Below are 53,522 nucleotides of genomic sequence, written 5' to 3' on the forward strand. Positions count from 1 at the left end.
AGTGGTGTGCTCTTCGGTTGTGTGGGGTGTGGGGCGTGACGGGTGATTTTCAGACCGCCAACGGTCCCAGCCCCCCTCGATGAGGGTCGGCGGTCCGAAAATCACCCAGCCCCCGGAGCGCCCACCCCCTCCACCGCCCCCGGACCCACCCACCCTCCCGAAAGCCCCCCACAACAGAAACCCCCGCTTTTGCCTCCCCCACGGGGAAAGCGCAGGCTGGTTCCCGAGGAGGCCCCCCGATGACCACCCTTGAGGAACAGATCGACATCGCCGCCCCCGCCCTGGCCGCCTGGGAGCAGCTCCATCGCGTCCAGGAGTACCCCCGTTTCGTCGACGGAGTCCGCACCGCCCACCCCCACGGCCGCAACCTCGCCCACCTCGCCGTCCACGTCGACGGCGCCGAGCGCTCGGTGGACACCGAGATCACCGACCGCGGACGGGGCCGGGTGATGGCCTGGCGCACCCTGGATTCCGTCCACCTCAGCGGAGCCTTCGCCCTGCTCCCCCTCGACCCCCGGCACACCCGCCTCCAGATCCGGGTGCACTACGACCCGGAGGCCGTACACCGCGAGTTCGGCGGACCACGCGGCTTCGCCCAAGCAGGAGCGATCGAACGCACCGTGCGCGAGGACCTCGAACACTTCCGCGACCTCCTGGAGTCCCGGATGAACACCGCCGACCCCCACCCCCACGACTCCCCCCACACCCCATAAGAACCACATAAGCCCAGCTCAGCACGGGTGGTGAAGCTGTTCACAGCCCCCCGTCCCACCGACCGTTCCAGTTTCAACCTGTGGCAGACTCGGATGCCATGGACATCGGCCCGGTCACCAGGACGCTCCGCGCGGCGGTCTTCGCCGCGCTGGTCGTGCTGCTCGCCGGGCTCGGCCAGGTGCTGGTCACCGGCCGCACCCTGCCGGTCGCAACGATGGGCCTGGCCTGCGCGGCCGTCTTCGTCGTCGCCCTCGCCCTGGCCGGCCGCGAACGCGGCTACCCCGCGATCGCCGCCGCCTTCCTGCCGCTCCAGCTGGGCGTCAGCGCCCTGTTCGAGCTGGCCCAGCGCACCTGTCCGTCGCTGCCGCCCGACGCCGGTCAGGGCTTCCGTCCGCTGCTGTGCGGCGGCGGTTCGCTGGGCGGCTTCCTGCTGGGCCACGGCGTGTCCGACCAGAGCGGCGTCCTGCTGCTCCTGCTGCTGCACACGGTGATCGCCCTGGCCGGGGCCTTCTGGCTGCGCCGCACCGACGCCGCGCTGGCCGGCCTCGCCGAAGCCCTCCGGGTGCTGGGCGAGTTCCTGCACCGGCACCTCCCGGCGGCAGCCCGCTGGCTGCGACTGCTGTCCGCGCCCGTCCCGGCCCGTCCAGTGGTCCGGGTGCCGTTCCCCCCGGCCAGCCGCGCGCTGGTCCCGGCCGAGGACGTGGTGGTCCGCCCGGCCGTCCGGCGCGGCCCCCCGGTGTTCGCCCCGGCCGTCTGAGCACGTCCCCCCGACAGCTCGACGGTCCTCTCTCCGCCCCGCACCGCGCCCCGGCGCGCCTCCGCGCCCGCGCACCCGAGAGCACAGGACGACACCCCATGAGCAACACCCGCAAGGCCGACCAGAGGACCAACGCCACCGAGCGGATGCGCGCCGCCCGCGCCGAGGCCGAGCGCTCGGACCGGATCCGCCGCCGAGTGGTGGTCGGCGCCGCCTCCGCCGCCGTGCTCGCCCTCGCGGCCGGCGTCGCCTTCGCCGTCGGCGGCTCCTCCGACTCCTCCTCGAACGCCGCCGCGAACGGCCCCCTGGTCGTCCCGGCCAACGCCACCGGCCCGAACGGCACCGTCATCAGCTACGGCAAGGCCGACGCCCCGCACACCCTGGAGGTCTACGAGGACTTCCGCTGCCCGTTCTGCGAGCAGCTGGAGACGACCACCGGCAAGACCGTCCAGCAGCTCGCCGACAACGGCACCTACAAGGTCGAGTACCACCTGGCGACGTTCCTGGACAAGAACCTCGGCGGCAAGGGCTCGCGCACCGCGCTGGCCGCCGCCGGGGCCGCGCTGAACGAGGGCGTGGACAAGTTCAAGGCCTTCCACGACGTGCTCTACGCCAACCAGCCCGACGAGCGCAGCGACGCCTTCGGCGACGTCAACCACATCCTGGACCTGGCCGGCCAGGTGCCCGGCCTCAAGACCGACGGCTTCGTCAAGGCCGTCCAGGAGGGCACCTACGCACCGTGGGCGGCCAAGGTGAACGAGGAGTTCGACAGGAGCGACGTCACCGGCACCCCGACCGTCAAGCTCGACGGCAAGAAGCTGGACGTGCTGACCAACGGCAAGGCCGTCTCGCCCGAGCAGTTCACCGCCCTGGTCAAGCAGGTGACCGGGTGACCCGGGCCGCACCCACCCCCGCCCCCGCCACCCGGACCTTCCCCGCCGCCCGCCCCTTCGCCTGGCTCCTGGTGATCACCGGCGCAGTCGGCCTGTTCGCCTCGACGGCCCTCACCCTGGACAAGCTCCGCCTGCTCAAGGACCCGTCGTACGTCCCCAGTTGCAACATCAACCCGATCATCAGCTGCGGCTCGATCATGCGCAGCGACCAGGCGGAAGCCTTCGGCTTCCCCAACTCGCTGATCGGCCTGGTCGCTTTCGGGGTGGTGGTCGCGATCGGTGCCGGGCTGCTCGCCGGGGCGGCCTACCGGCGCTGGTTCTGGCTCGGCCTGCAGGCCGGGACGGTGTTCGGGATCGGCTTCGTGACCTGGCTGATGTACCAGGCGCTGTACCGGATCGGCGCGCTCTGCCCGTACTGCATGGTGGTCTGGGCCGCGATGATCCCGCTGTTCTGGTACACCACCCTGCACAACCTGCGCACCGGGGTGATCCCGGTCGGGCCGCGGCTGCGGACGGTCGTGCGGGAGGCCGCGCGCTACCACTGGGCCGTCCCGGCGCTCTGGTACGCGGTGATCGCGCTGCTGGTGCTGAACCGGTTCTGGTACTACTGGAGCACCCTGATCTGACGCCCCGTCCGCCCGCCCGCTCCCGCCCCGGGAGCGGGCGGGAGCGGGCCCTCCCCCGGCGAGGCCGCCATGCGACGCAAGATCGTCTTCACCTCCAACGTGTCCCTGGACGGGTACTTCGAGGGCCCTGACCACGACCTGGGCTGGCACCGGGTCGACGACGAGCTGCACACCCACTTCAACCGGGTGCTCGCCCGGATGAGCGGTTTCATCTCCGGCCGGCGCACCCACGAGCTGATGGCCTCCTTCTGGCCCACCGCCGACCAGGACCCGGCCGCCGACGGCCCGATGAAGGAGTTCGCGGGCATCTGGCGCGAGATGCCGAAGACCGTCTTCTCCCGCACCCTCGACCACGCCGACTGGAACACCACCGTCGTCCGCGAGGTCACCCCCGAGACGGTCGCCGCCCTCACCGCCGGCCCCGGCGGCGACCTCTCCCTCGGCGGCGCCGAGCTGGCCGAGGCCTTCCTGGCCCAGGACCTGATCGACGAGTTCCGGATCTACGTCCAGCCCGTCGTCCTCGGCCGCGGCACCCTGCTGTTCCGCCCCACCGGGCAGCCCCTCCCGCTCACCCTGGTCGAGACCCAGCGCTTCACCAACGGCGTCACCCTGCTGCACTACGCCCGGGACCGCGGCGCTGCTTCGACATCCCGGTGAGCTGGGCGAACGCGGCGGTGCCCGAGTGCCGACGGGGAAGCCCACCAGCCCGTCCGGATCAGGGGTTCGCCCGGATCCCCCTCAGTCCTCGAGCGGCTCGAAGGTGAACCGCTCGACCTCGGCGAGGAGTTCGGCGCGGCGGCGGTCGTCGAGGAAGGAGGCCCGGAAGGAGTTGGCGGCCAGTCGGCGCAGGGTCTCCTGGTCGAGGGCGAGGGCCTGCCGGACGGCGCGGAAGTTGTCCTCGACGTAGCCGCCGAAGTACGCCGGGTCGTCGGAGTTGACGGTGACCAGCAGGCCGGCGTCCAGCATCTCGCGCAGCGGGTGGTCGGCGAGGGTGTCGATGCAGCGCAGCCGGACGTTGGAGAGCGGGCAGAGGGTGAGCGGGATCTGCTCGCGGACCAGTCGGGCGACCAGCTCGCCGTCCTCCAGGCAGCGCAGGCCGTGGTCGATCCGCTCGACGCCGAGGACGTCCAGCGCCTCGGTGATGTACGAGGCCGGGCCCTCCTCGCCCGCGTGGGCGACCCGGCGCAGCCCGGCCTCGGCGGCCCGGCGGTAGACCTCGCGGAACTTCGCGGGCGGGTTGCCGACCTCGGCCGAGTCCAGGCCGATGCCGGAGATCCGGTCGAAGTACGGGCGGGCGGCCTCGAAGGTCTCCAGCGCGGAGTCGGCCGACTCGTCGCGCAGGAAGCACATGATCAGCTGGGTGCTGATGCCGTACCGCTCCTCGCTGCGCGACAGCGCCCGGGCCAGCCCGTCGACGACCACGCCGAGCGGCACCCCGCGCGCGGTGTGCGCCTGGGGGTCGAAGAAGATCTCGGCGTGCCGCACGCCCTGCTCGGCGGCCCGGGACAGGTAGGCGTCCGCGAGGTCGGCGAAGTCCTCCTCGGTGCGCAGGACGGCCATCAGCGCGTAGTAGAGGTCGAGGAAGGACTGCAGGTCGCTGAAGGAGTACGCCTTCCGCAGTTCCTCGGTGTCGGCGTACGGCAGCGCGACGGAGTTGCGGGCGGCGAGGGCGAAGGCGAGCTCGGGCTCGAGGGTGCCTTCGATGTGCAGGTGGAGTTCGGCCTTGGGAAGCGACATGTGCGTTCTGTCCGAGCTGTCGGGGCTGTCGGGGAATGGACCCGAAGGTGCGGAATTCATCCTACGATCTTCCGGATCTTCGGGGGCACCACAGGCAGCTCCCGGAGGGTGCGCAGCGGCGAGAACAGCGGCAGGGCGGCGGCCGCCACCAGCAGGCCGGTCATCACCCACATGGTGGAGCGCAGGCCGATCGCCTCGCCCAGCCCGCCCCCGGCCACTGCGCCGAGCGGGATGGTTGCGTGCACGGCGAACATCGAGCCGGCGGCGACCCGGGTGAGCAGCTCGGGCGGGGTGTAGGACTGCCGGAAGGTGCCGAGCACGACGTTGCAGAGCACTACCGCCGCGACCACGCCGACCGCCCCGACGACGTACAGCGCCGTCCCGACACCCGGTCCGGCCAGGGCAGCCAGATCGCGGCGGTGAGCAGGCCCGAGGCGAACGGCCCGGCGTCCAGGGTGAGCACCGCGACCAGTGGCAGCGCGACGGTGGTGACGCTGCCGCCCAGCCGACTGACGGTCTGCCCGGCCCACAGCAGCCGGAAGTCGCGTCGGGCGAACAGGCCCCAGCGGGAGCGGAGTTGCGGATCGGCGGGCGGCCGGGTGGCGGTGGCGGTCACGGCTTCGCCGGGACGCTGTGGGCGAAGGCCAGGACGGTCTCACGCTCCCGGCCGTCCTCGGGCACCGGCCGCTGCGCCCACTTCTGGATCACTGCGTGCAGGTCGGCGGCCAGCTCCCGGGCCTCCTCGGGGGTGAGCCGCAGCCAGGTCTGGGTGGCCACCGAGCAGCCGTCGCGCCAGTCCGGACCGTAGCCCGCGCGCCGCACCGACCACTCGCGGACCAGCTCGACCTGGCGTTCCAGCAGGATCGACCCGGCGGCCTCCGCGACCGCTTCGGTGACCGGGTCCCCGTCGAAGTCGGCCCTGGTCCAGCCGAGTTCGCGGTCGGCCAGCCGCCACCAACGCTCCCGCCGGTCCCGGGCGAGCTCGGCCGCCTCCTCGATCAGCCCGCTCTCGGCCAGCACCTTGAGGTGGTGGCTGACGTTGCCGACCGCCTGCCCGGTGCGCTCGGCCAGCCGCCCGACGGTGGCCGGACCGTCGACCCTGAGCAGGTCCATCAGCCGGCGGCGCAGCGGGTGGGTGAGGGCGGCGAGCACCCGGGAGTCCTGGATCTCCCGGGCGCCGCGCGGTCGTTCCGCGCCGTCGTCCTTCGTTCCGTTCTTCACTTCGTCCGTCGCTTCGTCCATGCCGGGAGGGTATCCACAAGAGCTCTTGTACGATACTTCTTTTACAAGTCTTCTTGTGCATTTCCCCGGTGCCCGGACGGGTGCACCGGCGCCGGGCACCGGACACTGGAGGAGGGGGCTTCCGCCGAGGAGGTACCGAGAATGCGGCACGCCGACGACCCGCACATCCGACCCGCGGGCATCTCCCCGCACGCGCTGGGCAACGACACCCTGCTGCACGAGCTGGAGCAGCTGCACCGCACCCGCCACGAGACCTTCCTGTACGGCTCGGAGGACGCGCTGAAACGGCATACGCTGCGCACCGGGGAGCTGGAGGCCGAGTACCTGCACCGCTTCCCCGGCCGACAGGTCACCGCCGCGCGGACCAGGGCCGGCGCCCGGGCCCGGGAGGCCGCGGCGCGGGTGGAGTCGCTGCCGGAGTGACGGACGGCCGCCGCCCGGCGGGACACGCCGGGCGGCGGTGGCGCCCCCGGGGGCAGGGCGTCGGGGAGGGTGTGAGGGCAGACGCACCGGACCCGACCCCCTCTGGGAGCCCCGCATGCCCATCGCCAGCGTCAACCCCGCGACCGGCGAGATCATCCAGACCTTCGAACCGCTCGACGCGGCCGGGATCGAGCGGCGACTGGCCCGCGCCGAGGCAGCCTTCCACGGCTACCGCTCCACCCCCTTCGCCGCCCGCGCCGAGCTGATGCACCGCGCGGCCGACCTGCTGGACCGGGACCAGGACGCGCTGGCCCGGACCATGACCGAGGAGATGGGCAAGCCGCTGGCCGCCGCCCGGGCCGAGGCCGCCAAGTGCGCCAAGGCGATGCGCTGGTACGCCGACCACGCCGAGGCGCTGCTCGCCGACGAGCACCCCGCCCCCGCCGACGTGGCCGACAGCGGGGCCTCCCGCGCGTACGTCCGCTACCGTCCGCTCGGCCCGGTGCTCGCCGTGATGCCGTGGAACTTCCCGTTCTGGCAGGTGATCCGCTTTGCCGCGCCGGCGCTGATGGCGGGCAACGTCGGCCTGCTCAAGCACGCCTCCAACGTGCCCCGCACCGCGCTGGCGATCGAGGAGCTGTTCCAGCGGGCCGGGTTCCCCGAGGGCTGCTTCCAGACCCTGCTGATCGGCTCGGGCGCGGTCGAGGGCGTGGTGCGGGACCGCCGGGTCGCCGCCGTCACCCTCACCGGCAGCGAGCCGGCCGGGCGGGCGGTCGCAGCGGCGGCCGCGGACGAGGTGAAGAAGGCGGTGCTGGAGCTGGGCGGCAGCGATCCGTACGTCGTCCTGCCGAGCGCCGATCTGGACGCGGCGGTGGCCACCGCCGTCCGGGCCCGGGTGCAGAACAACGGCCAGTCCTGCATCGCCGCCAAGCGCTTCATCGTGCACACCGACGTCTACGACCGCTTCACCGCCGCCTTCACCGAGGCGATGCGCGGGCTGCGGATCGGCGACCCGATGGACGAGGCCACCGACGTCGGCCCGCTGGCCAGCCGCCAGGGCCGGGACGACCTGGAGGAACTGGTCGAGGACGCCCGCACCCACGGCGCCCGGGTCGAGTGCGGCGGCAACCGCCCGATGGGGTGGGACACCGGCTGGTTCTACGAGCCGACCGTGCTGACCGGCATCACCCCGGCGATGCGGATCCACCAGGAGGAGACCTTCGGGCCGGTGGCCACCGTGTACCGGGTCGCCGACCTGGACGAGGCGGTGGCGCTGGCCAACGACACCCCGTTCGGGCTCAGTTCCAACGTCTGGACCACCGACCAGGGCGAGCAGGAGCGCTTCGTCCGCGACATCCAGGCCGGCGGGGTGTTCTTCAACGGCATGACCGCCTCCCACCCGGCGCTGCCGTTCGGCGGGGTCAAGCGCTCCGGCTTCGGACGGGAGCTGTCCGGGCACGGCATCCGGGAGTTCTGCAACGTCACCACGGTGTGGGTCGGCTGAGCCCTCCCGGAGCCGCGACGCCTCCGGTGCGGTCGGGGGCCGGTCGGGTCAGGAGGCCGCCATCCGGTGCCTGCCCCGGCCGGGCGTCGCCCAGCGGGCGACCACGCCGACCAGCGCGATGAAGGTCAGGAACCAGAAGAAGGCCATCAGCCCGATCATCGGATCCCACTCGGTCTGGACCTCGACCATGAGCAGGCCGATCGAGAGCGCGACCATGAAGGTCACCACGGTGGGGCTCAGGCTGAGCAGCCAGTGCCAGGCCCGGTGGCCCAGGCTCGGGTTCCGCTCGGCGTCGGGGCCGGTGTCGAGTTCCTTGTAGGTGAGCAGGTCCATCGGGACCGCCTCCAGTGCTGGAAGAGGGAGGGAAGGACCCGGCCCGCGCGGTCAGGAGGCCTTGCGCGGAGCCGGGGACTTGCGGGTGGTGGTCTTCTTCGCCGCCGAAGCCTTCCCGGCAGCGGCGGTCTCGGCAGTGGCGGTCTCGGCAGTGGCGGTCTTCTTGGAAGCGGCGTTGGCCTTCCTCGCCGGGGCGCGCTTGCGGGGCGGGGGCTGCTGCTCCCCCTCCCCCTCCTCCTTCTCCGGTGCGGCCGGCGCCCGCCCGCCCCTGGCCTGCTTGAGGCTGCTGCGCAGCGCCTCCATCAGGTCGATCACGTTGTCCGGCGCCTCGCCGGACTCCTCCTCGTGCGGGAGCTCGACGCCCTCTAGCCGGGCGGTGATCACCTGCTGGAGCGCCTGCTGGTAGTCGTCGTGGAGCTGGGAGAGGTCGAAGTCCTCGGAGAGGGTGTCCATCAGCGACCGAGCCATCTTGAGCTCCTGCGGGCGCACCGCCACGTCCTCCTCGGGCGCGATCCCGGCCGCCGGGCGGACTTCGTCCGGCCAGATGCAGGTCTGCAGCACCAGCGTCCCGTCGTGCACCCGCAGCACCGCGGGCGACTCCCGGGTACGCAGCGCGATCTTGGTGACGGCGATCTGCCCGGACTCCACCAGCGCGTCGCGCAGCAGGGCGTACGGCTTGGCGGCGGCCTTGTCGGCGACGCCCACGTAGTAGGCCTTGGAGAACATCAGCGGGTCGATCTCGGTGGCGTCCACGAAGGCCAGCACGTCGATGATCTTCTTGCTGGGCAGTGGCAGGTCGGCGAGGTCCTCGTCGCTGAGGGTGACCGTCCGGCCGTCGGGCGACTCGTAGCCCTTGGCGATCTCGGCGTACGGGACCTCCTTCTCCTCCCGCTCGCAGTACCGCTTCATCCGCACCCGGCCGCCGTCCTTGGCGTGCACCTGGTGCAGCGGGACGTCGTGCTCCTGGGTCGCGGAGTAGAGGTGGACGGGGATGCTGACCAGCCCGAAGCTGATCGTCCCCTTCCAGGTGGTCTGCATGGGGTGGCTCCGAGAGACGTCCGAGAATGCCCCGAGAATCCCACTGTGCCCGGGTTCGCCGTGATCGGCCACACCGCGCCCGCGCGGGGGCCCGACGCCCGGCCGACTTGAGCCTCCACAGAGCTCCACGGTCGGCCCCGATCCTGACGATGCGTCAGATCTGAGCTTTTCATGACACCCATGCACCTATTCTGACCTGGGGTTTTGCGTTCGGTGAGCGAACAGTTATCAAAGCATTGTTCCGATACTCGGGCGTAGAAGTTAGGTTGCACCGCAATGCGCGGATCTGTCCCCCACCCTGCGGCGCGACGAGCCGAGGGTCATGCCGCGCCGGAAAGGCAGAGGACACCCCATGAGTGCGGACACCACCAAGCAGGTGGCGGACACCCCCCAGGTCCCCCACCAGCTCGGCCCGGTCGGACACGGTGGCGACGGCCACCTGAAGGCCGGGCTCAAGAACCGCCACCTGTCGATGATCGCCATCGGCGGCGTGATCGGCGCCGGCCTCTTCGTCGGCTCCGGCGCGGGCATCGCGAGCACCGGTCCGGGCATCCTGCTCTCCTACGCCCTGGCCGGCGCGCTGGTCGTGCTGGTGATGCGGATGCTCGGCGAGATGGCCGCGGCCGACCCGCAGAGCGGCTCCTTCTCGGCGTACGCGGACCGCGCGCTGGGCCGCTGGGCCGGCTTCACCATCGGCTGGCTGTACTGGTTCTTCTGGGTCGTGGTGCTCGCGGTCGAGGCGACGGCCGGCGCGAAGATCCTCCACAACTGGGTGCCCGGCGTCCCGCAGTGGGGCTGGGCACTGATCGTGATGGCGGTGCTGACCGCCACCAACCTCTTCTCGGTGTCCTCGTACGGCGAGTTCGAGTTCTGGTTCGCCGGGATCAAGGTGGTCGCGATCGCCGCGTTCCTGGTGATCGGCGCCCTCGCCGTCTTCGGCGGGCTGCCCGACACCCACGCGGTCGGCCTCACCAACCTCACCGGCCACGGCGGCTTCCTGCCGCACGGCGTGGGCGCGGTGTTCACCGGCATGCTGACCGTCGTCTTCGCCTTCATGGGCAGCGAGATCGTCACGCTCGCCGCCGGCGAGTCGGAGGACCCGCAGAAGGCGGTCACCAAGGCCACCAACAGCGTGATCTGGCGGATCGGCGTCTTCTACCTGGGCTCGATCCTGCTCGTGGTCACCCTGCTGCCCTGGGACTCGGCCGAGGTCAAGGCCAGCGGCCCGTACGTGGCGGTCCTGAACCACGTGGGCATCCCGCACGCGGGCCAGGTGATGGACGTGATCGTGCTGACGGCCGTGCTGTCCTGCCTCAACTCCGGGATGTACACCGCCTCCCGGATGGCCTTCTCGCTGGGCCAGCGCGGGGACGCACCGAAGGCCTTCGCGACCGTGACCTCGCGCGGCGTGCCGCGGGTGGCCATCCTGTGCTCGGTGGTCTTCGGCTTCATCGCCGTCTTCCTCAACTACTACTCGCCGGACACCATCTTCGCCTTCCTGCTGAACTCCTCCGGCGCGGTCGCGCTGTTCGTCTGGCTGGTGATCTGCGCGACCCAGCTGCGGATGCGCCGGATCCTCGAGCGGGAGACGCCCGAGCGCCTGACCGTGCGGATGTGGCTGTTCCCGTACCTGACCTGGACCGCGATGGGCATGATCGGGTTCGTGATGGCGTACATGTTCACGACCAAGGACGGCCGCGACCAGATGTACCTCTCGCTGGTCGCCGCGGCGGTCGTGCTCGCCGCCTCGGCCGTGGTGGGCCGGCGACGGCGGGCGGCGGTGGCGGCGGGGTCCTGAACCCGTCCGCCCCGCGCGGGAACGCCGGGCCCGGGAGCCGTTGCGGAGGCTCCCGGGCCCAGTGCCGTTCCGCCCCGGCACCCGGCGGTCCGCCGGACCGGACCCGGCGGACCCCGGGGGCGCGACCGGGCGGTCACGCTGCGTCGATGTCGGCGCCGTGGACGTGTGAGCCCGCCCACAGGGGGTTTCGCACCTACTGCCCCGGATAGTTGTCACGACCGGCGCCTCCGGCCCGCCGTGCCGGTCGCCGCACCCCGGCGGCCCGCCCCCTCGCCGGATCCGCCCCGAAGAACGCAGGCCACCGACCCTTCCGGCCCCGCTTTCCAGCGGCGCCCCCGATCCGCGACCCTCGAACGCCAAATCCGGACAAATCCTTGCAAAAACCCTGGCACGCCCGGTCCCACCCACCGCTGAGCCACTACTCCGCGTAGTAGCGAGCGCCTTTGCCACCCGCCCCCGGCCCTGCCAAGAATGGCCCGTCGCCAGGCAGCGCCGGCCGGCCCCGTCCGCCGTGCGCAGCCCGCCCGCCCCGCCGCTCACCGCCGGGGCGCCACGACCGTCCCGGACGGCCGCGCGGGCCCCGCTCACCCGGAGCCCGTGCGATGCCCCGCGCCCAGTGCCCCGGCACGGTCCCCGACGGAAAAGGATTGTCCGCTCCATGCAGCTCAGCCATGCCCGCCGCAACTCCCTGATCACCGGCGTCGCCACCCTCGTGGTCGCGAGCGCCGCCACCGCCGCGCTCGCCATCCCGCAGGTCGGGAACACCGCCGAGGCCGCCGCCCCGGCAGCCGCCGTGGCGGTGGACGGCAAGCCGGTGGCCGACCAGGGGCAGGCCGACACCGCTGCCGCTGCCCAGCAGGCCGCCCAGGACGCCCAGGCGGCCCAGGCGAAGGCCGAGGCGGACGCCAAGGCCCAGGCCGACGCCCAGGCGCAGGCCGCGGCCGACGCGAAGGCCCAGGCGGACGCCAAGGCGCAGGCCGACGCCGCCGCCTCCCGCTCCCAGCAGCGCCAGGCCCTGGCCGCCCCGAGCGGCACCCCGCAGCAGATCGCCGCCCAGATCGTCCCGGCCGGCCAGCTGCAGTGCTTCAGCAACATCGTGTCCCGCGAGAGCAGCTGGAACCCGATGGCCGTCAACGCCTCCTCCGGTGCCTACGGCCTGGTCCAGGCGCTGCCGGGCTCCAAGATGGCCTCGGCCGGCTCGGACTGGAAGACCAACCCGGCCACCCAGATCAAGTGGGGCCTGGACTACATGAACTCCCGCTACGGCAGCCCCTGCGGCGCCTGGGCGTTCTGGCAGAGCCACCACTGGTACTGAGCCGACCCGGCTCCGCCCCCTCCGTACACGCTCCGGGCCCGCGACGCACCCCGCGTCGCGGGCCCGGAGCGTGCGGCCGCCTGGCGTGGACGCGTCCGGAAGGCGGCGTGAAGATATGGCGCACGCTCGTACGATTTGACCTGATTGCTCGTCATTACGCACCGTCAGCCCTTTGCCACGGTTCGCCCGCCCTCTTACGCTCCGGCGTCATGCCCTCACCCCTGATCAGCGTCGTGCTCCCCGCCTACGACCAGCACGGACAGCTCGCCGACTGCCTGGACTCGCTGCTCGCCCAGACCCTGGCGGACGTCGAGGTGATCGTGGTCGCCGACCGCTCCCCCGAGACCGCGGGCGGGCTGGCCGACGCCTACGCGGCCCGGCACCCGCGGGTGTCCGTGCTGCACCTCAACGCGGCCGTCGGGGTCGGGGTGAGCCGGAACGCGGGCGCGGCGCGGGCCACCGGCGAGCACCTGCTGTTCCTCGACGCCGACCACCTGCTGCCCCGGGACGCCCTCCAGGCGCTCGCCGACCGGCTCCGGCAGACCGGCCAGGTCGACGTCCTGCTGTTCGGCCACTCCCGCCGCCACAACGACCGCGACTGGCCGGGCGGCGCCGAGGAGCTGCTCGCCGAGACCGGCCCCGAGCCCTTCGAGCCCTTCGACCGGCCCGAGCTGTTCGGCGCGCCGCCGCTGATCTGGGACCGGCTGATCCGCCGCGGCCACTGGGAGGAGCTCGGGCTCGCCTTCCCCGACGGCCGCTACGAGGAGATCCCGGTGGTGCACGCGGCCCTGCTCGGCGCCCGCAAGGCCGCCGTCCTGGCCCGCGAGTGCGTCCAGCTGCGCCGCCGGGAGACCGTCCACCCGGCCGGCGGACCGGGCAGCAGCGTGTTCGACCTCTTCGACCAGTACGAACGCAGCTTCGCCCTGCTGGAGGACCAGCCCCACCTGTACGCGGTCCGCGACGCCCTGTTCGTCCGGATGATCCGGCACTACCTGTTCGTCTTCGACCTCGCCGGCTGCGTCACCCGGGCCGAGCGCCCCCAGTTCTTCCACCGCGCCGCCGAGCACCACCGCCGCTTCCAGCCGCCCGGCCACCGCAAGCCGGCCGGCCGCGAGGGCATCAAGTTCTCCCTCCTGGCCGGCGGCGCCTACCCGGCCTTCGAGGTCGCCAAGCTCTCCCACATCGCCCGCGGCACCCTCACCGGGCGGAAGTAGGGCGCCTCAGCGGTGCGCCGTACCGCCCTCCGCCGCCATCGCGACGGCGATCCGCCGGGCCCGCTCGGCCCACACCCCGGCGGGCAGCGGCGGCAGCACGTCCATCCACAGCGGCAGGGTGGAGCCGCGCAGCTGCGTCAGGCCCTCGGGCCGGGCGATCAGCCACAGGTGCAGGTGGGCGCCGCCGTCGCCCCAGCGGTTCACGTGGACCCGGCCGATGCCGCCCAGCGACAGCACGGCCCGCTCGACGCGCTGGAGCATCGGGCCGAGCCGGGCGGACAGCTCGGCCGGCAGGTCCAGCAGGTCGTGGTGGGCGCGCGGCTGGAGCAGCACGGTGGCCGGCAGGCCGCCGGGGCCGCCGGCGCCGCTCAGCCGCCAGTGCTCGTCGGTCCAGAGGAAGTCGGAGTCCGGGCGGGCGCACTGCCCGCAGCCCTCCGGGCCGTCCTCGCCCTGGCGGGGCGGCTCGGGCAGGACCGGCGGCTGGAGCACCCGGACCGTCAGCTCGCCCTCGTACGGGAAGATGTCCCAGGACGGCGCGCCGTCGGTCGGGACGGCCGGGCGCTCGCCGATCGGCAGCCGGGCGAGGTAGGCGTCGGGGCCGGCCGGGTCCGTGGAGTCGTTGATCACGACGGCCGAGCCTGTCACAGGACACCCCGTCGGCGGAAGCCCGGTCGTGCCCCGGCCCGGTGCGGCGCCGCGGCTGCGATCATCGGCGGAGTCCACTTCCTGGGAGGCCCTGGTGAGCCGTCCGTCCGCCGTCCCCGGGGCCGAACTGGCCCGTGAGCTGGCCGCCGTGCTGCGCGGGGAGGTCCGGTTCGGCGCCGCCGAGCGCACCGTGTACAGCCAGGACGCCTCCAACTACCGGCAGTTGCCGCTCGGGGTGGTCAAGCCCGCCGACCTGGACGACGTGCGCACGGCGCTGGCGCTGTGCCGGCGGTACGGCGTGCCGGTGGTGCCGCGCGGGGCCGGGACGAGCGTCGGCGGGCAGGCCATCGGCCCGGGCGCGGTGGTGCTGGACTTCCGCCGCCACCTCGGCGCGGTACTGGAGGTCGACGCTCAGGCCCGCACCGCACGCGTCCAGCCCGGCACCGTGCTGGACGACCTCCAGCGCGCCGCCCGGCCTTACGGGCTGCGCTTCGGCCCGGACCCGTCCACCCACAGCCGCTGCACCGTCGGCGGCATGATCGGCAACGACTCCTGCGGCTCCCACTCGCTCGCCTGGGGCCGCACCGCGGACAACGTGGAGCGGCTGGAGCTGCTGCTCGCGGACGGCACCGAACTGACCGTCGGCGGCCGGCTCACCCCGGCCGAGCGGGCGGCGCTCCCGGAACAGTCCGGCCGGGCGGGCCGACTGCACCGCGAAATCCAGGAGTTCACCGACCGCAACCTGGCCGTCATCCGACAGGGCATGCCGCAGCTGCCCCGCCGTACCTCCGGCTACCCGCTGGACGCGCTGCTGCCCGAGCACGGCCACCACCTGGCCCGGGCGCTGACCGGAACCGAGGGCACCTGCGCGCTGCTGCTGGGCGCCACGGTCCGCCTGGTCGAGGACCCGCCGGCCCGCGCCCTGGTGGTGGCCGGCTACCCCGACGAGGGCGCCGCCGCCGACGCCGTCCCCGCGCTGCTGCCGTACGGTCCACTGACCGCCGAGGGCATGGCCGCCGACCTGATCGCCGCACTGCTCGCCGCCGGCCCGCGCCCGCCCGCCCTGGACCGGCTGCCCGCGGGCGAGTGCTGGCTGCTCCTGGAGACCGGTGGCGCCACCGCGTTGGAGGCCTACCAGGCGGCCCGCCGACTGGCCGACGCGGTGCGCCGGGAGCCCGCCGCCCGCGTCTGCCTGGTCACCGACCCGGTCGAGCAGCGCCAGCTGTGGGCCGTCCGGGAGGCCGGCGCCGGGATCGTCACCCGGCTGCCGGGCGGCGGCGAGGCCTGGCCCGGCTGGGAGGACTCCGCCGTCCCGCCCGAGCGGCTCGGCGACTACCTGCGCGGGCTGCGGGCCCTGCTGCGCCGGCACGGCCTGCGCGGCGTCCCGTACGGGCACTTCGGCGACGGCTGCGTGCACCTGCGGATCGACTTCCCGCTGGACCGGCCCCGAGGCACCCCGGTCTTCCGGGAGTTCCTGGAACAGGCGGCCGATCTGGCCGTCTCGTACGGCGGTTCGCTCTCCGGCGAGCACGGCGACGGACAGGCCCGCGCCGAGCTGCTGCCGCGCATGTACCCACCCGAAGTCATCGCCCTGTTCGGCGAGTTCAAGCGGATCTGGGACCCGGAGAACCTGCTCAACCCCGGCGCTCTGGTGGACCCGCGCCCGCTCGACGCCGACCTGCGCTTCGTCACCGCCCCGCGCCGCCCGCTGCCGCTCGCCCTCCCGTACGAGCAGGACGGCGGCAGCCTGATCAAGGCGGTGCACCGCTGCGTGGGCGTCGCCAAGTGCGTGGCCCCGACGACCGGGGTGATGTGCCCCAGCTACCTGGCCACCGGCGAGGAGCGGCACTCCACCCGGGGCCGGGCCCGGCTGCTCGCCGAGATGCTGCGCGGGGACGCGATCCCGGACGGCTGGCGCTCGGCGGAGGTGCGGGAGGCCCTGGACCTCTGCCTGAGCTGCAAGGGCTGCGCGAGCGACTGCCCGGTGCACGTCGACATGGCGACCTACAAGACCGAGTTCCTGCACCAGCACTACCGGCACCGGCCGCGCCCGCTCGCCCACTACTCGATGGGACGGCTGCCGCTGTGGCTGCGCGCGGTCGCGCTGGCGCCGGCGGCGGCCAACACGCTGGTCCGCTCCCCGGCCGGCCCCCTGCTCAAGCGGATCGGCGGGATCGACCCGCGCCGGGTACTGCCGGTCTTCCCGCCCGAGACCTTCACCCGCTGGTACCGGCGCCACCGCGCCGCGCACCCCGCCCCGACCGGCGCCCGGCCGGTACTGCTGTGGCCGGACACCTTCTCCAACCACCTCCAGCCGGAGGTGGCGCGCTCGGCCGTCGAAGTGCTGGAGCACCTGGGCTTCGACGCCCGGCTGCCGGACGGGCCGGTGTGCTGCGGCCTCACCTGGTACTCCACCGGCCAACTCGGCACCGCCCGCCGAGTGTTGCGGCGCAGCCTGGCGGCGCTGGCGGCCACCGGGCTCCCGGCCGACACCCCCGTGATCGGCCTGGAGCCCAGCTGCACCGCCACCCTGCGCGAGGACCTGCCCCGGCTGCTCGGCGCCGACGGCCGCCCGCTCTCCGAACGGACCCGCACCTTCGCCGAGTTCATCGACGAGTACGCCCCGGACGCCCCGCTCCCCCGGGCCCGGCCGGCCGCCGTCACCCAGACCCACTGCCACCAGCACGCGGTGCTCGGCAGCGCCGCCGACCGCCGGGTCGAGGCCCGACTCGGCCTGGACAACCGGGTGTTGGACTCCGGCTGTTGCGGACTGGCGGGCAACTTCGGCTTCGAACAGGGGCACTTCGAGGTGTCCGAGGCGATCGCCGAGCGCGTCCTGCTGCCCGAGGTGCGGGCGGCCGGGCCCGACACCATGGTCCTGGCGGACGGGTTCAGCTGCCGCACCCAGATCGCCCAACTCGCCGACGGTCGCCGGGCCTTGCACCTGGCGGAGCTGATCGCCCGGGAGCTGCGGGAGCAGCGGGCCGAGTGAGCCGAGTGAGCCGGGCGTGCTCGGCGAGGAACGTGCCGGCGCGGGCGGCGGCCTCTTCCCTGGTCGACCCCGGGCACCCTGACCGCCCGCATCGGTCCGCCCCGAGCGGCGGCAGCGGCGCCCTGCTCCCCGGCCTCGACCTCGACCTCGAGACCCGCCGCCTCTCCGCCCTGCCGGACGGCCTCACCCTGCAAGCCGTCCAGCACCCGGACCTGGTCGGCCCGGACGGACTGCGCGCCGTGCTCCGCCGCCACCTGGACACCCTGGCAACCGCCTGACAGCACGCCGACGCCCTCGACACAATGGCGCCATGACCCTCACCCCCGCCGAGGCGGACACGATCCTGGCCGAGAACTTCGCCCCCTGGGTGCTGGACCTCGGCCTCAGCACCGCCGAGACCGGCGAGCGGCACGCCGTGCTGCGGCTGCCCTGGTCCGAGCGGCTCGCCCGCGAGGGCGGCGGACTGTCCGGCCAGGCCCTGATGGCCGCCGCCGACACCGCCTGTGTGATCGCGCTGTCCGCGGCCCGGGGCGGCTTCGCGCCGATGACCACCATCCAGCAGTCCAGCAGCTTCCAGCGCGCCGTGGCCGGCCAGGACGTCCTCGTCCACGCCCAGGTGACCAAGCTCGGCCGCCGGATCGCCTTCCTCGACGTCACCCTCACCGCCGAGGGCGCCGAGGAACCCGCCGCCCGGGCGACCTCGGTCTACGCCCTGGGCTGATCCGCCCGCTGGTCCGACGCGCCCGAGGCCTCCCGGCCGGGAGGCCCATCAGCCCTGCAACGCCTCCTTCTTCGGCGGCTGCTCGGAGCAGATCGCCGACACGAACTCCGCGAGCCGGGCCTGCGGCAGCCCGCGCGCGATGTCGGCCTCGCTGATCATGCCGACCAGCTTGTGCTCCGGGTGGTTGATCACCGGCAGGCGGCGCACCTGGTACTGCTCCATCACCCGCAGCACCTGCTCGCAGTCCTCGTCCGCCTCCACCGTCATCGGCCGCCCGAGGGCCAGTTCGCCCGCCGTCACCTCGGCCGGATCGCGCCCCTCGGCGACGCAGCGCAGCACGATGTCGCGGTCGGTCACGATGCCCAGCAGCCGGTCGTTCTCCCCGCAGATGGGCAGCGCGCCCACATGTCGTTCCCGCATGATCCGGGCGGCGGCGGCGAGCGTCTCGTGCTCGCGGATGCACTCCGCCCCCGGGTGCATGATGTCGCTGGCGATGGTCATGGTCCGCCTCCTGGCCTGGCTTCCACCCCCTCGTCCATCCTGGTCCGACCGGGTGAGGCACGCCACCGGGCGGGCCCGGCCGGGCAGCGCTCAGGACGACGCCTCGGGCTCGGTGCGCTCCCCGGCTCCGAGCTCCGGGTCCGTGCCGTCCGGGTCCGTGCCGTCCAGACCCGTACCGTCCAGCGGCGACCTGGTCAACAGCTCTTCCAGCGGCGGCAGTTCGTGCTTGGGCCGCTCGTGCGGGAGCTCCTCCTCCGGCACCTCCCCGCGCGCCACGGCCTGCTCCGCGGACTTCGCGGCGGCGGCGACCGCGGCGGCCGCCAGCAGGTCCCGCTGCTGGGACTCCGTCGCGCTGTCCAGGAACCGCAGCAGCTCCACCGGGAACGGCAGCACCAGGGTCGAGTTCTTCTCCGCCGCCACCTCCACCACGGTCTGCAGCAAGCGCAGTTGGAGCGCCGCCGGGGTCGCGCTCATCACCGCCGCCGCCTCCGACAGCCGGGCCGAGGCCTGGAACTCGCCGTCCGCGGTGATGATCCGCGCCCGCCGCTCCCGCTCGGCCTCCGCCTGGCGGGCGATCGAGCGCTTCATCGACTCCGGCAGGGCGACGTCCTTGATCTCCACCCGGTCGATCTGGATGCCCCAGCCCAGCGCCGGGCTGTCGATCATCAACTCCAGCCCCTGGTTGATCGGTTCGCGGTTGGCCAGCAGGTCGTCCAGCTCGCTCTTGCCGATGATCGAGCGCAGCGAGGTCTGCGCGACCTGGGAGATCGCGAAGTTGTAGTCCTGCACGTTGACCGTCGCCTTCACCGGGTCCTGGACCTGGTAGTAGACCACCGCGTCCACCCGCACGGTCACGTTGTCCCGGGTGATGCCCTCCTGCGCCGGGATCGGCATCGTCACGATCTGCACGTTCACCCGGCGCAGCCGGTCCGCGATCGGCATCAGCGCGACCAGGCCCGGCTCCCGGACCTCCTCGCGCACCTTGCCGAAGCGGAACACCACGCCCTTCTGGAACTGCTGGACCACCCGGATGCTCAGCCCCGCCCACAGTGCCCCCAGCCCGGCCAGCCCCCCGAGAGCACCCAGCACCGCATCGACGATCATCGCGGCCTCCTCGCGGCCTCCGCGCACACCGGCACACCCGGCCGCCGCCGACCCGGCGAGGACCGGGGGCCACCGGAGCAACTGCTTCCAACGCTACGCCTGCGCGGATCCCGCCGGGCCGGCCCGCAGGGGCTCTAGGATCGGGCCCATGCAGCCGGCCCCCGCCGATGACCCCGGCGACCCCCGCCACCCGGCCGAGGCCTCCGCCCGCGCCACCGGGCTCACCGTCCTCGACCGGGTCGTCACCGACTGCCGGGCCTGCCCGCGGCTGGTCGCCTGGCGCGAGGAGACCGCCCGCACCAAGCGCGCGGCCTACCGGGACTGGGACTACTGGGCCCGCCCCATCCCCGGCTTCGGCCCGCCCGACGCCCCGCTCGTCCTGGTCGGCCTCGCCCCCGCCGCCCACGGCGCCAACCGCACCGGCCGGATCTTCACCGGCGACCCGTCCGGCGACCTCCTCTACGCGGCCCTGCACGAGCTCGGGCTCGCCAACCGCGCGGAGTCCGTCCGCCACGGCGACGGCCTGCAGCTGTACGGCGTCCGGATCACCGACCCGGTCCGCTGCGCCCCGCCCGACAACAAGCCCAGCACCGCCGAACGGGACACCTGCCGCCCCTGGATCACCCGCGAACTGCAGCTGCTGCGCCCCACCGTACGGACGGTGGTCGCCCTCGGCGGCTTCGCCTGGCAGGCGATGCTGCCGGTGATCGCCGACGCCGGCTGGCTCGTCCCCCGCCCCCGTCCGGCCTTCGGCCACGCCGCGCAGGTCACCCTCCAGGCCCGCGACGGCGGCCCCGCCCTGCGGCTCTACGGCTGCTACCACGTCAGCCCGCGCAACACGAACACCGGCCGGCTGACCACCGCGATGCTGCACGACCTGCTCCGCGAGGCGGCCGGCTCGGCGGGGCTCAGCCCGCGCTAGGGTCCGTCCGGCGTCGCGAGCCCGGCAAGATCCGCCGGACAGGCCCTTGGGGTCCGTCTCCGGGCGCCGCTCAGTCGAACCGCCGGGTGGCCGTGATCCCGCCGTCCACCGGCAGGGTCACGCCCGCCACGTACGAGGCCCGGTCGCTCAGCAGCCAGGCCGCCGCCTCCGCCACCTCGGCCTCCAGGCCCGGGCGGCCCAGCGGCGTGGAGCGGGCGACCAGTGCGGCGAAGTCCGGACCGGCCGCGAAGTACGCCTCCGTCCCGGGCGTGCGGACCACGCCGGGGGCGACGGCGTTGACCCGGATCCCGTGCCGGGCGTAGTCGGCGGTGGCCGCCTTCACCAGGCCGGTCAGACCGTGCTTGGCGGCCTGCTGGGCGCCGTCGCCGAAGCCTCCGACCAGTGCCCCCACGCCGGAGTTGAGCACTACCGAGCCGCCGCGCCCGGCCGCCGCCATCGCCCGCAGCTGGGCGCGCAGGCAGAGCCAGTTGCCCCGCAGGTTGAGCGCGTGGGTGTCGTCCCACTCGGCCTCCGAGCGCTCGGCGAGCGGGGCGGGCACCAGGCCGTTGCCCGCGTTGTCGAAGGCCGCGTCCAGCCGGCCGAAGGCCTCCAGCGCGGCGTCCACCGTCCGCTGGGCACCGTCGGCGCTGGTCAGGTCGGCGGCCACCGCGACCGCCCGGGCGCCGTCGGAGCGCAGCTCGGCGGCCAGTGCCTCCACCTCGGGGGCGGAGCGGGCGGCCAGCACCAGCAGCGCGCCCTCCCGGGCGAACAGCCGGGCGGCGGCGGCGCCGATGCCCCGCCCGGCACCGGTGACGATCGTGACCTTGTCCTCAAGGAGTCCCATGCGGCGAGCCTGCCGCCGGGCCCGTCGCCCCACCAGCGGCCGGTCCTTCCCCGGACCGCCCGACCCCCGGACCGCGCGACCCCCGGACCGCCCGACCAGGGACAGCCAGGTCCTGGTTGCCCCGGCCCGGCTGTGACACCCTGACGCGCATGCCCGAGACCCCGCTGGGCGCCTTCCTGCGCGCCCGCCGTGCCCGACTCGCGCCCGCCGACGCGGGCCTGCCCGCGGCCGGCCGCCGCCGCACCCCGGGGCTGCGCCGCGAGGAGGTCGCCGCCCGCGCCGGGATCTCGGCCGACTACTACGCCCGGCTGGAGCAGGGCCGCCAACGGGTGCCCACCGGCCCGGTCCTGGACGGCCTCGCCGCAGCCTTGCAGCTGAGCGCCGCGGAACGCGCCTACCTGCACCGGCTGGCCGCCCGGTGCGACCGCGCGGCCGCACCGCCCGCCGAACCCCCGGCCGTCCCGGCGGCCACCCTGGCCCTGCTGGAGACCCTGGACGCCGCCCCCGCCTTCGTCACCGGGCCGACCTTCGACCTGCTGGCCTGGAACCGGCCGGCCGCGCTGCTGCTGGCCGGGCCCGAACGGCGTCCGGCGCACGAGCGCAACCTGCTCTGGCAGGTCTTCTGCTGCCCGTACCGGGACCGCTCGTCGGGCAACACCGCCGCCGACCGGTCGATCGGCGCCGACCTGGTCGCCTCGCTGCGCGCCCACCACGCCGACCGCCCCCGTGACCGGGGTCTGCTCGCACTGGTCCAGCAGCTCTCCACGGCCAGCGCGGACTTCGCCGCCCGCTGGGACGACCACCGCGCGGCGCCGCCCCGCCCCGGGCGGCTCCACGTCCGCCACCCCGCGCTGGACACCCGGGTCCTCGACTACACCGTCCTGCCCCTCCCCGAGGAGGGCCGCCACGTCTTCGCCTTCCTCGCCCCGCCGGACAGCCCCACCCGCCGCGCCTTCGCCGCAGCGCGCGGGAGAACCGTCACCGCCTCCGTGCCCTGATCCGACGCGAAGCGGGGGACAGGCCCCAGGGCACGCGCTAGCCGAACCGCGTCAGCTTGCGCCCCGCGGCCCCCGCCCACACCTCCGGCAGCCGTTCCCGGGCCGTCTGCGCCGCCGCCAGCTCGCCCGCGTAGAGCACGCCGTAGGCGAAGGGTTCGCCCGCCGCGACGGGCCGGCCGGCCAGGGCCGCGGCGGCGACCACCGCGTCCTGGTGGTCGCCCAGCACCTCCTGGACGGCCTTCATCCGCTCCGCGTAGCGCTCCGCCGCCGCACCGACCGCGGGAACCGCCGCCTCACCGGCGTACCGGGCGCGCTTGGCGGCCTTGCGGGCCTCGTGCAGGGCGCCGTCGCGCTCCGCCGGCCCGGCCGCGAGGGCGGTGTGGACCCGGGCCGCCGTACGGCGCTGTTCCCGGGCCGCGATCCGGGAGAGCTCCGGGACGGCGGCGCGGGCGGCGCGCGGGCGCAGCGGCGGGTCGGCGAGCAGGGTGGTCAGGGCCTCGCCCAGGGCACGGCGGCGGGGGCTGTCGAGGGCGGCGAGCACCTCGGGCCGCGCCCGGCGGTACTCGGCCTCGCCCCACTGCCGCAGCGCCACCGCGACCCGCTCCGGTCCGCAGGCGGCGGGCAGCTCGCCGGCCCGGGCGGCCAGCCGTTCGGCGAGCACCTCGCCATCCCGGGCCCGGCCCAGGGCGGCGCCCAGCCAGCGCAGGTCGGCGACCAGGGTGTCGGTGGCGCCGGGGTCCAGGAGCCGCCGGAAGGTCCGCAGCGCGCTGCGCAGCCGTCGGCAGGCGACCCGCATCCGGTGGACCGCGTCGGGTTCGTCGGCCCGGACGGCGTCGTCCAGCCCGGCCAGCACCACCGCCTGGGCCTCGACGCGGTCGAGCAGCACTTGTCCGACCGTGGTCTCGGGCCTGGCCATGGACGCGCACCCCCTCGTCGGGGTCACCGGTGATGCCTTCCAGGGTAGGCACCGGGCGGCGGCTGTCGACCCCGCACGGTCGTGGCCCGCCGCCCCCGGATGTCAAGGGCCGTACGCACCCTCGTGCCCGGTGTGGGGGGCATGGCATACTCCGGAGCGTGCTGACCTCCACCCATGCGACCAGGGCCCTGCGGGCCGCGGTGTTCACCGCGCTCGCCGTGCCGATGGCCGCGTTGGGCCAGGTGGTCATCACCGGTCGCCCGCTGTCGCTGTCGCTGGTGGCCACCGCGAGCGCCGTCGTCTTCCTGCTCGCGGCCGCGCTGGCCGGCGGGGAGCGCCGGCTGCTGCACATCACCGCGGTGATGGTGCCGGTCGAGCTGCTGCTGAACACCACCTTCAACCTGGGCCAGACCGCCTGTGGGCCGGTGCTGTCCGAGCACGTGTCCGCGCGCGGGGTGAACCTGCTGGTCTGCGGCGGCGGTTCGGTGGACGGCTCGCTGCTCGGCGGGCCGCTGGGCCACGCCGGGGAGCTGGCGCCCGCCGCGACCCAGCTGCTGCTCCTGGTGGTGCACCTGGCGATCGCGCTGGCCGCCTCCGCCTGGCTGCGGCTGGGCGACGCGGCGCTGTCCGGCCTGGCCCGGGCGCTGCGCGCGCTGCACCACTCGCTGGCCCGCCCGCTGCGGGCCCTGCTCCTGCTGCTGGTCCCCGCCCCGGTGCGCCCGGTGCTGCGGGTGCCGCTGCCGGTGTCGGACCACGAGCGGCCGCGCCGCGAGGACGTGGTGCTGAGCCCGGCTCCCCGGCGTGGCCCGCCGGTCCTCGCGCCTGCCTGCTGAGCGCGTTCCCCTTTTCCGTACGTTCCCGTACTTTTCCGTACTTTTCCGTACGTTCCGTACGTGGTGTACGCCCGCAGGCAGTGCGCCCGACTCCCGCGTTCACCGACCCCGCCGCACCCGTGCGTGCGGCTCCCCGCGCGCACCCGCGCGCCGCGTACAGGAGTTGACTTCCCCATGGCCCAGAACCCCACCAAGCGCGAGGCCAAGCGCATCAGCGCCCGCGAGCGGATCCAGGAGGCGCAGCGCCGCGAGCAGCAGGCCGCCAAGCGCCGTCAGCTGATCGTCGTGTCGGTCTCCGCCGTCGTCGTGCTGGCCCTGGCCGGCGGTGCCGCGCTGGCGATCAACAGCGGTTCGAAGAACGACGACAAGGCGTCCTCGGCGGCCTCCTCCGCCCCGCTGGTCGTCCCGGCCAACGCCACCGGCCAGGACGGCACGGTGATCACCTACGGCAAGGCCGACGCCCCGCACACCATGGAGGTCTACGAGGACTTCCGCTGCCCGGTCTGCAAGCACTTCGAGGCGGCGAACGGCCAGACCGTCAAGGAGCTCACCCAGGACGGCCGGATCAAGGTGGAGTTCCACCTGGCCGCCTTCCTGGACAAGAACCTCGGCGGCAAGGGCTCGCGCACCGCGCTGGCCGCGGCCGGGGCCGCGCTGAACGAGGGCGTGGACAAGTTCAAGGCCTTCCACGACGTGCTCTACGCCAACCAGCCGGACGAGCGCGAGGACGGCTTCGGCGACGTCAACCACCTGCTGGACCTGGCCGGCCAGGTGCCCGGGCTGAAGACGGACGCCTTCGTGAAGGCGGTCACCGACAAGACGTACGCGCCCTGGGCCGCGAAGGTGGCCGAGGCGTTCAACAACAGCCAGGTGACCGGCACCCCGACGGTCAAGGTGGACGGCAAGACCATCAACCTGTTCACGGGCAACGCCACCGCGACGCCGGAGCAGTTCACCGCCCAGGTCAAGCAGGCCGCCGGCCTGCAGTAGGCCGCACCGCACCGCCCCGCACCGCACGGCACCACCGGCCCGGCCGAACTCCCGGCCGGGCCGGCCCCTCCCAGCCAGCCACCGGAGTGAGCTGCCATGACCGCCGCGACCACCGTGCACCCCTCCCCGCCCGCCCCCGACGCCACCGGCCGGGGCCCGATCGGCGCGAGCCGGGCCCTCGCCCTCCTGCTGTTCCTCGGCGGGCTGGTCGGCCTGGCCGCCTCGGCGGTCCTGACCTTCGACAAGCTCCGCATCCTGGAGAACCCGTCGTACGTCCCCAGCTGCAACATCAATCCGGTGATCAGCTGCGGCTCGGTGATGCGCACCGAGCAGGCGGAGGTGTTCGGTTTCCCCAACCCGCTGCTCGGCCTGGCCGCGTTCGGCGCGCTGGCGGCGATCGGGGCGGGGCTGCTGGCGGGCGCCGCCTACCGGCGCTGGTTCTGGCTGGGCCTGCACGCCGGGACGGCGCTGGGCGTGGTGTTCGTGCACTGGCTGGTCGACCAGGCGCTGTACGAGATCGGCGCGCTGTGCCCGTACTGCATGGTGGTGTGGGCGACGGTGGTGCTGCTGTTCTGGTACACCACGCTGCACAACCTGCGCACCGGGGTGATCCCGGTGGGGCCGCGGCTGCGGACGGTGGTGCGGGAGGCGGCACGCTACCACTGGGCGCTGCCGGTGCTGTGGGCGGCAGTGATCGCACTGCTGGTCCTCAACCGGTTCTGGTACTACTGGAGCACCCTGGCCTGACGGACCGTCAGCCCACGTACCCCGCCGAGTGCAGCAGCGCGGCGGCGCCGGTCCGCCGGGCCTCCAGCGCCCCGGTGAGCCGGCGCGCCGCGCAGGGGTGCAGCAGGGCGGCCGCCCGGGCGGGGGTGAAGTAGCCGTGGTCGGCGATCTCCTCCGGCTGCAAGCGGATCGCGGCGCCCGGCGCGACCGCGCCGCCGTCGAACATGAAGTGCACGGCCGGGTGGGCGTGCCGGCCCTGGTCGGGAATCGCCTCGCGCCACTCCACCACCAGCAGCCGCAGCTCGCCCGCCAACAGCCCTGTCTCCTCGCGCAGTTCGCGGGCCGCGCACTCGGCGGGCCGCTCTCCCGGATCCAGCCCGCCGCCGGGGAACTGCCACTGGTCGCGGTAACTGGCCTTCAGCAGCAGGACCTTGCCGTCCTCGTCGGTCAGCAGCACGCTGCATCCGATGTAGGCGCGCACTATCCGGGCGAGCCACTCCTCCTCCGAGAGTGCCCAGGTCTCCGTCATCGCGCCTCCTCCGCCGGCCGTTGTCCGTCGCGGCCACTCTGCCGCAATCACCGCCGTGCCGAAGGCCGTTCGTACCTAATCCACCCGATCGGGTGCCGCCCCGGACAACGGCTATCCGAAGACCGCCCGCCGGAAGGCGTTGCGCAGGTCGGTCAGCGGCTGGACGGTCCGGTCGTAGTGCACCTTGTTGGTGAGCAGCAGGGCCCAGCGGCCCTGCCGGCGGGAGACCCAGCAGCCGGTGCCGGTGAAGCCGTAGTGGACGAAGGTGCCCTCGGCCGGGTCGGTACCGGCCGCGAACAGCCAGGACAGGCCGCGCGCGGGGGCCAGGCCGCCGGTCTGCTCACGCAGCGATTCGGTGATCCACGGCCCGCCCCAGGGGAGTCCGGCCGGCGGGGCGAGCACGGCGGCGAGGAAGCGGGCGAGGTCGCGGGCGGTGGAGAAGGCGCCGGCGTTGCCGGAGACGCCGCCGAGCAGCCGGGCGGACGGGTCGTGCACGACACCGCACAGGTGGGCGCCGGACGGCTCGTGGTACTCGGTGGGCGCGGTGCGGGCGGCTTCGGCCGCACCGAGCGGCCCGTAGCGGGTGTCGGCCATGCCGAGCGGCCGCCAGGTCCAGCGCGCGGCGAGCGCGTCCAGCGGCGCACCGCCGAGGTCCTCGACCAGGTAGCCGAGCAGCACGGCGGCGCGGTCGGTGTACTCCACCGCCGCCCCCGGCGCGCGGTGCAGCGGGGCGGCGAGCACCCCGGCCCGGATCGCGGACCGCTCCCGGCCGTAGAGCTGCTCGAAGCGGGTGTACGGGAGCATTCCGGCGGTGTGGGCGAGGAGTTGACGGACCGTCACCGCGCCGACCGGCCGACCGGCGGCGGGCGGCCACCAGCGGCCGAGCGGTTCGTCCAGCGGCAGCCGCCCGGACTGCCACAGCACTCCGGCGCAGGGCCAGAGGGCCACGACCTTGGTGAGGCTGGCGAGGTCGTACCGGGTGTCCGGCCCGGGGACGAGCCGCGCGTACCGGCCCTGCCCGAGCGTGCCGTGGCTGCCGCCGCCGAGCGTTCCCCCGGCGTCGCCGACGGCCCAGACGGCGCCCGCGCCCACGGTGCGCGCGCCCTCCCGGACCAGCCGGTCCAGCTCCCCGCCCGGCGCGGCCAGCGCGGGGAGGTGTTCCGCTTCGGGTGCTCGGTGGCTCACCAGGGGTGTCTACCCGGCGCGCCCGCCGCTCAGACCGCCGCCGGGAGCTCCTTGCCGAGGCAGATGCTCAGCGGGTGGTCCTTGTAGATGCCGAACTTGCGGATCGCCGTGTAGCCCTCGGAGCCGTACAGCGCGATGGCCTCGGGCTGCTCGGTGCCGGTCTCCAGGATCAGGCGGGTGCGACCGGCCTCGACGGCGGTCTCCTCCAGGCGGTGCAGCACCGCCCGGGCCAGGCCCCTGCCGCGGGCCCCGGGGACCACGAACATCCGCTTGAGCTCGGCGTCGCCGTCGCGCAGCCCGTCCGGACCGGCCTGCTTGGCCCGCCAGCCGCCGCAGGCGACCGGACGGCCGTCCAGGTAGGCGATCATGAACAGGCCGGCCGGCGCCTCGAAGTCCTCGGCGTGCATCACCGTCTCGTCCGGGTCGCCGTAGCGGCGGACGTACTCCTGCTGCACCTCCGCCGACAGGGCCTGCGCGTCGGGGTGGGCGTACCCGGTGATGCGGAACTCGACGGTGCTGGTGGCCTGGACGGCGGTGCTCTCCATGGTTGAAAAGCCTACGACCCGCCGCTAGCGACCCTCGAACCGGGCGAGCAGCTCGGCCTTGCCGAACATCGCGGCGGCGTCGACGGCGGAGGGAACGCCCGCCTTCGGGTCGGCGCCGCCGGCCAGCAGGGCGTCGACGACGTCCCCGCCGCCCTTGAAGACGGCCCCGGCGAGCGGGGTCTGCCCCTTGTCGTTGGCGCGGTTCGGGTCGGCGCCGCGCTGGAGCAGGGCCTCGACGGTGGCCGCGTGGCCGTGGTAGGCGGCCAGCATGACGAGGGTGTCGCCGCTGCCGTTGGTGAGGTCCGCGGAGACGCCCGCGTCGAGCGCGGTGGCCAGGGTGGCGGTGTCGCCGGCTCGGGCGGCGTCGAAGAGCTTCCCGGCGAGCGCGATCACCTCGGCGTCGGGGGCATCGGTCATGGCGGACTGCCTTTCCTGAGGGAGGGCTGGTGCGTACCGCACCGTAGCGGCCGGTGCCGCCGCCGGACCAGCGGGCGTCCGGAATCCGGACGGCCCCACCACCCCCGGAGCGCGGTACGACGTGCGGCGACGCGGGTCTCGCCGCCATTCGAGCGAACTTCCGGGACCCCCCGGAAACTTCCCGCCCAGCCCCCGGGAATGCCTCGCCGCACCGATTCCACCCGGCTTCCATGCGACTCCAGGCCCTCACCCCGGCCGGTTCGCACACCGCCGTCCGGCCCACAGGACGGCATTGAACGGCAGAACCACCCGTTTGCACCGTTCCATCATCTATTACTTTTTGTCACGATTAGGGCACTTTCGGTAACACTGTCCCCCGTCCCCCTCCCCGAGGAGCAGAAGTGATCCTCTCGATTTCCGGCATCGTTCTGTTCGGCACCATCGCCTTTCTGTTCTTCCGCAGGGACGGACTAAAGGTCTCGCACGCCATCGTCTGCGCCCTCTTCGGCTTCTACGTCGCCGGTTCCTCGATCGCCCCCAGCATCACCGCCGGCGGCGCCAGCCTGGCCAGCCTGCTCGGCGGCATTCGGTTCTAGGCGCCGCCACTCCCCCACCGGCCCGGGCGCGGATCCCACCGCCCCGGGCCCCGTCGTACCACGAGCAGTCCCCCCTCACCCCACCCGTCCCACTCGTCCGGGGAGTCAAGGAATGCCGCTCCACCGCCATCTCAGCAAGGGCCGCGAGATCGCCCGAACCGCCGGGGACCACGCCACCGACATGTTCGCCCCGCTCACCGTCATCGGCCGCGGGCTGCGCCACCACGCCGGCTGGGCCAAGGGCCGCTGGCAGGCCACCCCGAAGGAGCGCCGCGGGCCCACGCTGTTCCTGTCCGCCGCCATGCTGATCGGGATCTACCTGCTGCCGCACGGACTGCTGTTCGCGCTGATCGCCCTGATGGCCAGCGCCGCCTGGGCCGGCCGCGCCCCCAAGGCGGCCCCCGCCCCGCCGGCGCCCGACGTCGCCGACGTCAAGCTCAGCGCGCTCTACTCGGCGCTCACGCCCTACCTGTGCGGCCCCGAGGACGCCAACCCGCTGTACCACTTCGAGGGCAGCTACAAGAGCGCCTTCGGCTCCTGGGAGTTCGACGGCGAGGGCCGGCTCTCCCGGCTGGAGCTCAGCTACCCCGCGTACTTCACCGACACCGAGCCCACCGCCCGGGCCCGGATCGAGCAGGTCGTCCAGGGCAAGGCCGGGCGGGCCCGGGAGTACCGCTTCGACTGGGACGAGGAGTCCAACCGGCTGCGGATCACCGCACTGGCCCCGCTGCCCACCGACATCGCCGCCCAGCGCTTCGTCGCGGCCCCCGGCGAGATCGTGCTCGGCTTCACCGACGAGGACGGCACCGCCCGCACCATCCCGGTCCTCCAGGGCGGGGCCACCGCCCAGCAGCCCCCGGTGATCTGGCGCACCGGCCCGCGCTCCTCCGAGCCGCACCTGCTGGCCCTCGGCGTCGCCGGCTACGGCACCTCCAGCCTGATCCGCTCGATCGCGCTCCAGGCGCTCCCGTACGGCGACCTGGTAGTGGTGGACGGCGCCGGCACCGGGGAGCACGCCTGCCTGGTCAACCGGCCCGGCGTGCACACCGTGGAGACCAGCCTGCACGGCGCGCTGGCCGCGCTGGAGTGGGCCGCCCGGGAGACCGAGCGCCGGCTCGCCGCACTGAACGCCGCCCGGCACAGCGGCGCCGCCCTTCCCGAGGACCTCACCCGGCCGCTGTGGCTGCTGCTGGACCACCCGACCGAGCTGGGCGAGCTCGCCCACGCCGAGGGCCGCCCCGACCCTCAGGAGCTGCTGGAACTGCCGCTGCGGCACGGCCGGGCCGCCCGGGTCACCGTGGTGATCGCGGACGACGTCGAGGCCCGGGACCGGATCACCCCGACCGTCCGGGCCACCACCCGGGCCCGGGTGCTGCTCGGCCCGGCCGGGCCCGAGGAGGGCCACGCCGCGCTCGGCGCGCCGCTGGACATCGTGCCCGCCGCCCTGGCCCCGGTCGGCCGCGGCTACGCCCGGATCGGCAACGGGGCCCCGGTCCGGCTCCAGGTGCCAGCCACCGTCGACCCGCTGGACGAGGACGCCCCGGCCCAGCTGCGGGACGCGGTGATCGCCCTGCTGCCGCATCGCGACAGCCGGACCGAACCCGCCTCCGACACCCCGCCCCGCCCGGACCACCCCCCGGTGCTCCCGGCCGACGCCCCGCCCGGCCGGCCGGTCGACCTGGGCAAGACCGAGCCGATGATCCGTTCCCGACCGATCTCCTGACCGCGCGGGAAGCGGGGGCGGCGGGCGCCGCGGAATCCCCTCCCGGTACGCTCGTCACAGAAAGTCCGCACGATCACCAGATGTGAAATAGGTGACACCTGGAGTGACATCACCGGCCAGATGTGACAAATCGGGCGACGGTGGGTACAAACAGGGGCGGCACGACAGACGACGCATGTCCCCGGACGGGAATCTTCGTCGGAAGCCGAGCGTTGACCGAACGACGAAGAACAGCGACCACTAGTCCTGTGGGCCATAAGCCCGGGAGGCACGATTCATGAGCGAGCGAGCTCTCCGCGGCACGCGACTCGGGGCCACTAGCTACGAGACCGACCGTGGTATCGATCTGGCTCCCCGCCAGACCGTCGAGTACGCATGTCAGAACGGACACCGATTCGAGGTTCCTTTCTCGGTCGAGGCAGAGATCCCTCAGGCCTGGGAATGCCGCTTCTGCGGCCAGGAGGCGGTTCTCCTCGACGGTGACGAGCCTGAGGAGAAGAAGACCAAGCCCACGCGCACCCATTGGGACATGCTGATGGAGCGCCGGACGCGCGAGGAACTGGAGGAGGTGCTGGCCGAACGGCTGGCCGTGCTCCGCTCCGGCGGGATGAACCTCGCGGTGCACCCGCGGGACACCCGCAAGAGCGCCTGACACATCTCGCTCCCGCCACGAGCGGGAGGACGCGAAAAGGGACCCTGGTCACCAGGGTCCCTTTCGCGTTGTCCGGGGGGCAGGGGGAGGTTACGGGCCGGGGGGAAGCCGCCGGGGTCAGCCGTTGATCGGCGGCCGGTAGGTGGTGTCCGGGCCCTGCGGGCCGCGCGGACCGGCCTCCGGGTCGACCACCTCGCCCTGGACGACCTTGCCGTCCGGGCGGTGGATGCGCAGCTGCTCCTGCAGCCGCATCGCGTCCGCGAACGCGTCGGTGCCCACGGTGGAGGTGCTGCGGATCGCCTTGTCCGCGACCTTGCGGCCGGCCACCCGCCACAGCGCGCGGGTCGGCGGGAACAGCAGCGTCAGGGCGACCAGGTCGGACAGGAAGCCGGGGATGATCAGCAGCAGCCCGGCCAGCACGGTCATGCTGGTGCCGGTCTGCGGCTGCTGGGACTGCGGGTTCTTGCTCTGCTCGATCGCAGCCGACAGCGCCTTCAGGCCGGCCCGCTTGATCAGCGAGCCGCCGATCAGCCCGCCGGCGATGAGCAGCAACAGGACGGCGAAGCCGCCCAGCCACGAACCCACCAGCACCAGCAGCCAGATCTCCAGCACCAGCCAGGCGGCGATCACCAGCGGCAGCACCCGGCGGAGCCTTCCGCGCGGAACCGGACGGGTCGGGGTAGCTTGCTGGGTCACGGTACGAATCCACTCCAAGCGGTGCATGGCGCGCCGCACGGGAGGTCCGGGCCGGCTACGGCACCACCTGGTCCAACGATTCCCCGGCGGCCGGTGTTCCGCCCGCCGGCTTCCGGCGACGGCCGACCAGCAGGGCGGCGCCGCAGGCCAGCAGGCCGCCGACGGCCAGCGTCCACTCCGGGAGGGCGCCGACCCGGTCGGCCACCGTGGTGCCGTCGCGCAGCGGGACGGTGGCGGACAGCTCGGCCGGGGTCAGCTCGGCGGTGCGCTGCTCGACGGTGCCGTCCGGGGCGATCACGGCGCTGATGCCGCTGGTGGCGGCGATCAGCACGGCCCGGCCGTGCTCGACCGCGCGCAGCCGGCTCATCGCCAGCTGCTGCTCGGGCTGGCCGGTCTCGGCGTAGGTCGCGTTGTTGGTCTGGACCACCAGGACGCGGGCGCCGCTGTCCACGGTGTCCCGGACGATCTCGTCGTACGCCACCTCGAAGCAGATCACGTCGCCGATCTTCGCCGGTCCGAGCTGCATCACGCCGTTGTGGTCGCCCGGGTAGAAGTCGCGGGCGACCCGCTGGAGCCGGGTGACCACCTTCATCAGCTGGGCGCGGAACGGCACGTACTCGCCGAACGGGACGGGGTGCTGCTTGGTGTAGGAGGCGCCGGGGCCGGTGACCGGGTCCCAGACGATGCCCTCGTTCTGGACGTGCTGCGCGTCCGGGCCGTCCACCAGGGTGCCGACCAGGGTGGGCACGCCGACCGCCTTGACCGCCTCGTCGATGCGCCGGCGGGCCAGCGGGTCGCTGAACGGGTCCAGGTCGGAGGAGTTCTCCGGCCAGATCACCACGTCGGGGCGCGGGACCTTGCCGGCCTGGACGTCCGCGGCGAGGCGCTCGGTGGCCGAGGCGTGGTTGTTGAGCACCATCATCGGACGGCCCAGGAAGTCCATGCCCGGGTTGGGCACGTTGCCCTGGACGATGGCGACCTTCACGGTGTCGGCCGCGGCGGTGGGCACCGGGACGAGGTAACCGACCAGCAGCGTGGCCACCGCGCCGAGCGCCGCGAGGGCGGCGGCCTTCGGGGCCCGGCCCGGCCCGCGCAGGCGCAGCGCCGCCCAGGCGAGCAGGGTGCCGGACAGGGCGACGGCGAAGGTCACCAGCGGTGCACCGCCGAGGGAGGCCAGCGGGGTGTACGGGGTCGCGGTGTTGGCGAAGGCCAGCCGCCCCCAGGGGAAGCCGCCGAGCGGCAGCCGGTCGCGCGCCCACTCCTGGGTGACCCACAGGGCGGCCGCCCAGAGCGCCCAGCCGGGCAGCCGGGAGGTGAGCGCCAGCGCCCCGCCGAGCAGGGCCAGGAACAGCGCCTCGACGACCGACAGGCCGACCGTGGCGTCCCAGCCGACCACCCGCAGCCAGCTGAGCAGCATCAGGAAGAACGGGAAGCCGAAGGCGAAGCCCGTCCAGGCGCCCTGGCGGAAGGTGCGGCCGCGGGTGAGCAGCGACAGCGCGGCGACGCCCAGCAGCGACAGCGGCCACAGGTCGTACGGCGGAAAGGCGAAGGCGAGCAGCAGGCCGGACAGCGCGGCGAGGCCGGTGCGCGGCAGGCCGGCCCGGACCTTGGCGAGCGCGCGGGCCAGGCGGCCGGGGGCCGGGGCCGGTTCCTGTGGCTCGGGAGCGGTCCCGGACCGCTCCTGGGTGACGGGCATGGCCACCGGCGCACCATCTTCCTGGGGCTTGCTGTTCGGACGCTGTGCGAAGAAGGTACCCCGGAACGTCGAGGGCGCGTGAGGTCAGGGTGCTGGGCCCGTCCTGGGCGGATCAGCGCTCCGCGTAGCGGAAGCGCCCCAGCGGCCAGTGGTCGGTGAGCCAGGCGGAGACCGCGCGGTACAGCAGGGTGTCCAGCTCGGCGCGGTCGGCGCGGACCCAGGAGCTGACCGAGACCACGGACGGGTCCTCGCGGTCCGGGTAGATGTACACGCAGCCGATCACCTCGTCCCGGTCCGGCTCCAGGACGGTGTAGGTGAAGCCGCGGCGGGCCTCGAAGTCGGCGGCGTGCCGGCGCAGGTCGGCGAGGTTGTCCGCCGGGGGCATGCCGTCGGCGGGCGGCCAGCCGCGGCCGGCCCAGCCGGGGGTGGCGCGGATGTGCGCGATGCTGCCCGTCCAGGCGGCGTGGTCGGAGGCGTTGTGCTGCTCGCCCAGGGGCTCCAGACGGAACTCCGGGGCGAGCAGCTCGCGCGGGACGGTGAAGTCGGCGGGGACGAGTTCGGCCATGGCCCGCACCCTACGAGGGCGATCGCCCGCCGCTCATCCGAATTACCGCTCGTACACGGTGCGGCCGCGGACCACCGTCCGCAGGCAGACCGGGAGTTCGCGGCCAGGGGTGAGGTCGGGCAGGCCGGGGGTGCCGGAGCGCGGGTCGGTGGACCAGCCCGCCACCCGGGAGTCCGGGGCCTGGACGACCAGCTCGTCGGCGGCCCAGAGCGCGTAGTTGGCGACCGCGCCGGGCACCAGCACGCCGTCGTGGTCGCGGCCGATCGCGCGCCAGCCGCCCCGGGTGTGGGCGGTGAAGGCGGCGCGGACCGAGATCCGGTGCTCCAGCGTCCGGTGGAAGGCCGCGGCGCGCACGGTGCCCCAGGGGTCGAGCGGGGTGACCGGGGCGTCCGAGCCGAAGGCCAGCGGGACGCCGGCCCGCAGCAGCGCGGCGTACGGGTTGAGGCCGGCCGCCCGCTCGGCGCCCAGGCGCTGCGCGTACATGCCGTCCGGGCCGCCCCAGGCGGCGTCGAAGGCGGGCTGGACGGAGGCGGTCAGGCCGAGTTCGGCGAAGGCCGCGATGGCCTTGTCGTCCAGGGCCTCGGCGTGCTCGACGCGGTGGCGCAGCGCCTTGACCCGGTCGGTGCCGACCCGCTCGCCGGCCGTGCGCACGCCCTCGATGACGGCGGCGAGCGCCGCGTCGCCGATCGCGTGGAAGCCGGCCTGCAGCCCGGCCTCGGTGCAGGCGGCGACGTGGTCGGCCACCTGCCCGGCGGTCAGGTAGGCGGTGCCGGTGTGCTCTGCGTCGGCGTAGGAGGCGTGCAGGCAGGCGGTGTGCGAGCCGAGCGCGCCGTCCACGAAGAGGTCGCCGCCGGCGCCCACCGCGCCGAGCCGGCGGGCGGTCCCGATGCCGCCCAGCTCGCCCCAGTAGCCGAAGACCTCCGGGCCCTCGCCCTCCGCGGCCAGCTCCAGCAGGGCGGCCAGGTCGGCCTCGGCGGAGATCTCCGGGCCGGCGCACTCGTGCAGGGCGCCGATGCCGAGTTCGGCGGCGCGGGCCAGGGTGGCGCGCTGGGCGCGACGGCGCTGCTCGGGGGTGAGGTGCGCCAGCGCGGTCCGCCGGACGGCGTGGTGGGCGTCCTTGGTGAGCGGGCCGTCGGCGTGGTGGCCGGGGCGCTCGGCGAGGCCCTCGGTGAGGGTGCGCAGCGCCGTGGTGGCGAGCGCGGAGTGCACGTCGGTGCGGGAGAGGTAGAGCGCGGCGCCCCGGGCGGCCGCGTCGAGTTCGGCGAGTGCGGGCGGGCGGCCCTCGGGCCAGCCGGTCTCGTCCCAGCCGTGGCCGATCAGCACTCCGCCGGTCTCCGGCTGCGCCTCGACGAAGGCGGTGACGGCGGCCAGGGCGGCGGCCAGCGAGGGGCTGCCGGTGAGGTCGAGGCCGGTGAGCGCCAGGCCGGTGGCGGTGGCGTGCACGTGGGCGTCGACGAAGGCGGGGGTGACCAGGGCGCCGTCCAGCTCGACGATCTCGTCGGCGGTCGCGGCGTACGCCTCGGCGGCGCCGTCGCTGCCGACCCAGGCGATCTGCCCGCCTTCCACGAGCATCGCGGTGGCGAAGGGGTCGGCGGGGCTGTAGACGGCGCCGCCGCGCAGCAGGACGGTCCGGGAGGTGCGTTCGGTCATGCGGCTAAGTCTGCACCCCGTCGGTTCGGCCTCAGAGCTTCGGGGGTCGGGCCTCGTACGGGGTGGAGAGCACCACGGTGGTGCGGGTGGAGACGCCGGCGGCGCTGCGGATGCGGGCCAGCAGGTCCTCCAGGTCGCCGGGGGCGCCGACCCGCACCTTGAGGATGTAGTTCTCGTCGCCGGCGACGCTGTGACAGGCCTCGATCTCGGGCAGGCCGGCCAGTCTCTCCGGGGTGTCGTCCGGGGCGCTTGGGTCGAAGGGCTTGACCGAGATGAACGCGGTCAGCGCCAGGTCGACGGCGTCGGGGTCGATGATCACGGTGTAGCCGCGGATCACCCCGCGCTGTTCGAGGCGGCGCACCCGCTGGTGCACCGCCGAGGTGGACAGGCCGGTGGCCTTGCCCAGGTCCGTGTAGCTCATCCGGCCGTCCTCCAGGAGCAGCTGGACGATGCGTTGGTCTAGATCCTCCACAGTCGGCAAACCTACCCGGTCGGGGGCACGGGGGGCGCACGGTGGTTGCACGGGGTGGTAGCCCAGGTGTCATGCGGGCATGTGCCGGGTGAATGTGGCGGGCGGTGTGGCCAAGGACACACCCGGTGCATCACGGTGCACAACTCCGCAGGGTTATGAGCCCGAGTCGGAGGGAAGTGCTGGTTGTGGCCCCAGAGCGACCACGCCGGGCCCGATCCTAGGGGGATCCCCATGCCTGCTACTGACCAGCGTGTGCTGGCCGTCGACGAGACCGACGATCCGACCGGCCGCGACGGCCTCGCGGCCGACCACGCGCCGGGTAACGACCCCGGCGAGGCCGAGACCTGGGACATCTTCCGGGTCCACTGCCCCGAGTGCCGTCGTCCGATCGCCCTGGTGGCGGACGAGGAGCGGCTGCCGCAGCACGCGCTGCTGCCCACCGCCTGGAACCCCTTCGCCCCCGCGATCTGCCCCGGCTCGGGCGCCCCGACCGACGACCTGGCCGAGGTCGAGACCCCGGAGGACGAGGAACCGACCGGGTTCGAGGCGCTGTTCAAGCTCCCGAGCGGACTCGACTGGCGCACCCAGCCGTTCTCGCACGCGCCGGTGCACCGCCCGGTGCGCAGTGCGGGCGCCGCCGCCGCTCCGGCCAAGGCCGTGCGGCCGATCACCGCGGCCGTCCCGCTCGCCACCATCCCGGAGCAGCGCCGACGGCTCGCACGGCGCTGACTCCCGTCTCGCGCCGATGAGTTGACGTCCAGTCAGAGAATCGCCCCCGGCTGTCACTCCGCACCCTGGAGTGACGGCCGGGGGCCGTATCGGGGAGGGCTCCTGCCCTCGTGCCGGACCTCGTGCCGGACCTCGGCTCAGCCCTTGGTGAGGTGGCGGCCGATCACCAGGCGCTGGATCTGGTTGGTGCCCTCGACGATCTGCAGCACCTTGGCCTCGCGCATGTAGCGCTCGGCCGGGAAGTCCTGGGTGTAGCCGTAGCCGCCCAGCACCTGGACGGCGTCGGTGGTCACCCGCATCACGGTGTCGGTGCAGAACAGCTTGGCCATCGCCGCCTCCTTGGAGAACGGCCGGCCCGCGTCGCGCAGCCGCGCGGCGGCGAGGTAGAGCGAGCGCCCGGCCTCGATCTGGGTGGCCATGTCGGCGAGCATGAAGGACAGGCCCTGGAAGTCGGCGATCGGGCGGCCGAACTGGCGCCGGGTGCGCGCGTAGTCGACCGCGAGGTCGAGCGCGGCCTGGGCGACGCCGATCGCGCAGGCGGCGATGCCGAGGCGGCCGGAGTCCAGCGCGGCGAGCGCGATCTGGAAGCCCTGGCCCTCCTCGCCGATCAGCCGCTCGCGGGCCACCCGGGCGCCGTCGAAGTGCAGCTGGGCGGTGGGCGAGGAGCGCATGCCCATCTTGTGCTCCGGCGGCGCAGCCGACAGGCCCTGCTGTCCGCCGGGGACGAGCAGGCAGCTGATGCCCTTGGGGCCGTCGACGCCGGTGCGCACCAGGGCGCTGTAGAAGTCGGCCTGGCCGCCGTGGGTGATCCACGCCTTGGTGCCGTTGACGACGTACTCGTCCCCGTCGAGGTCGGCGCGGGTGCGCAGGGCCGCCGCGTCCGAGCCGGACTGCGGCTCGGAGAGGCAGTAGGCGCCGAGCTGCTCGCCGGAGAGCATGCCGGGCAGCCACTTGGCGCGCTGCTCGTCGCTGCCGAAGGTGGCCAGCGCGTGGCAGGACAGGGTGTGGACGCTGACCCCGAGGCCGACCGCGAGCCAGCCGGCCGCGAGCTCCTCGAGCACCTGGAGGTACACCTCGTAGGGCTGCTCGCCGCCGCCGTACTCCTCGCCGTACGGGAGCGAGAGCAGGCCGGCCTCGCCGAGGGTGCGGAAGACCTCCCGGGGGAAGCGGTCCGCGGCCTCGTCCTCCGCCGCGCGCGGCTGGAGCTCGCGCTGGACCAGGTCCCGGGTGAGGCTCAGCAGCTCGCGGGCCTCCTCGCTGGGCAGCTGGCGCTCCACGGCTTTCACGGGGGACGGGGTCATGGCGAGGGTCGCCTCCTCGATCGGGCGCCGGCCCCGGGTGGCGGGTGGTCCGGCGCGGGTGTGGCAGGTCGGCCCGACCGGCACCGGGTTGCGGTGAACGGCCGTTCACAGGCGTAGCGAAGGCGAGTATGCCCGAAACCCGCGCTGCCGTCACGACCTGCACAGATCATCTGTCCGCAGTGGTGGGCTACGGCACCGTAGGGTTGACGTTGTGGCTGCATCCGAAACCGTCTCCGCCCCCCGTCCGCCGGCTCCGGTCGACCCGCTGACCGGGCGCGACGCGGTGGCCGGGCTGGCTGCGGAGCTGCGGGAGCTGCCGCCGTCCTGCGGGCCGGTGCGGCTGGTCGCGGTGGACGGGCACGCGGGCTCCGGCAAGACGACCTTCGCCGGGCGGCTGGCGGCGGCGCTCGGCGGGGCACCGGTGGTCCACCTCGACGACCTGGCCACCCACACCGAGCTCTTCGGCTGGACCGGTCGGCTGCGCCGGCAGGTGCTGGAGCCGCTGGCGGCCGGCCGGGACGCCGAGCACCGGGTGTACGACTGGACGCTGCGCCGCTTCACGGGCACCGCCCGGGTGCCGCTCGCGCCGGTGGTGCTGGTGGAGGGCGTCGGGGCCGGGCGCCGGGAGGTGCGGCCGTGGCTGGCCCGGGTGATCTGGATGGAGCTGGACGCCGCCGCGGCCCGTCGGCGCGGCGAGGAGCGGGACGGGCCGGAACTCGCCGCTTTCTGGGCGGGTTGGGCCCGCGCGGAGACGGCGCACTTCGCCGCCGACCCGAGCCGTCCGCACGCCGCCACGAGGGTCGACGGGGTGACCGGACGGATCGCGCCGAGCACCGTCGGTGAACCTTCAACTAACCCCTTGACCTGCGACATCACCAGGATTTAGGTTCTCCTCAGTCGTCGGCACCCACCGTCCCGGCGGCTTCGGACCCGGCGCCCCCGGCTTGTTCCCCCGTGAGCCGGGGGCGTCGTCCGGTCCCCTCCCCCAGCCCGCCCGGTCAGCGGTGTTTCGGCCATCGGGCCGCTCAACCACCGTGTGCGCGATCGCATTTGACCCTGTGCGGCACCCTTCCGGATCAGCCCCGCGCCGGTACGATTCCCGGTAGGCGCATTTGCGCCCCGGGGGCTCGACGACCACCGGCCCGGCTGCGCACGGGCGATCCGCCGGCCGACCCCCGGGCCACACCGCGGGGGGCGTGAGTGACGACGGTGGACAGTTCCGACAGCACGGCGGGCGGCCCGGACCGGCTCGCCGACCGGGCCTGGCTGCGGGCCATGGACGCCTACACGGCCGGCGCCTACGCCCGGGCCGAGGAGGAGTTCCGGGCGGCCGTCCGACTGGACCCCGGCATGGCCGACGCCTGGCTCGGCCTGCACGCCCTGCGCAGCGACACCTCGGCGGCCCTGCTCGCCATGTACCGCAACCAGGCCCGCTTCGGCGAGCAGCGCAGGCTGCACCGCCGCCCGCTCAGTTCCTGGTACTGGCTGGGCTGGTGGGTCCAGCCGGTACTGGAGGACGCCCGCGACCTCGCGCTGGCGCACGCCTCGCACTGGCTGGACGGCCGCCATCTGGCCGAGCTGGACCGGGCGTTGGAGCAGTGCCCGGCGCCCAGCGAGGATCCGTCCGCGCAGTTCCTGTACGCCTGCCGGTCCTACCTGCTCAAGGACTGGGAGCAGTTGATCCGGGACACCGACCGGCTGCTGGACGACCCGCTGCTGGGCATCGAGGCCGGGCTCTTCGCCGGCATGGCCCGGGTGCGGCTGGACATGTGCGCCCAGGCGCAGGGCCCGCTGGCCGCCTCACTGGCCCGCTGCCGCTCCGAGCAGCCGCAGCGCAAGGAACTGCGGTACTGGCTGGCCCGGGCCTACGAGGGGGCCGGGCGCAGTGCCGCGGCGCTGCCGCTGTACCGGGCGGTGCACCGGGCGGATCCGGCCTTCATGGACACCTCGGCCCGGTTGGCGGCGATCTCGGCGGAGGACGGGCTCGCGGACGGGCTGCTGGCGGACGGGCGCTCGGGCGGGCTCGACGGGGCTGGACTCGACGGGGCCGGACTCGACGGTGTGGGCGTGGACGGGGCCGGACTCGACGGTGTGGGCGTGGACGGGGCCGGGCCGGGCGCTGAGACGGGCTACCAGGAGGACCCCGGTTACACCGAAAGCCCGCTCTACGACGCCGAGTTCGGCACCGGCGCCGGAGCCGCCCCGGCCGGCGGCGGGCCCTCGGTGGACGCGACGCTGGTGGACGGCCCGCTCGCCGGGCCGGCCCCGGACACCGCCCCCGCGGACGGCGCGCCGCAGACGGCCGGCGAACGTTCCGGCTCGGGCACCCCGGCCGGCCCCGCCGCGCCGCCTCCGCCACTGCCGGTGCGCGGCGAGGCCCAGCCCCGGACCGCTGCCGCTCCGACTCCCCAGATCACCGGCGGTGAAAGGGAGTTGGACGCAGCCCTGGCCGAACTCTCGCTGATGGTGGGCCTGGAGCCGGTCAAGCGCCAAGTCCGGGCGCTGTCAGCCCAGTTGAGAATGTCCCGGCTGCGGGCCGAGCAGGGGCTGCCGGTTCAGCCGCCGAAGCGGCACTTCGTCTTCTCCGGCCCGTCCGGCACCGGCAAGACCACCGTGGCGCGGATCCTCGGCCGGGTCTTCCACGCCCTCGGCCTGCTCTCCGGCGACCACCTGGTGGAGGCCCAACGAGCCGACCTGGTGGGCGAGTTCCTCGGCCAGACCGCCGTCAAGGCGAACGAGCTGATCGACTCCGCGCTGGACGGCGTGCTGTTCATCGACGAGGCGTACAGCCTCTCCAACTCCGGCTACACCAAGGGCGACGCGTACGGCGACGAGGCGCTCCAGGTGCTGCTCAAGCGGGCCGAGGACAACCGGGACCGGCTGGTGGTGATCCTGGCCGGCTACCCCGAGGGGATGAACCGGCTGCTCGCCACCAACCCCGGCCTCAACTCCCGCTTCACCACCCGGGTCGACTTCCCCAGCTACCGGCCGAACGAGCTGACCGCGATCGGCGCCGCCCTGGCCGGCCGGGACGGCGACGGCTGGGACGAGGATGCGGCCGAGGAGCTGGCCAGCATCTGCGTCCACGTGGTGCGCGAGGGCTGGATCGACGAGTTGGGCAACGGCCGGTTCATCCGCACCCTGTACGAGAAGTCCTGCGCCTACCGGGACCTGCGGCTTTCGCTGCTGCGTGAGCCGCCGGGCCGCGAGGACCTGGCGACGCTGCGACTGCCGGACCTGGTGCAGGCGTACGGGGAGCTGATCGACGGCCGGGGCTGAGCCGCCCTCTGCCGGGGCTGACGACCGGCTCCCCTGGCGGGCCTCAGCCCTCGAGCAGCCTCGCCTCGCGCTCGGGGTCGAGCCCGACGTCCGGCCGGTCGGCGCGCTGCGGGGCCTCGCCGCCGATCGACCGCAGCCAGGCCCAGGTGTCCTCGACCGTCTCGGCGACCGGGCGGCAGCGCAGCCCGGTGTCGACGGCGCGGGCGACCGAGGCGCCGTGCAGGAAGTCGTAGAGCTCGCCGGGCGCCAGCCAGATCGGCAGCTCCGTCCACGGCTCCACGCCGGCCGCCGTGATCCGCTCCGGGTCGGTCCAGCGCAGCTCGGCGTCCGAGCCGGTGGTCCGGACGCAGGCCTCCAGCAGCCTGCCCATGGTGGTGTGGCCGGCCGGGCTGACCACGTTGTAGGGGCCGCTCAGCCGGGCCGCCACCGCGTCCAGGGTCCACCCGGCGAGGTCGCGGCCGTCGATGTACTGCAGGGGCAGGTCGCGCGGTCCGGGGGCGAGCACCGGGCCGCCACGGGCGATCCGGTTGAGCCACCAGGGCAGTCGGCCGATGTTCTCGTACGGGCCGAGGATCAGTCCGGCGCGGATCAGCAGGGCGCGCCCGGCGTACTCCGCCTCCAGGGCCAGTTCGGCGCCGCGCTTGGCCTCGGCGTAGCCCACCTCGCCGGTCAGGTCCGGTGCGGAGTCGACCACCGGTGCCGTCTCGTCGGCCCCGGCGCGCAGCGGGTAGTCGTACACCGAGCGGCTGGAGACGTACGCGTAGTGGCCGACCCGGCCGTTCAGCCGCCGGGCGCTGTCGCGCACGGCAGCCGGGGCCCAGGACCAGGTGTCCACCACGGCGTCCCACTCCCCCGTGCCGAGCGCGGCCAGGCCGTCCTCGGCGGTGCGGTCGCCCAGCAGCACCCGGACGCCCTCGGGCGCGGGCTGCGTGCCGCGGTTGAGGGCCGTCACCTCCCACCCCCTGGCCAGTGCCTCCTCGGCGACGGCCCGTCCGACGAACTTCGTTCCACCCAGCAGCAGGAGTCTCATGCCGACCACCCTCCTCCGAGGGTGGTCGGCCTGGGAACCGTTGCCTGCTGCGGGCAGAATCGCCCTCGGCGGACACGCCGTCGGCGAACGGGGGTCTTCCAGTGGCTAGGCGGTCGTCCGGTGGTCCGGGTCGTGCATCTCGCCGACCAGTTCCTCCAGGACGTCCTCCAGCATCACCACGCCCATCGTGCGGCCGTCCTGGTCCAGCACCGCGGCCAGGTGGCAGGTGGCCCGGCGCATCGCGCCGAGGGCGTCGTCCAGCGGGAGGCTGCCGCGCAGCACCGTGATCGGCCGCCACAGCCGGGCCGGGACGGGCGCCGACGGGTCGTCCACGTCGAGGATGTCCTTCAGGTGGAGGTAGCCCAGGTAGCCGTGGCCGGCCGGGTCCCCGTCGGTGACCGGGAAGCGCGAGAAGCCGGTGCGCAGGGCGAGCTCCTCGACCTCGGCGGCGGTCGCCTTCGGGTCCACGGTGACCAACTGCTCGGGCCGCAGCAGGACCTCGGCGACCGGGCGGCGACCGAGCTCCAGGGCGTCCTCCAGGCGCTCCTGGCGGTCCTCGTCGAGCAGGCCGGCGTCCCGGGAGTCGACCAGCAGGTACATCAGCTGCTCGGTGGTGAACACCGACTCGACCTCGTCCTTGGCCTCGACCCGGAACAGCCGCAGCACGCCGTTGGCGCAGGCGTTGAGCGCCCGGATCACCGGCGCGAGCCAGCGGGCCAGCCGGTCCAGCGGCGGGCCGAGCAGCAGCGCGGCCCGCTCCGGACCGGCCATCGCCATGTTCTTCGGCACCATCTCGCCCATCACCATGTGCAGGAAGACCACGACGGCCAGCGAGATCCCGTACGAGAGCGGGTGCATCAGGCCGGACGGGACGCCGATCGCGTGGAACGGGCCCTCCAGCAGCGAGGCGATGGTCGGCTCGGCGAGCGCGCCGAGGCCCAGCGAGCAGACCGTGATGCCGAGTTGGGCGGCGGCCAGCATCGCGGAGACGTTGGACAGCGCGTGCAGCACGGTGCGGGCGCGCTTGTGCCCGGCCTCGGCGAGCGGCTCGATCTGGCTGCGTCGGACCGAGACGACGGCGAACTCGGCGCCGACGAAGAAGGCGTTGCCGAGCAGGAGCAGTACGGCGACGGCGAGTTGGAGGACGGTCATCGGACGTCCTCCCCGCTCTCGCCGAACAGGCCGGGCGCGCCGGTGCGCTCCACCCGGACCTGGCTGGTGCGGTGCCGGTCGACGCCGGTCACGGTGAACCGCCAGCCGGGCAGTGCGGCCTGCTCGCCCACCTCGGGCAGCTTGCCGAGCAGGTCGGATACCAGGCCGGCCAGGGTCTCGTACGGGCCGTCCGGGGCGTTCAGGCCGATCGCCTCCAGCTGGTCGAGCCGGGCGCGGCCGTCGGCCTCCCAGGCGGGCAGGCCGTCGACGGCCGGCAGCGCGAGCAGGTCGGGGTGGTCGGCCGGGTCGTGCTCGTCCTGCACCTCGCCGACGATCTCCTCGACGATGTCCTCGACGGTGACGACACCGGCGGTGCCGCCGTACTCGTCGACCACGATGGCCATCGGCTGGAGGCGGCGCAGCTGGTCGAGCAGCCGCTCGGCGGGCAGGGTCTCGGGCACCAGCAGCGGCGGCGACGCCAGCTCGGCGACCCGGACCAGGCCGCGGCGGGCGGCCGGGACGGCGAGGGCGTCCTTGAGCGTCACGATGCCGGTGATCTCGTCCACGGTGTCGGTGTAGACCGGGAAGCGGGACAGGCCGGTGGCCCGGGTCAGGTTGATGACGTCGGAGGCGGTGGCGTCGCGCTGGAGGGCGGCGACGTCGATCCGCGGGGTCATCACCGACTCGGCGGTGAGGTCGCCGAGGCCGAGGGTGCGGACGAACAGGGTCGCCGACTCCTCGTCTATCGCGCCGGCCCTGGCCGAGTGCCGGGCCAGCGAGACCAGCTCGGCCGGGGTGCGGGCGTGGTCCAGCTCCTCCTGCGGCTCGATGCCGAAGGCGCGGACGGTGCGGTCCGCGGCGCCGTTCAGGAAGCTGATCAGCGGGCGGCAGACGAAGGAGAAGGCCATGTGCGGGGCGGCGACCGCGCGGGCCACCTGGAGCGGGCGGGAGATCGCCCAGTTCTTCGGGACCAGCTCGCCGATCACCATCTGCACGACGGTGGCCAGCACCATGCCGACCACCACGGCGACGCCGCGGGCGGCCGAGTCCGGCACCCCGATGCCCGACATCACGGGCTGGAGCAGGGTCGACATGGCCGGCTCCGCGAGCATGCCGACCACCAGCGAGGTGACGGTGATGCCCAGCTGGGCGCCGGAGAGTTCGAACGAGAGGTGCCGCAGCGCCCGGGAGACCCGGCGGGACTTGGCGTCGCCGGTCTCGGCGGAACGTTCCACCGCGCCCCGGTCGGCGGTCACGAAGGCGAATTCGGCGGCCACGAAGAGGCCGTTGGCGAGGATCAGGAGCAGAGCGGCGAGCAACAGCAGCCAGGCGGTGATCACAGTGCCGCCTGCCTTCCGGAAGTCGGAAGCGAGGCGGCGCGGGTACTACCGGACGGATCGTCCATCGAGGGGGAGAGTCACTCCTCAGGTCGTTTCGGTGCAGGTCGTTCTGGGGTCGGACCGGCGGGGCCGAAGTTTTGCCCCGCTTTTACCAGCGTAGACCATATCGGCCCGGCGGTCGGAGCTGTGTTCGGACCCGCGGGAGCCGTCGGCTCACCGGTCCGCCGACGGGCCCTCCACGCCGGCCGCTGTCACACCTGGGCGTGGTGTTCGACCAGGTCGCGCAGGGCGCGGGCGTCCGCGATCGCCTGGTCCTTGCCGACGCCGGACTGGATGCCGACCGCCGCGAGCGAGGTGCCGTCGGCGAGGTCGAGGGTGGCCCACGGGTCGCCCTGGCGGAAGTTGACCCGGACGATCTCCGGCCAGGACAGCCGGCGGCTGCGGACGAAGTTGACCACCGTCACACCCTCGGCGTCGGCGCTCACCCGGGGGCGGGCCAGCATCAGGCCCACCGCGGCGAACAGCACGCCGCTGGCGACCATCATGATCCGGTCGTTGAGCTGCCAGTTCGCGGGGAGCAGCACCGCCAGCACCACGAACAGCGCCACGAGCATGGCGCAGACCGGCAGCAGCACCGCGCGGGTACGGCGGGGCGCCCAGGTGACGGGGAACTCGACGGGCGGCGTGGACACGTGGGGTCTCCGGTGGTTCTGGGTTGCGACGGTCGCGACAGCACGAGGGCGGGGACGCGCCGGTCGGCGTCCCCGCCCCATTGAACCGTTCTTTACTCTTCGCCGTGCACGCAGGTCAGCGGCGTGCGGCGGGTCAGAGGCGGCAGGCGTGGATGTTGGTGACCAGGATCGCCCGGGCGCCGATGCCCCACAGGTCGTCCATGATCTGCTGGGCCTCCTTGCGCAGCACCATCGACCGGACGGCCACCCAGCCCTCGGTGTGCAGCGGGGAGACGGTCGGCGACTCCAGGCCGGGGGTGAGCGCCACGGCGGCGCCGACCTTCTCGGCCCGGATGTCGTAGTCCATCAGCACGTAGCGGCGGGCCACCAGCACGCCCTGCAGCCGGCGCAGGAACTGCTCGACCCGGGCGTCCTCGCCCGCGCCCTTGGGGCGGATCACCACGGAGTCCGAGACCAGGATCGGCTCGCCGAAGACCTCCAGGCCGGCGTTGCGCAGGCTGGTGCCGGTCTCCACCACGTCGGCGATCACGTCGGCCACGCCCAGCTGCACCGCGGTCTCGACCGCGCCGTCCAGCTTGGTGACCGTCGCCGTCACGCCGTGGTCGGCCAGGTGCTGCTCGACCAGGCCGGTGTAGGAGGTCGCGATCCGCAGCCCCTCCAGGCCCTTCACGTCCTTGACGTCCACGCCCTCGGGGCGGGCGAAGCGGAAGGTCGACCCGGCGAAGCCGAGGGCGAGCACCTCCTCCGCGTTGGAGTGCGAGTCCAGCAGCAGGTCGCGGCCGGTGATGCCGACGTCGAGGCGGCCGGAGCCGACGTAGACGGCGATGTCGCGCGGGCGGAGGAAGAAGAACTCGACCTCGTTGTTCGGGTCGACGAGGACGAGCTCCTTCGGGTCCTTCCGCTGGCGGTAGCCGGCCTCATGGAGCATCTCCGCCGCGGGACCCGAGAGCGAACCCTTGTTGGGGACGGCGATGCGCAGCATGGGAAGTCGGTTCCTTACCTGTCGGGGAGGGGTGCTGTCGGGAGCGGTTAGAGGTACTTGTAGACGTCGTCGAGCGTCAGCCCACGGGCGATCATCATCACCTGAAGGTGGTAGAGGAGCTGCGAGATCTCCTCGGCCGTCTGCTCGTCCGACTGGAACTCGGCGGCCATCCAGACCTCGGCGGCCTCCTCGACGACCTTCTTGCCGATCGAATGGACGCCCTGCTGGACGAGCTGGGCGGTACGGGAGGACGAGGGGTCGCCGGTGGCGGCCTTCTGCTGGAGCTCGGCGAAGAGCTCCTCGAATGTCTTCGAAGCCATGATGGGGCCACCTTACGGCGTGCGGGCGGACGGACGGTAAACGGTCCCGGACCGTGGACAGTCCGATGGACGTCCACGGTCCGGGACCGTGGGGCCTGCGGTCGGCGGGCGTCGGGCAGGAGGACGGGCCTGCGGTCAGCGCGCGTCGCGCAGCGCGACGGCGGTGGCGACGGCGGCCGTGACGGCCTCGTGGCCCTTGTCCTCGGCGGAGCCCGGCAGGCCGGCCCGGTCGAGCGCCTGCTCCTCGTTGTCGCAGGTCAGCACGCCGAAGCCGACCGGGACGCCGGTGTCCACGCTGACCTGGGTGAGGCCGGAGGTGGCCGCCTGGCAGACGTAGTCGAAGTGCGGGGTACCGCCGCGGATCACCACGCCGAGGGCGATCACGGCGTCGTAGCCGCGGTCGGCGAGGCGCTTGGCGGCGACCGGCAGTTCGAAGGTGCCGGGCACGCGCAGCACGGTCGGCTCGGCGACGCCCAGCTCCTTGAGCGCCCGGTGGGCGCCGTCCAGCAGGCCGTTCATCACCTTGTCGTGCCACTGGGCGGCGATGACCGCGACCTTGAGGTCGGCGGCGCCGTCGATGGTCAGCTCGGGGGCTCCGTGGCCGCTCATGTCGCTACTTCCTGTCCTTGGTGGGGGGTTCGGGTGTTCGGCGGGTGGTTCAGCGGGTCGATCAGGAGCCGAGGCCGGGCAGGTCGTGGCCCATCCGGTCGCGCTTGGTGCGCAGGTAGCGCAGGTTGTGCTCGCCGGGCGCGATCTCGACCGCCTCGCGCCCCTTGACCTTGAGGCCGTGGTCGGTGAGCGCGGTCAGCTTCTGCGGGTTGTTGGTCAGCAGGGTGAGCGAGCGGACGCCGAGGTCCACCAGCATCTGCGCCGCGATGCTGTAGTCGCGGGCGTCGGCGGGCAGGCCCAGGTCCAGGTTGGCGTCGACGGTGTCGCGGCCCTGCTCCTGCAGCTCGTACGCGCGCAGCTTGTGGGCCAGGCCGATCCCCCGGCCCTCGTGGCCGCGCAGGTAGAGCACCACGCCGCGGCCGGCCTCGGCGACCCGCTGGAGCGAGGCCTCCAACTGCGGACCGCAATCGCAGCGCAGCGAGCCGAAGACGTCGCCGGTCAGGCACTCGGAGTGCACCCGCACCAGCACGTCCTCGCCGTCCGGCAGCCGGCCGTCGGCCCCGAGGCCGCCGGCCACCAGCGCGATGTGCTCGACGCCGTCGATCGTGCCCTGGTAGCCGACGGCGGTGAACTCGCCGTGCACGGTGGGCAGGCCGGTGGTGGCGGCCCGGTCGACGTGCAGCTCGGTGCGGCGGCGGTAGGCGATCAGGTCCTCGATGGAGATGATCGCCAGACCGTGCTCGCGGGCGAAGGCGACCAGCTCGGGCAGCCGGGCCATGGTGCCGTCGTCGTTGACCACCTCGGCGATCGCACCGGCCGGCGCCAGCCCGGCCAGCCGGGCCAGGTCGACGGCGGCCTCGGTGTGCCCGGGGCGGACCAGCACGCCGCCCTCGACGGCGCGCAGCGGGAAGACGTGACCGGGCCGGGTGAGGTCCCCGGGCTCGGTGCCGGGCGAGGAGAGCAGCCGGACCGTCCGGGCGCGGTCGGCGGCGGAGATGCCGGTGTCCACCCCCTCGCGGGCGTCCACCGAGACGGTGTACGCGGTGCCCTTGCGGTCCTCGTTGACCTGGGTCATCGGCGGGAGCTTGAGGCGGTCCAGCTCCTCCCCGGTCATCGGGGCGCAGATCACGCCGGAGCTGTAGCGGATGGTGAAGGCCATCAGCTCGGGGGTCGCGGCGGAGGCGGCGAAGACGATGTCGCCCTCGTTCTCGCGGTCCTCGTCGTCGACCACGATCACCGCGCGGCCGACCGCGATGTCGGCGATCGCCCGCTCGACCGGGTCGAGGACGAGCTCGTCACCGTCGCTGCCGGGCCGGGCGCCGGGCTGGGTCTGGTTCTCGGTCATGCCGTGACTCCCTGCGGGACGTTGGAGGACGTGGCTCGCGGCTCACGGGTGCTCAGCCACCAGGAACGCAGGCCGAGCAGCACCAGGACGAAGTAGACGGAGTAGGTGAGGCCGGAGAAGGTGTAGCCGCTGTTGAAGGCGAGCGGGACGCCGACCACGTCGACCGCGATCCAGGCGAACCAGAACTCCAGCCAGCCGCGCGCCTGGGCGACCATCGCGGCGAGCGTGCCGACGAAGATGTAGGCGTCCGACCAGGGGCTCCAGGACAGGCTGGGGTAGGCGCTGAACAGCGACGCCAGCGCGACGGTGCCGACCGCGGTGCCGGCCACCAGCGCGATCCGCTCGGGCCAGGTGGCGAACCGGACGGAGATCGTGCCGGTGTCGCTGCGCCCGCGCCGCCACTGCGACCAGCCCCAGGCGGCGGTGACGATGACGATCAGCTGCTTGCCGATCAAGCCGGGGACGTGGCCCCCGAGGTAGGCGGCGATCAGGACGGCGCCGGACAGGAGTTGGACCGGCCAGCTCCACACCGAGCGGCGCCAGCCGAGTGCCAGGCCGCCGAAGCCGAGCAGGTTGCCGATCATGTCGGCCCACTTCACGTGTTCACCGAGGACGGTGAACGCCTCTCCGCTGAGCCAGCTCATTCGTCGTCCCCCGTGCTGTGCGTGGTGTGTGCGGTGTGGGTGCTGTCCGCGGTGTCCGCGGTGTGCGTGGTCTGTGCGGCGTTCGGCAGGTTCGGAAGGGTGCGCGATTCGAGCAGCCGCTCCACGTACTTGGCGAGTACGTCCACCTCCAGGTTGACGCTCTCGCCGAGGGTCTTCGCGCCGAGCGTGGTCAGCGCCAGGGTGGCCGGGATGAGGCTGACGGTGAAGCTGTCGCGGGCCGCCTCCACCACGGTGAGGCTGACGCCGTCGACCGTGATCGAGCCCTTCTCCACCAGGTAGCGGGAGATGGAATCCGGCAGCGAGAAGCGCAGCACCTCCCAGCGCAGGTTGCCGGCCGCGTCCCGCTCGCCGGGCTCACGGCTCAACAGCCGCCCGGTGGCGTCGACATGGCCCTGGACCAGGTGTCCGCCGAGCCGGGCGCCGAGCGCCATCGCGCGCTCCAGGTTGACCGGGGAGCCGGGCTTCAACTCGCCCAGGCTGGAACGGTGCAGCGTCTCGGCCATCACGTCGGCGCTGAACTCGGCCGTCTCGGCCGCCAGTTCCTCGGCGCTGTCGACCACGGTCAGACAGACGCCGTTGACCGCGATGGAGTCCCCGTGACGCGCGCCGGCACGAACCACCGGGCCACGCAGGCGAATGCGCGAGGAGTCGCCGATCTCCTCGATCGACACGACCTCGCCGAGCTCTTCGATGATGCCGGTGAACACCCGGGTTCTCCTCGCGCTTGGGGCGCGGACTCCGGGGCGGCAGAGGGAGATGACACGGACGGGCAACGGTGCACAGGGCTGTCGACACGACCCGTCGCCGGGATGCCGGAGCCGTCGGGAGATCGCTCGCCCGACCCGGGAGACACCTCTCCCGCCGTTCACCTGACCGTGGCCCGGTCCGGTTCGTGATGGACCACGGGTACTGCTCTTCGTCCGCCCGCGCACGCCTCCCATCCGGACTTTAACCGTCGGTCCAGGAATTTCACCTGGTCAACCGGCCGCTGGCTGCGGACGGGTCGCGGACTGTAACCGCCGGTTCGGATTTTCACCGACCCCGGAGTGCGCTGAACGTCACTGCTGTTGACGTCATTGTGCCACGCGGGGCGCAAGCCCAGGGAGAGGGTTCCGCTGTGGCCTGTTTCACGGACTTACGGGGAATGCGCGGCGGGGCCCGGCGTTCGGGCCCGGCCCGGCGTTCGGGCCCGGCCGGGCGTTCGGGCCCGGCCCGGCGTTCGGGCCCGGCCCGGCGTTCGGGCCCGGCCGGGCTCAGAGCGCGGCGGGTGCGGCGATCGGTGTGAAGTGGCTGACCTCCGGGGGGTGCAGGAGGTAGTGCAGCTCGCCCTCCGACCAGACCGGCCGGATCCGCCACATCGGCCCGGCATACCCGCGCAGGGCCTCCTCGTCGCGCCAGCGGCTCACCACGAGCACCCGGTGCCCGCCCTCGGTCACCGAGCGCAACAGTTCACTGCCGAGGCAACCGTCCGTCCGCCCCAGCTGCGGGATCACCTGGCTGAGCAGGTGCGCGCAGAACTCCTCGATGCGATCGGCCGTGACCTGCCCGGCCCAGATTCTGACGATCACGGCCACCACCTCCGGCTGGCTGCAGTCCCTGGCCCCATTATCGGCGGAAAACCGCTGGTGGGGAGGGGTGGAGCGACTCTTTCACGGAGAGTTGGGGAACTCCCGGAAAGCGGTGCGGGAAGGGGCCTCCGTTAGATTCCCGGTATGACCCTCACACCGGAAGCCCCCGCGCCGTCATCGTCCTCCGTGCAGGCCCCGAACGGCCTGTTCGCCGCCCTCAGCGCGGGCGCCCTCACCGAGCCGGCCCAGCTGCGCGAGGTCTACGAGCAGCCGGGCGACCACGCCCGCCGCAAGCAGGTGGACCACCTCCACGAGGTCGCCCAACGGCTCATCGCCTGCTCCTCGCTGGTGTTCGTCGCCAGCTCCGACGCCGCCGGCCGCTGCGACGTCTCCCCGCGCGGCGGCCCGGCGGGGCTGGTCTCGGTGCTCGACGAGCACACCCTGGCCATACCGGACGCCACCGGCAACAAGCGCCTGGACACCCTGCACAACATCCTGGAGAACGGCCGGGTCGGCCTGCTCTTCGTCGTCCCGGGCCGGGACACCACGCTGCGGGTCAACGGGCGGGCCTGTGTCTCCACCGACCCGGAGCTGCTGCGGCAGCTGACGGCGGTCGGCAAGCCGCCGCGCAGCGCGATCGTGGTGGCCGTCGAGGAGGTGTACGCGCACTGCCCGAAGTCGCTGCTGCGTGCGTCCGCGTGGAAGCCGGAGAACTGGCTGGCCAAGGACGAGCAGCCGACATCGGCGGAGGTCACGCTGTCGCACCTGCGGGACGACTCGCTGACCGTCGAGATGATCGAGCAGACGGAGCGCGAGGCGCTGCTGTACCGGTACGAGTAGGGGCGGTGGCCGGTGGTGCCCCACGGCCGGTGGTGCCCCACGGCGGGTCGGGTGTTGGCCCGGCCGCGGGGCTTCCGCCCGTCCCGGGCCGGGTCAGGCGGCCTTCGGGAGGTCGATCACCGGTGCGCCGTCGGCCGCCCGCTGGACGGCCTCGACGCCCTTGTGGGCGGCGTCCTTGCTGGCGTAGCCCTGGCCGGTGGCGACGATCTCGCCGTTGCCCGCCTTGAGTCGGAACCGGTACTTGCCGCCGGCGTCCTGGTAGACCTCGAACTTGCCCGACATCCGGGCCACCTCCTCGTGCGGCGCGGGTGCGCCGCGTCGGCCCGTCCCCCTCCCCCTCGCAGCACCGTGCGCCCGCCGCCGGCCCGGGCGCACGCGGTCGGCCGCCGGACGGGTGAAGCCGGGCGGATCCGGGTTTGCGGGGGTGCCGGGGAGGCCGTCGGTGGTTTGAATGGACGGATGGACTGCGTGTTCTGTGCGGTGGTGGCGGGCGAGGAGCCCGCACACCGGGTGCTGGACGACGAGGCGGCGGTGGCCTTCCTGGACCGCCGTCCGCTGTTCCCCGGCCACGTGCTGGTCGTGCCGCGCGCCCACCACCGGACCCTGGCGGACCTGCCGGCCGGGGAGGTCGGGCCGTTCTTCCTGCGGGTGCAGCGGGTGGCGGCGGCGGTGGAGCGGGGCCTGGGCGCGGCGGGCAGCTTCGTCGCGGCGAACAACCGGATCAGCCAGTCGGTGCCGCACCTGCACGTCCATGTGGTGCCCCGCAACCCCAAGGACGGGCTCCGCGGGTTCTTCTGGCCCCGGGGGAAGTACCCGGACGAGGCGGGGGCGGCGGAGGTCGCGGCGCGGCTGCGGGCGGCGCTCGGGGAGGGGTAGGGGCTGCGGCGGGGGGCCGACGGGGTCGTCCGGCAAGGGGGCCGGCCGGCAAGAGGGTTGGGCGGCAAGGGGGTTGGGCGGCAAGGGGGTTGGGCGCTGGGGGCGTTGCGGTGAGCACGGGGGCGTACACCCGTGGGAGCATCCCGGATGGGCGAAATCATCTCCCGGGCGGACGACTTCGCAGGTCGCGGGCGCCTAGGCTCGCCCACATGGACGAACTGGCCCGCCTCGTGCAGCAGACCGCCGACCGTCTCGCCGGCCGGCGCGTCGGCGTGGTGGTCG

At 73.9% G+C, this 53,522-nt stretch carries 60 protein-coding genes and 1 riboswitch (1 of these 61 running past the window's edge); of the genes, 27 read left to right on the top strand and 33 right to left on the bottom strand.

The features are described from left to right. Positions 1–239 precede the first annotated feature (239 nt). The 5 genes from ABTY61_RS19935 (at position 240) to ABTY61_RS19955 (ending at position 3,647) form a co-directional block, all read left to right on the top strand. Positions 240–713 carry an SRPBCC family protein gene (locus tag ABTY61_RS19935; protein ID WP_350506333.1) on the top strand — a complete coding sequence of 158 codons (474 nt, stop codon included), beginning with the start codon at positions 240–242 and terminating at the stop codon, positions 711–713. Between the two features lie 98 nt (positions 714–811). Beyond that, positions 812–1,471 (top strand): hypothetical protein, encoded by a 660-nt coding sequence (locus ABTY61_RS19940; protein ID WP_350506334.1) that lies wholly within the window; start codon positions 812–814, stop codon positions 1,469–1,471. Positions 1,472–1,569: 98 nt separating this feature from the next. Then, entirely contained in the window at positions 1,570–2,364 is a 795-nt protein-coding gene (locus ABTY61_RS19945) for a DsbA family protein (RefSeq protein WP_350506335.1), read from the top strand. Beyond that, positions 2,361–2,990 carry a vitamin K epoxide reductase family protein gene (locus tag ABTY61_RS19950; protein WP_350506336.1) on the top strand — a complete coding sequence of 210 codons (630 nt, stop codon included), beginning with the start codon at positions 2,361–2,363 and terminating at the stop codon, positions 2,988–2,990. The genes ABTY61_RS19945 and ABTY61_RS19950 overlap by 4 nt, the downstream gene beginning before the upstream one ends. 69 nt (positions 2,991–3,059) lie before the next feature. Further along, on the top strand, positions 3,060–3,647 hold the full coding sequence (locus tag ABTY61_RS19955) for a dihydrofolate reductase family protein (RefSeq protein WP_350506337.1): 588 nt from the start codon (positions 3,060–3,062) through the stop codon (positions 3,645–3,647). Positions 3,648–3,728: 81 nt separating this feature from the next. Here ABTY61_RS19955 and ABTY61_RS19960 read toward each other — a convergent pair whose 3' ends face one another. From ABTY61_RS19960 to ABTY61_RS19975, 4 genes are read right to left on the bottom strand one after another with little or no spacing between them, the layout of a single operon-like run. Next, complete coding sequence (locus ABTY61_RS19960) at positions 3,729–4,727, bottom strand: adenosine deaminase (protein WP_350506338.1); 999 nt, start codon at positions 4,725–4,727, stop codon at positions 3,729–3,731. A 56-nt stretch (positions 4,728–4,783) separates the two neighbouring features. Continuing rightward, a complete protein-coding gene (locus tag ABTY61_RS19965; protein WP_350506339.1) occupies positions 4,784–5,077 on the bottom strand; it encodes a hypothetical protein in 294 nt (97 codons plus the stop codon). Then, the gene (locus ABTY61_RS19970) at positions 5,062–5,343 is read right to left on the bottom strand and encodes a hypothetical protein (protein WP_350506340.1); all 282 of its coding nucleotides are present in this window, start codon (positions 5,341–5,343) and stop codon (positions 5,062–5,064) included. The genes ABTY61_RS19965 and ABTY61_RS19970 overlap by 16 nt, the downstream gene beginning before the upstream one ends. After that, positions 5,340–5,969 carry an ArsR/SmtB family transcription factor gene (locus ABTY61_RS19975; protein WP_350506341.1) on the bottom strand — a complete coding sequence of 210 codons (630 nt, stop codon included), beginning with the start codon at positions 5,967–5,969 and terminating at the stop codon, positions 5,340–5,342. The genes ABTY61_RS19970 and ABTY61_RS19975 overlap by 4 nt, the downstream gene beginning before the upstream one ends. Before the next feature lie 141 nt (positions 5,970–6,110). Between ABTY61_RS19975 and ABTY61_RS19980 the strand changes: the two genes are divergently transcribed. Next, positions 6,111–6,392, top strand: coding sequence for a DUF6158 family protein (locus ABTY61_RS19980; RefSeq protein ID WP_350506342.1), 282 nt, complete (start codon positions 6,111–6,113; stop codon positions 6,390–6,392). 115 nt (positions 6,393–6,507) lie between these two features. Continuing rightward, a complete protein-coding gene (locus ABTY61_RS19985) occupies positions 6,508–7,896 on the top strand; it encodes an NADP-dependent succinic semialdehyde dehydrogenase (protein ID WP_350506343.1) in 1,389 nt (462 codons plus the stop codon). Between the two features lie 48 nt (positions 7,897–7,944). Here ABTY61_RS19985 and ABTY61_RS19990 read toward each other — a convergent pair whose 3' ends face one another. After that, entirely contained in the window at positions 7,945–8,229 is a 285-nt protein-coding gene (locus ABTY61_RS19990; protein WP_350506344.1) for a hypothetical protein, read from the bottom strand. Between the two features lie 51 nt (positions 8,230–8,280). Beyond that, complete coding sequence (gene ku / locus ABTY61_RS19995) at positions 8,281–9,267, bottom strand: non-homologous end joining protein Ku (RefSeq protein ID WP_350506345.1); 987 nt, start codon at positions 9,265–9,267, stop codon at positions 8,281–8,283. Positions 9,268–9,619: 352 nt separating this feature from the next. On the opposite strand from ku, the gene ABTY61_RS20000 reads away from it, so the two are divergent. The 3 genes from ABTY61_RS20000 (at position 9,620) to ABTY61_RS20010 (ending at position 13,594) form a co-directional block, all read left to right on the top strand. After that, positions 9,620–11,065 (top strand): amino acid permease, encoded by a 1,446-nt coding sequence (locus ABTY61_RS20000; protein ID WP_350506346.1) that lies wholly within the window; start codon positions 9,620–9,622, stop codon positions 11,063–11,065. 658 nt (positions 11,066–11,723) lie between these two features. After that, positions 11,724–12,380, top strand: coding sequence for an aggregation-promoting factor C-terminal-like domain-containing protein (locus ABTY61_RS20005; RefSeq protein WP_350506347.1), 657 nt, complete (start codon positions 11,724–11,726; stop codon positions 12,378–12,380). Between the two features lie 209 nt (positions 12,381–12,589). Continuing rightward, positions 12,590–13,594, top strand: a complete 1,005-nt coding sequence (locus ABTY61_RS20010; protein WP_350506348.1) for a glycosyltransferase family 2 protein — start codon at positions 12,590–12,592, stop codon at positions 13,592–13,594. A 6-nt stretch (positions 13,595–13,600) separates the two neighbouring features. Here the strand turns inward: ABTY61_RS20010 and ABTY61_RS20015 are convergent, their stop codons facing one another. Beyond that, a complete protein-coding gene (locus ABTY61_RS20015) occupies positions 13,601–14,221 on the bottom strand; it encodes an HIT family protein (RefSeq protein WP_350506349.1) in 621 nt (206 codons plus the stop codon). Positions 14,222–14,333: 112 nt separating this feature from the next. Between ABTY61_RS20015 and ABTY61_RS20020 the strand changes: the two genes are divergently transcribed. The 3 genes from ABTY61_RS20020 to ABTY61_RS20030 are packed head-to-tail and all read left to right on the top strand — an operon-like array spanning position 14,334 to position 17,952. Continuing rightward, positions 14,334–17,231, top strand: a complete 2,898-nt coding sequence (locus ABTY61_RS20020; RefSeq protein WP_350506350.1) for an FAD-binding and (Fe-S)-binding domain-containing protein — start codon at positions 14,334–14,336, stop codon at positions 17,229–17,231. Then, positions 17,228–17,509: a TetR family transcriptional regulator C-terminal domain-containing protein gene (locus ABTY61_RS20025; protein WP_350506351.1), complete on the top strand. Its 282-nt coding sequence runs from the start codon at positions 17,228–17,230 to the stop codon at positions 17,507–17,509. The genes ABTY61_RS20020 and ABTY61_RS20025 overlap by 4 nt, the downstream gene beginning before the upstream one ends. Before the next feature lie 32 nt (positions 17,510–17,541). After that, positions 17,542–17,952: a PaaI family thioesterase gene (locus tag ABTY61_RS20030; RefSeq protein WP_350506352.1), complete on the top strand. Its 411-nt coding sequence runs from the start codon at positions 17,542–17,544 to the stop codon at positions 17,950–17,952. A gap of 48 nt (positions 17,953–18,000) precedes the next feature. Here ABTY61_RS20030 and ABTY61_RS20035 read toward each other — a convergent pair whose 3' ends face one another. Together ABTY61_RS20035 and ABTY61_RS20040 are read right to left on the bottom strand one after the other, a co-directional pair. Then, positions 18,001–18,453 (bottom strand): CBS domain-containing protein, encoded by a 453-nt coding sequence (locus tag ABTY61_RS20035; protein ID WP_350506353.1) that lies wholly within the window; start codon positions 18,451–18,453, stop codon positions 18,001–18,003. A gap of 90 nt (positions 18,454–18,543) precedes the next feature. Beyond that, positions 18,544–19,557, bottom strand: a complete 1,014-nt coding sequence (locus ABTY61_RS20040) for a slipin family protein (RefSeq protein WP_350506354.1) — start codon at positions 19,555–19,557, stop codon at positions 18,544–18,546. A 148-nt stretch (positions 19,558–19,705) separates the two neighbouring features. Between ABTY61_RS20040 and ABTY61_RS20045 the strand changes: the two genes are divergently transcribed. Then, on the top strand, positions 19,706–20,479 hold the full coding sequence (locus ABTY61_RS20045) for a uracil-DNA glycosylase (protein WP_350506355.1): 774 nt from the start codon (positions 19,706–19,708) through the stop codon (positions 20,477–20,479). 70 nt (positions 20,480–20,549) lie between these two features. Here ABTY61_RS20045 and ABTY61_RS20050 read toward each other — a convergent pair whose 3' ends face one another. Next, positions 20,550–21,323, bottom strand: a complete 774-nt coding sequence (locus ABTY61_RS20050; protein ID WP_350506356.1) for an SDR family NAD(P)-dependent oxidoreductase — start codon at positions 21,321–21,323, stop codon at positions 20,550–20,552. A 149-nt stretch (positions 21,324–21,472) separates the two neighbouring features. Here ABTY61_RS20050 and ABTY61_RS20055 point away from each other — a divergent pair, with 149 nt between their 5' ends. Then, positions 21,473–22,321 (top strand): helix-turn-helix domain-containing protein, encoded by an 849-nt coding sequence (locus ABTY61_RS20055; RefSeq protein WP_350506357.1) that lies wholly within the window; start codon positions 21,473–21,475, stop codon positions 22,319–22,321. Positions 22,322–22,358: 37 nt separating this feature from the next. On the opposite strand, the gene ABTY61_RS20060 is transcribed toward ABTY61_RS20055, so the two are convergent. Beyond that, positions 22,359–23,237 carry a CHAD domain-containing protein gene (locus ABTY61_RS20060; protein WP_350506358.1) on the bottom strand — a complete coding sequence of 293 codons (879 nt, stop codon included), beginning with the start codon at positions 23,235–23,237 and terminating at the stop codon, positions 22,359–22,361. Between the two features lie 158 nt (positions 23,238–23,395). On the opposite strand from ABTY61_RS20060, the gene ABTY61_RS20065 reads away from it, so the two are divergent. The 3 genes from ABTY61_RS20065 to ABTY61_RS20075 all read left to right on the top strand — a co-directional run bounded on the left by ABTY61_RS20065 (position 23,396) and on the right by ABTY61_RS20075 (position 25,807). Beyond that, positions 23,396–24,070, top strand: coding sequence for a hypothetical protein (locus tag ABTY61_RS20065; protein ID WP_350506359.1), 675 nt, complete (start codon positions 23,396–23,398; stop codon positions 24,068–24,070). A gap of 174 nt (positions 24,071–24,244) precedes the next feature. Next, the gene (locus ABTY61_RS20070; RefSeq protein ID WP_350506360.1) at positions 24,245–25,060 is read left to right on the top strand and encodes a DsbA family protein; all 816 of its coding nucleotides are present in this window, start codon (positions 24,245–24,247) and stop codon (positions 25,058–25,060) included. Positions 25,061–25,156: 96 nt separating this feature from the next. Then, positions 25,157–25,807: a vitamin K epoxide reductase family protein gene (locus tag ABTY61_RS20075; RefSeq protein WP_350506361.1), complete on the top strand. Its 651-nt coding sequence runs from the start codon at positions 25,157–25,159 to the stop codon at positions 25,805–25,807. Between the two features lie 7 nt (positions 25,808–25,814). Here the strand turns inward: ABTY61_RS20075 and ABTY61_RS20080 are convergent, their stop codons facing one another. From ABTY61_RS20080 to ABTY61_RS20095, 4 genes are all read right to left on the bottom strand, one after another. After that, a complete protein-coding gene (locus ABTY61_RS20080; protein WP_350506362.1) occupies positions 25,815–26,315 on the bottom strand; it encodes an NUDIX domain-containing protein in 501 nt (166 codons plus the stop codon). A gap of 111 nt (positions 26,316–26,426) precedes the next feature. Next, positions 26,427–27,500, bottom strand: a complete 1,074-nt coding sequence (locus tag ABTY61_RS20085; RefSeq protein WP_350506363.1) for a serine hydrolase domain-containing protein — start codon at positions 27,498–27,500, stop codon at positions 26,427–26,429. 29 nt (positions 27,501–27,529) lie between these two features. Then, the gene (locus ABTY61_RS20090; protein ID WP_350506364.1) at positions 27,530–28,045 is read right to left on the bottom strand and encodes a GNAT family N-acetyltransferase; all 516 of its coding nucleotides are present in this window, start codon (positions 28,043–28,045) and stop codon (positions 27,530–27,532) included. Between the two features lie 24 nt (positions 28,046–28,069). Next, positions 28,070–28,462: an ankyrin repeat domain-containing protein gene (locus ABTY61_RS20095; RefSeq protein ID WP_350506365.1), complete on the bottom strand. Its 393-nt coding sequence runs from the start codon at positions 28,460–28,462 to the stop codon at positions 28,070–28,072. Between the two features lie 401 nt (positions 28,463–28,863). Here ABTY61_RS20095 and ABTY61_RS20100 point away from each other — a divergent pair, with 401 nt between their 5' ends. From ABTY61_RS20100 to ABTY61_RS20110, 3 genes are all read left to right on the top strand, one after another. Next, positions 28,864–29,058, top strand: a complete 195-nt coding sequence (locus tag ABTY61_RS20100; RefSeq protein ID WP_097238968.1) for a hypothetical protein — start codon at positions 28,864–28,866, stop codon at positions 29,056–29,058. Between the two features lie 112 nt (positions 29,059–29,170). Continuing rightward, complete coding sequence (locus ABTY61_RS20105; protein WP_350506366.1) at positions 29,171–30,781, top strand: hypothetical protein; 1,611 nt, start codon at positions 29,171–29,173, stop codon at positions 30,779–30,781. Between the two features lie 277 nt (positions 30,782–31,058). Next, positions 31,059–31,433 (top strand): RNA polymerase-binding protein RbpA, encoded by a 375-nt coding sequence (locus tag ABTY61_RS20110; protein ID WP_350506367.1) that lies wholly within the window; start codon positions 31,059–31,061, stop codon positions 31,431–31,433. A gap of 117 nt (positions 31,434–31,550) precedes the next feature. On the opposite strand, the gene fxsA is transcribed toward ABTY61_RS20110, so the two are convergent. The 5 genes from fxsA to ABTY61_RS20135 form a co-directional block, all read right to left on the bottom strand. Beyond that, a complete protein-coding gene (gene fxsA / locus ABTY61_RS20115) occupies positions 31,551–32,129 on the bottom strand; it encodes an FxsA family membrane protein (protein ID WP_350506368.1) in 579 nt (192 codons plus the stop codon). Positions 32,130–32,184: 55 nt separating this feature from the next. Continuing rightward, positions 32,185–33,825 carry an apolipoprotein N-acyltransferase gene (gene lnt, locus ABTY61_RS20120; RefSeq protein ID WP_350506502.1) on the bottom strand — a complete coding sequence of 547 codons (1,641 nt, stop codon included), beginning with the start codon at positions 33,823–33,825 and terminating at the stop codon, positions 32,185–32,187. 112 nt (positions 33,826–33,937) lie between these two features. Beyond that, a complete protein-coding gene (locus ABTY61_RS20125) occupies positions 33,938–34,390 on the bottom strand; it encodes an N-acetyltransferase (protein WP_350506369.1) in 453 nt (150 codons plus the stop codon). Positions 34,391–34,432: 42 nt separating this feature from the next. Next, entirely contained in the window at positions 34,433–36,040 is a 1,608-nt protein-coding gene (locus tag ABTY61_RS20130) for an amidohydrolase (protein WP_350506370.1), read from the bottom strand. Between the two features lie 31 nt (positions 36,041–36,071). Further along, positions 36,072–36,512: an Lrp/AsnC family transcriptional regulator gene (locus ABTY61_RS20135; RefSeq protein ID WP_280685078.1), complete on the bottom strand. Its 441-nt coding sequence runs from the start codon at positions 36,510–36,512 to the stop codon at positions 36,072–36,074. 231 nt (positions 36,513–36,743) lie between these two features. Between ABTY61_RS20135 and ABTY61_RS20140 the strand changes: the two genes are divergently transcribed. After that, the gene (locus tag ABTY61_RS20140) at positions 36,744–37,241 is read left to right on the top strand and encodes a hypothetical protein (protein WP_350506371.1); all 498 of its coding nucleotides are present in this window, start codon (positions 36,744–36,746) and stop codon (positions 37,239–37,241) included. Between the two features lie 137 nt (positions 37,242–37,378). On the opposite strand, the gene ABTY61_RS20145 is transcribed toward ABTY61_RS20140, so the two are convergent. After that, the gene (locus ABTY61_RS20145; RefSeq protein WP_350506372.1) at positions 37,379–38,542 is read right to left on the bottom strand and encodes an acyl-CoA dehydrogenase family protein; all 1,164 of its coding nucleotides are present in this window, start codon (positions 38,540–38,542) and stop codon (positions 37,379–37,381) included. A 265-nt stretch (positions 38,543–38,807) separates the two neighbouring features. Between ABTY61_RS20145 and ABTY61_RS20150 the strand changes: the two genes are divergently transcribed. Both ABTY61_RS20150 and ABTY61_RS20155 read left to right on the top strand, forming a co-directional pair. Next, positions 38,808–39,428, top strand: a complete 621-nt coding sequence (locus tag ABTY61_RS20150) for a uridine kinase family protein (RefSeq protein ID WP_350506503.1) — start codon at positions 38,808–38,810, stop codon at positions 39,426–39,428. A gap of 389 nt (positions 39,429–39,817) precedes the next feature. After that, entirely contained in the window at positions 39,818–41,821 is a 2,004-nt protein-coding gene (locus ABTY61_RS20155; RefSeq protein WP_350506504.1) for an AAA family ATPase, read from the top strand. A 43-nt stretch (positions 41,822–41,864) separates the two neighbouring features. On the opposite strand, the gene ABTY61_RS20160 is transcribed toward ABTY61_RS20155, so the two are convergent. The 11 genes from ABTY61_RS20160 to ABTY61_RS20210 all read right to left on the bottom strand — a co-directional run bounded on the left by ABTY61_RS20160 (position 41,865) and on the right by ABTY61_RS20210 (position 51,524). Further along, positions 41,865–42,851 carry an NAD-dependent epimerase/dehydratase family protein gene (locus ABTY61_RS20160; protein ID WP_350506373.1) on the bottom strand — a complete coding sequence of 329 codons (987 nt, stop codon included), beginning with the start codon at positions 42,849–42,851 and terminating at the stop codon, positions 41,865–41,867. A 105-nt stretch (positions 42,852–42,956) separates the two neighbouring features. Continuing rightward, positions 42,957–44,003: a hemolysin family protein gene (locus tag ABTY61_RS20165; protein WP_350506374.1), complete on the bottom strand. Its 1,047-nt coding sequence runs from the start codon at positions 44,001–44,003 to the stop codon at positions 42,957–42,959. Then, positions 44,000–45,343, bottom strand: coding sequence for a hemolysin family protein (locus ABTY61_RS20170; RefSeq protein WP_350506375.1), 1,344 nt, complete (start codon positions 45,341–45,343; stop codon positions 44,000–44,002). The genes ABTY61_RS20165 and ABTY61_RS20170 overlap by 4 nt, the downstream gene beginning before the upstream one ends. Before the next feature lie 251 nt (positions 45,344–45,594). Beyond that, entirely contained in the window at positions 45,595–46,035 is a 441-nt protein-coding gene (locus tag ABTY61_RS20175) for a PH domain-containing protein (RefSeq protein WP_350506376.1), read from the bottom strand. 133 nt (positions 46,036–46,168) lie between these two features. Then, entirely contained in the window at positions 46,169–47,017 is an 849-nt protein-coding gene (gene hisG / locus ABTY61_RS20180) for an ATP phosphoribosyltransferase (RefSeq protein ID WP_350506377.1), read from the bottom strand. A gap of 47 nt (positions 47,018–47,064) precedes the next feature. Further along, a complete protein-coding gene (locus tag ABTY61_RS20185; RefSeq protein ID WP_030279806.1) occupies positions 47,065–47,337 on the bottom strand; it encodes a phosphoribosyl-ATP diphosphatase in 273 nt (90 codons plus the stop codon). A gap of 135 nt (positions 47,338–47,472) precedes the next feature. Then, the gene (gene ribH, locus ABTY61_RS20190; RefSeq protein WP_350506378.1) at positions 47,473–47,946 is read right to left on the bottom strand and encodes a 6,7-dimethyl-8-ribityllumazine synthase; all 474 of its coding nucleotides are present in this window, start codon (positions 47,944–47,946) and stop codon (positions 47,473–47,475) included. Positions 47,947–48,007: 61 nt separating this feature from the next. Continuing rightward, positions 48,008–49,291, bottom strand: a complete 1,284-nt coding sequence (locus ABTY61_RS20195; RefSeq protein ID WP_350506379.1) for a bifunctional 3,4-dihydroxy-2-butanone-4-phosphate synthase/GTP cyclohydrolase II — start codon at positions 49,289–49,291, stop codon at positions 48,008–48,010. Further along, entirely contained in the window at positions 49,288–49,935 is a 648-nt protein-coding gene (locus ABTY61_RS20200) for a nicotinamide mononucleotide transporter family protein (RefSeq protein WP_350506380.1), read from the bottom strand. The genes ABTY61_RS20195 and ABTY61_RS20200 overlap by 4 nt, the downstream gene beginning before the upstream one ends. Then, positions 49,932–50,663, bottom strand: a complete 732-nt coding sequence (locus tag ABTY61_RS20205) for a riboflavin synthase (protein WP_350506381.1) — start codon at positions 50,661–50,663, stop codon at positions 49,932–49,934. Before ABTY61_RS20205 ends, ABTY61_RS20200 begins: the two co-directional genes overlap by 4 nt. A gap of 218 nt (positions 50,664–50,881) precedes the next feature. Next, a riboswitch (FMN riboswitch) is annotated at positions 50,882–51,009 on the bottom strand. A 200-nt stretch (positions 51,010–51,209) separates the two neighbouring features. Then, positions 51,210–51,524, bottom strand: coding sequence for an antibiotic biosynthesis monooxygenase family protein (locus ABTY61_RS20210; protein ID WP_350506382.1), 315 nt, complete (start codon positions 51,522–51,524; stop codon positions 51,210–51,212). 144 nt (positions 51,525–51,668) lie between these two features. Here ABTY61_RS20210 and ABTY61_RS20215 point away from each other — a divergent pair, with 144 nt between their 5' ends. Beyond that, positions 51,669–52,364: an MSMEG_1061 family FMN-dependent PPOX-type flavoprotein gene (locus tag ABTY61_RS20215; protein WP_350506383.1), complete on the top strand. Its 696-nt coding sequence runs from the start codon at positions 51,669–51,671 to the stop codon at positions 52,362–52,364. A 93-nt stretch (positions 52,365–52,457) separates the two neighbouring features. Here ABTY61_RS20215 and ABTY61_RS20220 read toward each other — a convergent pair whose 3' ends face one another. Further along, on the bottom strand, positions 52,458–52,646 hold the full coding sequence (locus ABTY61_RS20220; protein ID WP_350506384.1) for a YegP family protein: 189 nt from the start codon (positions 52,644–52,646) through the stop codon (positions 52,458–52,460). 177 nt (positions 52,647–52,823) lie between these two features. Here ABTY61_RS20220 and ABTY61_RS20225 point away from each other — a divergent pair, with 177 nt between their 5' ends. Together ABTY61_RS20225 and ABTY61_RS20230 are read left to right on the top strand one after the other, a co-directional pair. Then, complete coding sequence (locus ABTY61_RS20225; protein ID WP_350506385.1) at positions 52,824–53,240, top strand: HIT family protein; 417 nt, start codon at positions 52,824–52,826, stop codon at positions 53,238–53,240. Between the two features lie 209 nt (positions 53,241–53,449). Beyond that, positions 53,450–53,522 carry the 5' portion of a serine hydrolase domain-containing protein gene (locus ABTY61_RS20230; RefSeq protein WP_350506386.1) on the top strand. 995 nt of this gene lie beyond the right edge of the window, so the window shows 73 of its 1,068 coding nt (coding positions 1–73); it begins with the start codon at positions 53,450–53,452; its stop codon lies beyond the right edge, outside the window.

The organism is Kitasatospora sp. NPDC096128, from assembly GCF_040303105.1.
Lineage (GTDB): Bacteria > Actinomycetota > Actinomycetes > Streptomycetales > Streptomycetaceae > Kitasatospora.

Excerpts from the sequence above, each read along its gene's own strand:
- ABTY61_RS19935 (WP_350506333.1), top strand. The coding sequence starts at position 240 with ATGACCACCCTTGAGGAACAGATCGACATCGCCGCCCCCGCCCTGGCC.
- ABTY61_RS19940 (WP_350506334.1), top strand. The coding sequence starts at position 812 with ATGGACATCGGCCCGGTCACCAGGACGCTCCGCGCGGCGGTCTTCGCC.
- ABTY61_RS19945 (WP_350506335.1), top strand. The coding sequence starts at position 1,570 with ATGAGCAACACCCGCAAGGCCGACCAGAGGACCAACGCCACCGAGCGG.
- ABTY61_RS19955 (WP_350506337.1), top strand. The coding sequence starts at position 3,060 with ATGCGACGCAAGATCGTCTTCACCTCCAACGTGTCCCTGGACGGGTAC.
- ABTY61_RS19960 (WP_350506338.1), bottom strand. The coding sequence starts at position 4,727 with ATGTCGCTTCCCAAGGCCGAACTCCACCTGCACATCGAAGGCACCCTC.
- ABTY61_RS19975 (WP_350506341.1), bottom strand. The coding sequence starts at position 5,969 with ATGGACGAAGCGACGGACGAAGTGAAGAACGGAACGAAGGACGACGGC.
- ABTY61_RS19980 (WP_350506342.1), top strand. The coding sequence starts at position 6,111 with ATGCGGCACGCCGACGACCCGCACATCCGACCCGCGGGCATCTCCCCG.
- ABTY61_RS19985 (WP_350506343.1), top strand. The coding sequence starts at position 6,508 with ATGCCCATCGCCAGCGTCAACCCCGCGACCGGCGAGATCATCCAGACC.
- ABTY61_RS19990 (WP_350506344.1), bottom strand. The coding sequence starts at position 8,229 with ATGGACCTGCTCACCTACAAGGAACTCGACACCGGCCCCGACGCCGAG.
- ku (WP_350506345.1), bottom strand. The coding sequence starts at position 9,267 with ATGCAGACCACCTGGAAGGGGACGATCAGCTTCGGGCTGGTCAGCATC.
- ABTY61_RS20000 (WP_350506346.1), top strand. The coding sequence starts at position 9,620 with ATGAGTGCGGACACCACCAAGCAGGTGGCGGACACCCCCCAGGTCCCC.
- ABTY61_RS20005 (WP_350506347.1), top strand. The coding sequence starts at position 11,724 with ATGCAGCTCAGCCATGCCCGCCGCAACTCCCTGATCACCGGCGTCGCC.
- ABTY61_RS20010 (WP_350506348.1), top strand. The coding sequence starts at position 12,590 with ATGCCCTCACCCCTGATCAGCGTCGTGCTCCCCGCCTACGACCAGCAC.
- ABTY61_RS20030 (WP_350506352.1), top strand. The coding sequence starts at position 17,542 with ATGACCCTCACCCCCGCCGAGGCGGACACGATCCTGGCCGAGAACTTC.
- ABTY61_RS20035 (WP_350506353.1), bottom strand. The coding sequence starts at position 18,453 with ATGACCATCGCCAGCGACATCATGCACCCGGGGGCGGAGTGCATCCGC.
- ABTY61_RS20040 (WP_350506354.1), bottom strand. The coding sequence starts at position 19,557 with ATGATCGTCGATGCGGTGCTGGGTGCTCTCGGGGGGCTGGCCGGGCTG.
- ABTY61_RS20045 (WP_350506355.1), top strand. The coding sequence starts at position 19,706 with ATGCAGCCGGCCCCCGCCGATGACCCCGGCGACCCCCGCCACCCGGCC.
- ABTY61_RS20050 (WP_350506356.1), bottom strand. The coding sequence starts at position 21,323 with ATGGGACTCCTTGAGGACAAGGTCACGATCGTCACCGGTGCCGGGCGG.
- ABTY61_RS20055 (WP_350506357.1), top strand. The coding sequence starts at position 21,473 with ATGCCCGAGACCCCGCTGGGCGCCTTCCTGCGCGCCCGCCGTGCCCGA.
- ABTY61_RS20060 (WP_350506358.1), bottom strand. The coding sequence starts at position 23,237 with ATGGCCAGGCCCGAGACCACGGTCGGACAAGTGCTGCTCGACCGCGTC.
- ABTY61_RS20070 (WP_350506360.1), top strand. The coding sequence starts at position 24,245 with ATGGCCCAGAACCCCACCAAGCGCGAGGCCAAGCGCATCAGCGCCCGC.
- ABTY61_RS20075 (WP_350506361.1), top strand. The coding sequence starts at position 25,157 with ATGACCGCCGCGACCACCGTGCACCCCTCCCCGCCCGCCCCCGACGCC.
- ABTY61_RS20080 (WP_350506362.1), bottom strand. The coding sequence starts at position 26,315 with ATGACGGAGACCTGGGCACTCTCGGAGGAGGAGTGGCTCGCCCGGATA.
- ABTY61_RS20090 (WP_350506364.1), bottom strand. The coding sequence starts at position 28,045 with ATGGAGAGCACCGCCGTCCAGGCCACCAGCACCGTCGAGTTCCGCATC.
- ABTY61_RS20095 (WP_350506365.1), bottom strand. The coding sequence starts at position 28,462 with ATGACCGATGCCCCCGACGCCGAGGTGATCGCGCTCGCCGGGAAGCTC.
- ABTY61_RS20105 (WP_350506366.1), top strand. The coding sequence starts at position 29,171 with ATGCCGCTCCACCGCCATCTCAGCAAGGGCCGCGAGATCGCCCGAACC.
- ABTY61_RS20110 (WP_350506367.1), top strand. The coding sequence starts at position 31,059 with ATGAGCGAGCGAGCTCTCCGCGGCACGCGACTCGGGGCCACTAGCTAC.
- lnt (WP_350506502.1), bottom strand. The coding sequence starts at position 33,825 with ATGCCCGTCACCCAGGAGCGGTCCGGGACCGCTCCCGAGCCACAGGAA.
- ABTY61_RS20125 (WP_350506369.1), bottom strand. The coding sequence starts at position 34,390 with ATGGCCGAACTCGTCCCCGCCGACTTCACCGTCCCGCGCGAGCTGCTC.
- ABTY61_RS20130 (WP_350506370.1), bottom strand. The coding sequence starts at position 36,040 with ATGACCGAACGCACCTCCCGGACCGTCCTGCTGCGCGGCGGCGCCGTC.
- ABTY61_RS20140 (WP_350506371.1), top strand. The coding sequence starts at position 36,744 with ATGCCTGCTACTGACCAGCGTGTGCTGGCCGTCGACGAGACCGACGAT.
- ABTY61_RS20145 (WP_350506372.1), bottom strand. The coding sequence starts at position 38,542 with ATGACCCCGTCCCCCGTGAAAGCCGTGGAGCGCCAGCTGCCCAGCGAG.
- ABTY61_RS20155 (WP_350506504.1), top strand. The coding sequence starts at position 39,818 with ATGGACGCCTACACGGCCGGCGCCTACGCCCGGGCCGAGGAGGAGTTC.
- ABTY61_RS20160 (WP_350506373.1), bottom strand. The coding sequence starts at position 42,851 with ATGAGACTCCTGCTGCTGGGTGGAACGAAGTTCGTCGGACGGGCCGTC.
- ABTY61_RS20165 (WP_350506374.1), bottom strand. The coding sequence starts at position 44,003 with ATGACCGTCCTCCAACTCGCCGTCGCCGTACTGCTCCTGCTCGGCAAC.
- hisG (WP_350506377.1), bottom strand. The coding sequence starts at position 47,017 with ATGCTGCGCATCGCCGTCCCCAACAAGGGTTCGCTCTCGGGTCCCGCG.
- ABTY61_RS20185 (WP_030279806.1), bottom strand. The coding sequence starts at position 47,337 with ATGGCTTCGAAGACATTCGAGGAGCTCTTCGCCGAGCTCCAGCAGAAG.
- ribH (WP_350506378.1), bottom strand. The coding sequence starts at position 47,946 with ATGAGCGGCCACGGAGCCCCCGAGCTGACCATCGACGGCGCCGCCGAC.
- ABTY61_RS20195 (WP_350506379.1), bottom strand. The coding sequence starts at position 49,291 with ATGACCGAGAACCAGACCCAGCCCGGCGCCCGGCCCGGCAGCGACGGT.
- ABTY61_RS20200 (WP_350506380.1), bottom strand. The coding sequence starts at position 49,935 with ATGAGCTGGCTCAGCGGAGAGGCGTTCACCGTCCTCGGTGAACACGTG.
- ABTY61_RS20215 (WP_350506383.1), top strand. The coding sequence starts at position 51,669 with ATGACCCTCACACCGGAAGCCCCCGCGCCGTCATCGTCCTCCGTGCAG.
- ABTY61_RS20220 (WP_350506384.1), bottom strand. The coding sequence starts at position 52,646 with ATGTCGGGCAAGTTCGAGGTCTACCAGGACGCCGGCGGCAAGTACCGG.
- ABTY61_RS20225 (WP_350506385.1), top strand. The coding sequence starts at position 52,824 with ATGGACTGCGTGTTCTGTGCGGTGGTGGCGGGCGAGGAGCCCGCACAC.